The organism is Candidatus Chloroploca sp. Khr17 (assembly GCF_004138165.1).
Classification (GTDB): Bacteria; Chloroflexota; Chloroflexia; order Chloroflexales; family Chloroflexaceae; genus Chloroploca.
The window spans coordinates 1-57,671 of the sequence record NZ_RYFF01000034.1 but is presented as its reverse complement, the minus strand read 5'-3'; the positions used below and the strand labels follow the sequence as shown (position 1 = coordinate 57,671).

Sequence of the window (57,671 nt, the reverse complement as noted above, 5' to 3'; positions counted from 1 at the left end):
CGCACCTCGTTGGGCAAGCCGAGGTGAGTGCCTAGAAGCAAGGGGGCACGCTTCACGTTCCTTGCGTCCGGCCACGATGACAACATCCATTAGTTTGTCTCGAGCCAGCCGCGTTCGAGGGCATAGCGCACCAGGGCTGACCGGCTGGTCAGCCCGAGTTTCTCGAGGGCGCGCGCCCGGTAGGTTTCAACCGTCTTTACGCTCAAGCTGAGTTGGTTGGCAATGTCCTTGTTGCTGTAACCTTGCACGACGCCTTGTACGACCTCGCGCTCGCGTTCGCTGAGTTCGGCACCCAGCAGATCAGAGGCGGCTGAGGGTCGTTGCACATACCGGCTCACCACATGCTCGGCGAGCGATGGTTCGAGGTAGACGCCTCCCGCCGCGACGATGCGGATGGCCCGGATGAGGGCGTCTGCTGCGGTGTGTTTGAGGATATAGCCCGAGGCCCCAACAGTAAGCATCTGGCGCAGGTAGCTCGTATCGTCGTGAATGCTCAGGACCAGCACTTTGACCTCTGGGTAGGTCTGCTTGATCCGCTCGGTGGCCTTGATGCCGTTTCCCCCCGGCATCGAGATGTCCATGATTACCACATTTGGGCGGGTCTCAGCGATCTGCTCCCAGGCATCCTCTCCATCGCTCGCCTCGCCGATCACCGTCATATCGGCCTGGGCGGCGATTAGCGTCTTGAGCCCTTCACGTAATACCATATGATCATCGACCAGGAATACCAAGATTGGCGTCATTGCTGTCTCCTTCCATATGATCATTGACCAGGAAGATCAAGATCGGCATCATCGCTGTCTCCTTCTATGGCGGCGGGCAATGGGATGAGGGCAAAAATTCTGGTGCCGCTGCCGGGTTCCGACTCGATCGTCATATTGCCACCCAGTAGCTTCACCCGCTCTCGCATCCCGATCAGCCCCAACTGCTGTGTTCCGACGAGGGTATCCCAGTTTGCTGGTATATTAAAACCAAGCCCGTCGTCTTCAATAATCACACGCACCCGGTCGGCGTCCCGCTCGATGATGATGCTTACCTCGGAGGCCTTGGCGTGCTTGAGCACGTTCGTCAGGCCCTCCTGAACCAAGCGGTAGATTGTTGTCTCGACCGCCAGAGGCAGGCGACTTTCGTCGAGCCCACTGGTGTGCAAATCCACAGCGACATGCGTACGGGCCGACCATTGCTCGACGTAGTTGCGCAGCGCCAGAATTATCCCTAAGTCGTCTAACACCGAGGGACGCAACTGCACCGCCAGATTGCGGATCTCCTGGCTGATCTGCATCGCCATTGTTTGAAGTTGCGTAACGCGCTCTGCCGAGGGGTTATCGGTTGATAGGCGATCCTGGAGGGCCTTGAGGCCCAGGATCAAAGCGGTGAGATCCTGCCCCATCTGGTCGTGGAGCTCGCGTGCGATGTGGCTCCGCTCTTCTTCTTGCGCCATCAGCAGTTGTTGGAGCAGCCGCTGGCGGGTTCGCTCACCGCGTGTTCGCGCAGCTACCTGGGCCTGGAGCGCTACATTGGTAAGCGCGAGCTCATCGGTGCGGGCAGTCACACGCTTCTCCAGATCATTCCGAGCGTTCTGGAGCACCGCCTCAGCCTGTTTGAGCGTGCTGATGTCGGCAAAGGTAAGCACGACCCCGTCCACGGTACCCGCAAGGGTATGATACGGACGGATGTGCATACTCCACCAGCGATCCCGCTCGGGTTGGTGGATCACCTCTTCAATGGCCGTGACGGTCTGGAGAACCCGGGTGATCAGGAGGGGGAGATTGTCGTGGTGGAAATATGTGCGCAGGTCGCTAAGCGGACGCCCGATGTCGCTCTCGATCAACGCGAAGAGTTCGGTTGCCTGGGGTGTGAAGCGCGTGATCCGACTATCTTGGGACAGGAAAATAGCCGGGATCTGGGCACTCGCAAAGAGGTTGGCAAGGTCGGCATTGGCCCGATCGAGCTCGATGATCTTGCTGCTCAGCTCGGCGTTGACCGTTTGCAACTCCTCGTTGATCGACTGGATTTCCTCCTTCGCGGTCTGCTGTTCCTCATTGGTTGCCTGAAGCTCCTCGTTGAGTGAGCGCAGTTCCTCGTTCGCTGCGGTCAAGTCGACGTTGGTCTCCTGGAGCTCGTTGATCGTTGACTCTAGGGTTTCGCGGGTGCGTTGCAACTCCTGGGTGAGCGCATCAGCAGGCGTCATGGGTGAAGATGTCTGGTCGACGGGGGAGAGTTGTGGCAGGGCAACCCGACTCGCCTGCAGCACGACCAAGAGCAAGCCCCCTTCCGATCTCGTCTCGGGAAAGGGTTGCACCGTGAGGGTCAGTTGCCGTTGCCCTTCGGCAGTTCTCAGCGTCAGATCTTCGCGTACCACCGGTGTGAGGGTTTGGCTGACCGCACGGATTGTTGTACGCAGGGGGAGGCGGAGGTCGGGATGGGCCATCTCGAACAGGTTTGCGGTGGGTTCGCCCGGGGGGACACTGAGGTACGGATAGGCCTGTCCACTGAGGTACGCGACGATCCCCTGCGGATCAACTGCGAGTGCCGTCGGCGTATAATCCTGCATCAGGATGCGCTCAATTGTGGCACCAAGATTGCTCGGAGCCATGGTTTGCTGATGCACCGTCGTGCCAGAGATGCGCATAGGGGGGCGGCGGGCGCTGGCCCAGGGCAGCGCAATCTGCGGATGCACGCTCCGTTCTTTGCGCTGGTAGATGCGGTGCCGGCTATCAATGACCCGAAAGAGTTCGGACGGATCGATCGCGCCGACGGCACTCTCGGCTGAACCCAGGAAGAGATAGCCACCCGGCGACAGGGCATAGTGAAAAACCGGGATCAACTGGCGCTGGAGGTCGGTGTCAAAGTAGATCAACAGATTGCGACAGGTGATCAGATCCATCCGCCCGAACGGCGGGTCGCTAATCAAATTATGCACCGAGAAGAGGCACAATTCGCGAAGGGCTTTGTTCACCTTGTAGCCCGCGCCCTCTGGCACAAAGTACCGGCTCAGGCGCTCGGGGCTGACGTGGGCGACAATCCGCGCATCGTACCAGCCCGTCCGTGCGACGGCGAGGGCGGCCTCATCAATATCGGTGGCGAAGATCTGAATGGGTGGCGGCGTATCGAGTTGCGCCAGTTGCTCGCGCAGGATGATGGCGATCGAGTAGGCTTCCTCGCCAGAAGCGCAGCCGGGTACCCAGACACGCAGCGGCGCGCTGGCATCTCTGCTGCGCAACAGGCCAGCAATCACGTTTGGTGCCAGCGCCTCACAGGCGGCTGGGTCGCGGAAGAATTCGGTTACGCCAATGAGCAGATCCTGGAAAAGCAGAGCGCCCTCATCGCGATCCTGCTGAAGGCGTACAAAGTATGCTTCGAGGCTGGGCAGATGGAGCAACTGCATACGGCGATCGATGCGGCGCTGGAGGGTAGTACGTTTGTAGTGGCTGAAATCGTGACCAGAGGCTTGGTGAAGGAGCGCCACGATCAGACGGAACGTATCGACGGGTGGCGCGACGGGTGGCGGCGAGGCTGTGGAAGGGTTGCTTGCAAGCAGCAGCGCAGGCATCGCGGCAAGCTCGAGGATGTGATCAACCACGCCGCGCTCGATCGCCGCCTGTGGCATCGCTGAATAGGCTGCCGAGGTCGGCGTCTGGGCAAGCGTGAGCCCGCCGTGCTCGCGAATCGCCGTCAGACCCTCGGTGCCGTCGGCGCCGGTGCCCGAAAGCACGATGCCCACAGCCTGCGCCCCCTGGTCGACGGCCAGCGAGTGAAAGAAATGGTCAATTGGCAAGCGTTGCCCGCGTTCGGCGGCGGGCAGCTCCAGGTGGAGTTGACCCTGTTTGATGGTGAGCGCGGTATTTGGCGGAATCAGATAGACGTGGTTGGCCTCAACCAGGGTCAGGTCACTGATCTGGTCTACGGGCATCTGCGTTTGCGCACTGAGCAGTTCTGGGAGATAGCTGGGCTGTTGAGGGTCGAGATGCTGAATCAGCACAAAGGCCAGCCCACTGTCGGGGGGCATGTGCTGGAGAAACTCGGTGAAAGCCTGCAGACCCCCAGCTGAAGCGCCGATGCCGACAACTCTGGGGCTTGCCTTGGGCACTCTACTCTCTTCTGGGAGCGGTGAGCGAGGGGTATCCAGGCCAGGTGCTGAACCGGGATCATTAGGCATCGTAAACCTCCTGAAAACGGGTCAACTTCCTAAACCTATATGTTCATTATACCATTGTCGCTTGCCGTGGTCTATAAGGCGAGGTTTTTTACCTAGGGCGAGGGTGCCACGTACGTGACACACTACTATTAGTCTGTCAACGAAGCTTTTTGATGATTTGGCGCAAAGGGTGTTGCGACCTCAAACCCTGACTCTGACAGGATTGACCTGACACGACAACGCTGTTTTACCCGCTTCCCGCAGCGGCCTCCTGGTGCTAGGCTGAGGAGAGAATCCATGTTTGCGCCTCCCACACGAGAACTGCCTCTTCTCCCCGCCCTCTGGTGAGCACTCGGATTGCTCTAGCAGTCCTATCTGGGTTGTCTACAGGCGTGCTTTAGCTGGCTAATGAATATTCAGTATTACATCGGCACTACCTACCTGATGTAATTCTTGAAAACCATACGTCGGCACCACTGAGACACACATCGTCTAGGATTGCTCTATAGCAATAATACCAATGAAAGTAACGTCAATGAGTTTGGTATCCGTTTCACCTATGAATACGCTGGTCGTGATCGGCAATCACTTGCCGCGCCAGTGCGGGATCGCCACGTACACTGCCGACCTCTGTGCGGCAGTTGCGCATGTGTTCCCGCGCACTGCGGTCTTCGCGCTGGCGATGAACGACGGTGTTGAGGACTATGATTACCCAGAACGGGTACGCTTCACGCTTGACCAATACGATCTGAGTGCTTATCGCCGTGCCGCCGATAGCATCAACCTGAGCAATGCCGATGTCGTCTGTGTACAGCACGAGTACGGCATCTACGGCGGATCCGCCGGCGGCGATCTGCTTGACCTCTTGCGCGATCTGCGCGCCCCGATCGTCACCACCCTGCACACCGTTCTCCGTGAGCCCAGTGCGGAACAGCGCCGTGTGCTCGTCGAGTTGGCCCAACTCTCGAATCGCTTGGTGGTCATGAGCGAGCGGGGCGGCACCTTCCTGCGCGAGATCTATGGCGTGGCCGCCGATAAAATCGATGTCATTCCCCATGGCATCCCTGACATCCCATTCCTCGACCCGAGTTTTCACAAGGATCAGTTTCACGCCGAGGGCAAGCAGGTGCTGCTGACCTTTGGGTTGCTCTCGCGGAACAAGGGCCTCGAACACGTCATCGCGGCAATGCCAACTATCCTCACCCATCACCCGCATGTGGTCTACTTTGTGCTTGGCACAACCCACCCCCACGTTCGCCAGCACGAGGGCGAAGCCTACCGTACGAGTCTCAAGGCGCTCGCCCGCAGCCTCGGCGTGGCCGAGCAGGTGATTTTCTACGATCAATTTGTTGCGATTGATCGTTTGGTCGAGTTCATCGGCGCGGCCGATATCTACATCACGCCCTATCTCAACGAGGCCCAGATCGTCTCGGGCACCCTGGCCTACACCGTCGGGGCCGGCAAAGCGGTGATTTCGACCCCCTATTGGTACGCCGAGGAATTGCTGGCCGATGGGCGCGGGATGCTGGTACCCTTTGCTGATCCGGCCGCGATCGCCGAGCGCGTTCAGGCTTTGCTTGACAATGAAGCCGAGCGCCACGCGATGCGCAAGCGGGCCTATCTGCTGGGGCGTGCGATGATCTGGCCGCGGGTCGCCGAGCGCTATATGGCGTCTTTCCAACGCGCCCGGGTCGAGCACCGGCTGAGCGAGCGTGTAGGTACACGCCTCAGGGCGGCAGACTGGCACAGGGGAGTCTTGCCTCCCATCAACCTGGATCACCTGCGGCGCATGTCCGACGACACCGGGATGCTTCAGCATGCCGTGATGGCCGTGCCGAATACGAACGAGGGTTATACCACTGATGATAATGCACGCGCACTGATCGCCGCCGTAAAACTGGAGGAGTTGGGACATCCGGGGGCCGCAGATCTAGCGACACGCTACCTAGCCTTCCTGTGGCATGCCTTTAACCCGAACGAGGGTCGTTTCCGTAACTTTATGCGCTACGACCGCCACTGGCTTGAAGAGGCCGGCTCGGAGGATAGTCACGCCCGGGCGCTCTGGGCCTTGGGGACAACCCTGCACTGCTCGGCCCGCCCGGATCTGATCGGTGTCGCCGACGCGCTGTTCATCAACGCCTTGCCCGCAGCATTGGCCTTTACGCATCCGCGGCCCATCGCTTTTGCCCTGCTTGGCCTCTACGAGTATCTGCAGTGCTTCCCCGGCGATCGCCTCGCTCAGCAGACCCAGGCCACCCTCGCTGCGAACTTGCTGGCGCGCTATGCTGAGCATCGCACCGATGACTGGCGCTGGTTTAGCCCTGAGCTCACCTACGACAATGCGATCTTGCCTCACGCCCTGTTGCTGAGTGGCAGCACGCTCGGTCGAACTGATATGTCCGCCGTAGGGCTAGAGGCCCTCGCGTGGCTCGCAGCGCTCCAACGGGACGAAGCGGGCCACATGGTGCCGATAGGCTGCCACGGCTTTGCCCAGCGCGGAACAGCAAGGGCACGCTTCGACCAGCAGCCATTGGAGGCTCACGCCATGGCACTGGCTACCCTCGACGCCTGGCGGATTACTGGCGACGACACCTGGCTCGCCGAGACCCATCGTGCGTTCGACTGGTTCCTGGGCCGCAACGACCTGGGGTTGGCCCTCTACGACCCGATCACCGGTGGTTGCCACGACGGGCTGCTGATGGATCGGGTGAACCAGAACCAGGGTGCCGAATCAACTCTGGCTTATCTGCTCACCCGACTGGCGCTTGGGCGCGTGACGGATCTACCATCGTCTGTACTCATAGCCGCAGAGCACGTGGTGCTCACCCCACCGGTGGTACCGGTGTCACGGAACGGCAGGGCACGCGAGGGCAGGGTACGATGAGATTCAACGCCGTTGCGGCAGTCTCAATTGTTCGCACCTTGAACCGGGCGCAGATCCGCGCCACGGTCGCAAAGCGCTTTAGCCGCGAGCGGATGGTGGACAACGAGCTTCAGCTCTACAAAGGCATTTTATGAGTGAGCACTACCCAACCCTGTTTCATCGCTACCTGGGCAACCCGATCCTGACTGCAGCCGACTGGCCATACCCAATCCACACGGTCTTTAACCCGGGCGCAACTCGGCTGGCCGACGGCACCACCCTGCTGCTTTGCCGGGTAGAAGACCGACGTGGACACTCGCACCTGTGCGCTGCACGCTCGGCCAACGGACTCGATGGCTGGCAGATCGATCCAGAACCAACCCTGCTTGGTGACCCAGAGCACCGGCCCGAGGAACTCTGGGGTGTCGAAGATCCCCGCATCACCTATGTGCCCGAGCTAGAGCGCTACGTGGTGGTCTATACCTCGTATGCCCGTGGCGGGCCCGGGGTCTCGATGGCACTCACCAGCGATTTCCGCAGCTTCGAGCGTATCGGGGTGGTGATGCAGCCCGAGGATAAGGATGCGGCCTTGCTTCCGCACCGCATCGGCGATTCGTGGGCGCTGATCCACCGACCAGTGGGACCGTCCGGAGCCCATATCTGGATCTCCTACTCGTCAGATCTGCGCCACTGGGGGAGCCACCAGGTGATGCTCGAGGCACGCCTGGGTGCCTGGTGGGACGCCAACAAGATCGGCATGTCACCACCGCCGATCGAGACCCCCGAGGGCTGGCTGATGATCTATCACGGGGTACGTCACACCCCGGCGGGCTGCCTCTATCGGCTCGGGTTGGCACTCTTCAGCCTGGACACACCAGAGCACTGCCTGCTCCGCGGCGACACCTGGGTCTTTGGCCCAGAGGAGGTCTACGAACGTACGGGGGACGTAGGCAACGTCGTCTTTCCCTGCGGGGTGACGGTCGCAGACGACGGTGACACCTTGCATATGTACTACGGTGGTGCCGACAGTTGCATCGCTCTGGCCACGGCCAGCATCAAGCAATTGCTCGCATGGCTCCGCACGCATGGCTCCGGGCCGCTGGTCGACCGCCGCCGACCGGCTTATGCGCAAAGCCAGATTGCGAGGGCAGCGAGCGAATAATCAGCGCAAGCAACGGAGTGACTGTTCACATCTGCGGTGAGCTTTGCCGCTGGGAGCGCGGGCGGCCCGCCCGCCTACGTGCGCTTGCGGGCGGGCCGCCCGCGCTCCCAGGAGGAGATCGCACAGGCGCAACTGGCAGGACGAAGTCCGCTGGGATGATGTGAACGCACGGGCAGCCCTGGTTCATCCAGGGCAAGATCTATACGAAGGAGTTCAACTCAATGTCTGATCGCACATTATCAGTCTACGAATCCGCTCATTGGGGTTCACGACTCGCCGGTGTCGCCCTCGTCCGCTATGATGCGCGTGGCATCCTCCTGGTCAATGAAGTGCCTGTCCAGACGACCCGCAAAAGTGGGCACTTCACGGTGCTGAACTGCGTGGACGGAAGTACGAGCGTGGTGTTGAGCAGTTTTCTCCGTCTGGTACCAACTCTCCGCCACCAAGGCGCACAGAGCGAAGCCCTGATGGAGGTCTGTGGGTGATCTTGCCATGCTTGATATCTGAATACGGGAAATACCTGACACTGTCAGGTATTTCCCGTATTCAGATATCAAGCTCTGCCTGCTAGAGAACGCAAATCTTCGCTGCTACAATTACAATGAAGTCCTAGTTCTGTCTTGCGAAAGGGACACCCATTATGATTGAGAAAACCGCTTTGTCCCGCGCCAATGGGCATTCGCAGCAGCACATCCCGCCCACATCAATTGCAATGCATGCTGCAGGCACGACCAACGGCGTAGTGCAAGGTGCCGAGTTGCCTGCCGATCACCAGTTGCTTGCAATCATTCCGGGCCTCATCTTCACCTGCCACCCAAACGGCACCTGGAACTACGTCAATCCGGCCTTCTGCACCTATACTGGCACGCCCGCAGAGGCACTCACGGATCTCGGCTGGGTGGAACTTGTACATCCCGATGAGCGACCCATCACGCTCCAACAGTGGCAAACCGCCATCAGGCATAGCGCGTCGTTCCAGATCGAATACCGGCTCTGCGGGGCTGACGACATCTACCATTGGTTTCGCACTCAATGCACGCCTCAACTCGATGCGACGGGAACCCTCATCGGCTGGACAGGCATTGCCGTGTCAGTTGATAGTGAACACCAACTGGAAAACGAGCAAATGTTGCGCCAGAAGGCCGAACAGGCGGCTGCCGAACGCGACTGCATGCTTGCTTTTATCGCCCACGAGCTTCGGTCGCCGCTGACCGTGCTGCTAGGCCAGAGCACGTTGCTGCAACGAAGACTGAACAACCACGAGGGTATTGAGCCAAATACCCACCGCATGGCCGAAATCCTGGTCGCGCAGACCATTCACCTCAAAGATCTCATGAGCACATTGTTGGACGCGACCCAACTCGACTATGGCGAATTGCAACTCTGCAAGACCACCCTTGACCTTGGTGCCCTCGTCGAGCGCGTCGCACAGTCGTTCGCGCCTACCCTGAGTGCTCACACCTTGAGGCTAGACCCTGATCCGTCACCGCTCTGGATTAAGGGCGATGCGCTCCGCTTAGAGCAAGTGCTGCTTAATCTGATCGAGAATGCGGTCAAGTATAGCCCTGGTGGCAGCGAAATCGTGATCCGCACGATGCTCCATGATGGTCAGGTGCAGATCGACGTATGCGACTCGGGGATCGGGATTCCAGCACAGGTTCAGCCGTATCTCTTCCAGCGCTTCTTTCGGGCCAAAGCCGAGGATAGACGCGTAGCCGCAGGGCTTGGCCTCGGGCTCTATCTCTGCAAGGCGATTATGGATCTCCACGAGGGCAGCATTCGCGTGCAGAGCGTTGAGGGCGAGGGCTGCACTGTCACCTTATTGCTCTCTCGCATCCCTGTCCAGCACGCTTGGCAGGACTGAACTCAACGCAGCCTGTAAAACACCATAAGCGCCCTAAGACAAGGCAAATTCGCAAAGGAGAGGTATGGACTATTTTGTCTGGTACGATGAGAGCACACTGAAAACTGCGGCTGAGAAGATTCACGAAGCGAGCGTGGCCTATCAGGCCCGCTTTGCCCGCATACCACAGCTGGTTCTCGTTCATAACGACGACCAGGCCAACATCGGCGGCCTGGTCGTGCGCAGCGAGCATGCTATTCAGCGTAATAACTTCTGGCTAGCGATCTAGGGACATCGCGGTGTGAAGCGCAGCAAGCTTCGGCTAGATCCAATACTTTTCAAATAAGCTCACGCGAAGCCGTGAAGGGTTACGCTCACCTACGCAAAAACCTTTGCGCCTTTGCGTCAAAATCCATTGCGCATCTACACAAGATGCGCTGTCCGCTGGAGGGTCGGCAGATCTTCGCCGATAAAGTGGGCGGCACTCTTCGCCGCTTCAAGAATCGTCAGCAAACCACTGCCAGGATGCACGGCCCCGCCGATCCAATAGAGCCCCTTGGCCCCGTTGTGGCGAATGTGCGGGCGCAACGGGCCGAGTTGGTTCCAACTGTGGATTAGGTTAAAGACCGCGCCCAGGTGCGTCCGGTGCTCGTCGCGCCACGATTCGGCAGTGTAGCAATGCTCGGCCACAATATGACGCTCGATATCCTCGTAGCCAAGCTTCGCCATCTGGCGCAGAATCCGCTCGCGGTACGGGGCCTGCTTGGTTGACCAGTCAATTCCATGGCGCAAATTCGGGATCGGCACCAGTACAAAGAGCGTACTGTGGCCCTCGGGGGCATTGGCAGGATCAACAATCGTCGGATTGCACACGTAGAACGAAGGATTTTCCTCGTCAAGCACCGCACTCTTCGCCCACATCGGATCGTGCCGACGGATATTCTCCGAGAGATAGAGTTGATGGTGCGGCAGATCCTCCCAGCGCCGATCCACGCCCAGATAGAGCATAAAGGTCGAACACGAGAACTCCATCTTGTCGAGCTTGCGGTCGGTGTACGGGCCGCGTGCGTGCGCGGGCAACAGGTTCTGGACGGCATGGCCAAAGTCGGCATTGATCACCACCGCATCGGCCATCACCCTGGTGCCATCAGCCAGCAACAACCCCTTGGCCTTGCCCTCTTCAACGACAACCTGGCGCACCGGACTATTCAGATGGATCTGCACACCCAGATCTTGGGCGGCGCGCGCAAGGCCACCAGCCAGGGCGCGGAAGCCACCCTTGGGGTGCCAAATACCATAGTGGAATTCGAGAAACGTGACGAGGCTAAAGACACTCGAACAGGCCGTCGGGTGCATGCCGAGATACTTGGCCTGATAGCCCATCGCATAGACCAAGCGCTCATCGGGGAAGAAGCGCTCAAAATGCTGATAGAGCGTCTCCCACGGGCGAAAAGGCAGCGCTGCCGCAATCTCGGTCGGCTTCAGATAGCCCAGCGGCGAACGCACGGGCGAGCCAAGATAGGGGCCATACCCAATAACATCTTTGCGTAGATGCTCAATATACCAACGGTCAAACGCCTCGGGCAGATCAGCCCCAAAAGTCGCCAACTGCTGCTTGAAAGAAGCAAGATCTGAACTCAAATCGAGATGTGTATTATCCCAGAATTTTATCCGCGTATTTGGATCGAGCCGAGTCAAGGTTACATAATCATAAAAATTGAGCCCGCAGGCCGCAAAGAGTTCTTCATAGACACGGGGCACCTGCAAAATCGTCGGGCCAGTATCAAAATGGTAATCACCAACACTGAGCCCGCGCATGCGCCCGCCCACCCGGTCAGCAGCCTCATAGATGCTCACCTCATAGCCTGCTGCTGCCAACCGCATCGCCGTTGACAAGCCCCCAGGGCCAGCCCCGACGATCAAAATCTTCTGTGACACGCGCTTCCTCCAGTTAGATTAGATCTCTCTTTATTTTATCGCTTTCGTACGATATAAGTAGTATAACATGAGAGGGACTCCTGCGGAGGGTAGCCGCCAAAACGAACCAAAAACTGGGGTTTGGGGTGCAACCCCAAGGACCTTTATCTGCTTGAGCCTGTCTTGCAAGAGCGGCTACTTTCATTATAGAATACGCAGACAAGACCCTCTCTCACTGTAGCGCTTAGGAATAGCTATGGCTCACTGGACATTTTTGACCAATCACGCCCAGGTGTTGCTGTGCATTGCCCGTAATCAGAGCGTCACGGCGCGTGAAGTTGCCAGTCAAGTTGGCATCACCGAGCGTGCGGTGCAACGTATTTTGCGTGATCTTGATGAGGGCGGTTATCTTAGCCACACCCGTGATGGGCGCACCAATCGTTACCAAATCCACGCTGACGCGCCGATGCGCCATCCTGCCCAACAGGGCTTCGCCGTGCGTGAGTTGCTTGATCTCCTTGGGTAGGGGCTGAAAATCCCCGCCTTTGCGCCCAAAAAGGCAGCGTCGCTGGCTTTTTGAGCGCAAAAAAAGACCCCGTCGTGTATAATACCCTCTCGTCACCAAGTAAAATTCCCTTAGCCTAGTCAAGCGAGATGATATGGCACGTGTGCTGGTACTCTTCGCTCATCCGGCCCTGGAGAAATCCAGGGTCAATCGTCGCCTGCTCAAGGCGCTACCGAAGCTTCCTGGTCTCACCTTCCATGATCTCTATGAGCACTGTCCCTCATTCCACCTCAATGTTGCCTATGAACAAGAGTTGCTGACCAACCACGATACGATCATCATGCAACATCCACTCTATTGGTACAGTGTGCCACCCTTGCTCAAGCAGTGGATGGATCTCGTGCTTGAGCATGGCTGGGCGTATGGTCTGCGCGGCGAGGCGCTACGTGGCAAACAGGTCTTTCAGATCATAACGGTGGGTGGCCCAGCCTCTTCATACATGCATGAAGGCTTCCAGAAGCATACGCTCCGTGATTTCTTGCTGCCGATTGAGCAGACCGCACGGCTCTGCCGGATGGACTATCTTGCCCCCTATGTGATCTATGGCACGCATCGTCTGAACGAGGACGATCTTGTTAGGGAGGCGGTTGCGTACCGACGCTTGCTCGAGTGGGTGCATAACAATCAACTTCCCTTCGATGGTTCAGCGACGCAAAGCTATGCGACGATGAATGAGGCCATGTCGACGCTTGCGCCGGAGGTGCTGGTATGAATGGGAGTCTGCTCTTTCAGGCGTTCATCTATCTTGCCGCCGCCGTGATCGCGGTGCCCATTGCCAAACGCCTTGGGCTCGGTTCCGTTCTGGGCTATCTGCTCGCCGGAGTGGTGATCGGCCCGTTTATGCTCGGGTTGGTGGGGCAAGAGGGTGAAGATGTGATGCACTTCGCCGAGTTTGGCGTGGTGATGATGCTCTTTGTGGTCGGCCTCGAACTCGAGCCGAGTCTGCTCTGGCGCTTGCGTCAGCCGATTCTGGGGCTCGGTGGTTTGCAGGTGCTCGTGACGTCACTTGTCTTTGCGGGCCTCGGCATCGTCGTCGGCCTGACCTGGCAAGAAGCAGTCGCGATCGGCATGACCCTCTCGCTCTCGTCAACCGCGATTGTGCTGCAATCGCTCGCTGAACGTGGGTTGCTCAAAACTGAGGGCGGCCAGAGTGCCTTTGCGGTGCTGCTCTTCCAGGATATTGCGGTGATCCCGATGCTCGCGCTTTTCCCGCTGCTTGCCGCCGGGGGCAGTGCCGCCGCTGAACATCACGATGAGGGCCACGCAAGCACGACGTTGATCGCATCCCTGCCGCCCTGGGCGCAGACGCTGGCCGTGATCGGGGCTGTGGCCGCGATTATTGTGTTTGGTCGCTTCCTCGTCCGCCCCGCTCTCAGTGCCATCGCCCAGACCCGCCTCCGCGAGATCTTCACCGCTGCGGCGCTCTTGCTGGTGATCGGCATTGCCCTGCTGATGAGCGCCGTCGGGCTGAGTCCCGCCCTCGGGACTTTCCTCGCCGGGGTTGTGCTCGCCAATAGCGAGTATCGCCACGAACTCGAAAGCGATATTGATCCCTTCAAGGGTCTGTTGCTTGGCCTCTTTTTCATTGCGGTAGGGGCCTCGATTGATTTTGGCTTGCTCTTCGCGCAACCCCTCTTGATCGTCGGCCTTGTGGTCGCGATCATTGCCGTCAAATTTGCCATTCTCTTTGGGCTGGCCCGGAGTTTCCGCCTGAGCATGGATCAGAGTGCGCTGGTGGCGTTTTCGTTGCCGCAGGTGGGCGAGTTTGCCTTTGTGCTCTTTTCCTTTGCCCGCCAGGAGGGTGTGTTGACGGCGGCGCTGACCGATCCGCTGGTGGCCGCTGTGGCCCTTTCAATGGCGTTGACGCCGCTCTTGCTCGTCATCAACGAGCGTTTTGTGCAGCCGCGCTTTGGCACCCGTAAAGCCGAAGCCCGCCCCGCTGACGCAATTGATGAGGAGAATGCGGTCTTGATCGTTGGTTTTGGCAGCTTCGGCGCAACCGTCGGTCGTTTGCTCAAGGCCAATAATATCCGTACCACCGTGCTCGATATCGACTCGGATCGGGTCGATCTCTTGCGAAAGCTGGGGCTAAAAGTCTACTATGGCGATGCCTCACGCTACGATCTGCTCGCCTCGGCAGGGGCCGGCCACGCGAAAATTCTTGTGATCGCCCTTGACACCCCCGAAAAGACGATGGCCCTCGTCCACACAGCCAAGAAACATTTTCCGCATCTGACGATCTATGCTCGTGCCTTTGATTGGAATGACGCCCAGGATCTCGTGCGTGCGGGGGCACACCACGTCTACCGTGAGAGTGTTGATACGGCGCTGCGCATGGGGGCCGAGGTGATGCAGACAATGGGCTTTCGGGCGTATCAGGCCCGCCGCGCAACCCAGACCTTCTTGCACCACGATGAACAGTCAATGCATGAATTGGTCGCACACCGCGATGATCAGGCCGCCTATCTCACCAACGCTCGCCGCCGCATTGCCGATCTCGAGCAACTGCTGCTGGCCGATCTCGCCGATGCCGACCTCGACCGCGATGCCGGCTGGGATCCCGACTCGCTGCGCGAAGAGGTGCGCCAGCAAGCCGGGTTGAGTGCTTGATGCACTGGGGACGTTCAGATTTTGAGCAGCGGATCACCTGGCACATCCTGATGGTCTTGATCAGGCACCAGACGGAGAAAACTACTCAAGACCACAGTCGTACTTCCATCCACGCAACTCAGCACCGTGAAGTGCCCGCTTTTGCGCGTCGACTCAACGGCTACCTCATTGACCAACAGGATGCCTCGAGCATCATAGTGAACATGGGCGACACCGGCGAGGCGTGCCCACCAATCAGCGGATTCGTAGACTGATAATGTGCGATCAGGCATTGCTCTGGACTCCTTCATTAAGCTGCCAAGCCCTACGCAAGCTGGAATGTTGCCAGCGAGGCTAGCAACGGGCTTCCGCTGATGTCCGGAATGATCTGTAACTCAATGATGCTCACGCCAGCCAGTTCCACATGGTAATCCTCGACCTGCTGAGTCGTGTTGGGTGGGCTGAACGTAAACTGCTGGCGCACGATCTCGCGCTGCGGTGCGCCCATTGCCTCTGCCCAGGTGAGCGCAAACTCCTGCGTGCGCTGATGCGTAGCTTCATCAATGACAAGACGTATGCGCCGAAGGGCCTGGGGCACAGTGAAGATAAGCCGAATGATCTGGCGCCCGGGGGAAGCTGCGCGCCAGCCTGACCCGGACCCAGGACGGAAGGCGGCTTCGATCGGGTGGTCAGGGTCCTCGGAAGAAAGCTCAACCCTGGCGAGTGACTCCAGGTCGAGCCAGGTGCTGGTATCATCCGTGCCGATGACAGCTTCTGAACCAAGAATGCGTTTTTGCATCGGAAACTCCTTTGTTCTTCTCTACTCAGTATAGCACCAGAAAGCCGTTGTGGATAGCCGGTGGATGGCGGGTATAGGGCGCTTGCATCTTCCGTGTATGCACCCCGCCAGGGCACCCACAAGGGGTGCCCGTACACCGGGTCCGGCCCCCGGCCGGTAGGGGCACCCCTTGCGGGTGCCCTGAGAGAGCGTCTTTTTGTCTCCGGTTTCGTATGATGCCATCGCCCTATCTAGCTTCTCGATCACGGTTGCTTTTTAGCTCAAGGCTTGGTATAATGGATAGGTTAGCCAACATCACCTGCTGTGAGACCTTACTTACCTCTTAGTTCCTGGTTCCACGGATACCCTTCGTCGCTCGAAGTATGCTGTTGTTGTGTTTGCCGGAGCGAGCGCGTCAGGCATATGCCTGGCCATCGGCGATTCGAGTTGTCGACGGATGTATCGTGATGATAGCAATGCTGTCATCTAAGCCTGCGCAGTCGCGCAGAGGAGTGTTGGAATGCAGGTCAAATTATTTGTCGGAAATCTTCCCTGGAGCGTGAATGATGACGTGTTGACGCAGATCTTTGCGGATCACGGCGATGTTCAGAGCGCACGTGTCATTAGCGACCGTGATACTGGCCGTTCACGCGGCTTTGGTTTTGTCGAGATGGAAACAAATGACATCGGTGCGTTGATCCAGGCGACTGATGGTCACGAGGTTGATGGTCGTAACCTGCGGGTGAACCAGGCCGAGGAGAAGTCCTCGTCTGGTCGAGGTAGCTACGATCGGCGTCCTCGTTACTAAAGCAGCCTAGGCCCTTCATACGATCTAAACCGTGAAGCCTCTGGGGCACAGCCCCAGAGGCTTCACGGTTTAGGTGTGCGTGCTTTATGATCTTCCAGAAATGAATCCGCGCAAGCCCACGAGATGGGCTTCGCATCACCTTAGTGATCTGCAACGTACGTTTTCTGCCCTGCTGCCGAAGGGAGTGCCGGCTTCAGCCGGCTAAAGCCGACACTCCAGCATAGGAAACTTATTTCATACACTATTTAGGGCGTGCAGAGTGCCACAAATAGATAAGAACATGTTACAATAAGGCCGTTTCCGCTTGAGACTTCCTGGATAGGCGATGGTGCCAATGGATCACGTTGCCCCCGCTGATGGTCTGGTTGCCGCATTATGCCAGGCACTCGGTTCACACGCTGTTGTGACCTCGCTTGATGCACTGCGTACCTACGATGCAGATGCGAGCATGATTGTGGCTTGCATACCCGATCTCGTGGCTGTGCCTGCGACGCTTGAGCAGGCGGCAACTGCGGTGCGCCTCGCGCTGCAAGCCGGCTATCCGATTGTCGCCCGTGGTGCCGGGACGGGTATTGCCGGTGGCGCTGTTCCCGTCCGTCGTGGGCTTGTGCTGAGCTTCGCCCGGATGGAGCAGATCGAGCAGGTTGAAACGCGCTCACGCTTCGCGGTTGTTCAAGCAGGCGTGGTCAATGCTGAGTTGAATGCCTACCTCGCCCCCCTCGGTTTTCAGTTTGCCCCCGACCCTTCCTCCCAACGCGCCAGTACCATTGGCGGCAATCTCGGGACCAATGCCGGCGGGCCTCATTGTCTGAAGTATGGGGTGACAACCAATCATATTCTCGCTGTCGAACTCGTGCGTCCCGATGGGACGCTGGTCTGGACTGGCGATGGGGTTGCCGAGGCGTCTGGTTATGATCTGACCGGCGTGATCGTCGGTAGCGAAGGAACCTTTGGGCCGGTGACGCGGGCGATTGTTCGCCTGACACCATTGCCCGAGGCGAATCGCGTCGTGCTCGCCCTCTTCCCCAGTGTGATTGCCGCCTCGGCAGCGGTGAGCGCCGTCATTGCCGCTGGTTCGCTTCCCACGTCGCTTGAGGTGATGGACCATAATGGCATTCGGGCTGTCAATGGGGCCTATGGCCTCGGCTTGCCCGAAGCCGAGGGTACGACCCTCCTGATTATTGAGGTGGATGGGGTCGAGGATGGGCTTGATGATCTGCTCGAGCAGATCCTGCAGATCTGTCGTGACCAGGGCGCGTTTGAACTGCGCCCGGCCCGTACGCCCGTTGAACAGGCCCGCGTTTGGGCGGCGCGCAAGGCGTTTGCCGGGGCGATTGGCCGCCTCGCGCCCGCCTATTTGCTCGTTGATACGTCGGTGCCGCGGACTCGCTTGCCCCTGATGATGGAGCATGTCGAGCGTCTGCGCCAAGAATATGGCATGGAGGTCTGCAATGTCTTTCATGCCGGCGATGGCAATTTGCATCCCCTCGTGCTCTATGATCCCCGCGATGCCGACCAGACCCATCGCGCCCACGCGATCGCCGAGGCGGTGCTTGCGTTGAGCATCGAGCAGGGCGGCGTGATTAGTGGTGAGCACGGCATTGGGTTGGAAAAACAGGATTTTTTGCCCCTTTTGATGAGTCTCGCTGATCTGCAATTGCACGCCGCTGTCTTTGCGGTCTTTAACCCGACCAATCAGTTCAATCCGGCCAAGATTTTTCCGACGGCGATGCCGCCGCTTGACCTGGCTGCCCAGCGACGCGCACGCTTGCACGCCGCACGCGAGCCGCAGTTGCCCGTCGCAGCTCTGGCCGACACGCTCCGCCAGTTGCTCGGCTCTGCCTATGTCAGCGCGCACGACGCGCAGGTGACGATCCAACCCGGTACTGTCGAGGAACTGGCCGCGAGTGTCGCCGTCTGTTATCGCGCCGGGGTCGCCGTTGTGCCTCTCGGTGGCGGTACACCACCTGAGCTTGACCACACAAGCACCGACGTGCAGGTTGTCATTCTGACGCAACGCTTGACCCGGGTTTGCACCTATGCTCCCGATGATCTCACCATTGGCGTCGAGGCAGGGATGACGCTGGCCGCATTGCGCCGGTTGCTCGCCACGAATGGGCAACAACTCCCCCTCGACGTCGCCGGGGCAGAGCAGGCGACCTTGGGGGGCCTCGTGGCTGCCGCCGTCGATGGGCCGCGCCGCACAGGCTATGGCACCCTGCGCGATTGGGTGCTTGGCATGACGGTCGTGGAAGCCGATGGCACCCTCGTGCGCCTCGGCGCTCAGGTGGTCAAGAATGTGAGCGGCTATGACCTGCCCAAGCTCTTTGTCGGGAGCCGTGGTACCCTGGGCATTATTGCCACCGTCAGCCTCAAGGTTTTTCCACAACCACCTACTACGGCGACGCTCGTCCTGACCTGCCCTGATCGTGCCAGTGCTTTTGCGCTGGTTGATCACTTGGCCGCCAGTCGCTTGCAGCCAACTGCCGTTGAATATGTCGAGGCCTTCCAGGCTGCTGCCGCCGCGGTCTCACTCCAGGTTCCTGAACATATCCCAACCATCGAAGCAGGATCGCCTTCATCCCAGACCGTACTCTCCCCTCTTCCGCTGCTCTATATACGTGCTGAAGGCCATCCCGCTGCGGTTGAACGCCATCTGCGTGAACTTGCGCTGATGGCAGGCTCCTCCCTGATGGTGAGCCAGCACCTGGAGGGTGAAGCCGAAAGCGCCCTGTGGCACGAGCTCATTGCCCTTGATAGCGCTGGCTCTGACCCGCACACTGCCCGCATACGCCTGGCCGTGCCACCCGCCGATCTGTGTGAGGCGGTGGAAGATGCCGGACAGCTTGCGGTGCAGTGTCGCCTTGGCCTGCGCCTCAACGCACGCGCCCTCAATGGCGTCGCGTATCTGCACGCCACCGGTGCCACGGAAGATCTCCGCCAGTTCTATACACTCCTCGCCGAACGCTGGCTGCATGTCCACTTGCTTGACGCCACACCTGCCGTACGGGCGGGCCTCCACCCCTGGGGGTTCGTGCCTGCCCAGGATCTGATGCGCACGCTGAAGACCGAACTCGATCCCCAGGGATGCATGCATCCTTCGGTGCGTTTTGTGCCCTAAGACAAGGTTCCAGGATGCGGTGCCGCTTACGTTCATCGGAGTGCCGGCTTATGGTTTTCAAGAAATTAATCCGCTCTAGCCCACGAAGGTGGGCTTCGCAGTCCCTAGCCGAGGGCTTTAGCCCGACGGCATCAGGCGCATAGCGGATCATTTACTGAAAGACCATCAGTCGGCTTCCGGCTCAGCCGACTGAAGTCGGCACTCCGCGGCGAGGGTCAAACTGATCCGGCCCTTCTGAAACCTTGCCTAACCAGAATATTAACGATAGCCCGCGCAATCAAGGCCTTGTGAAACTATATCTAGAGGAGCAGCAACTGTGACGAGTGAGCCTACCAAAGCAAGAACAAAGGTCGACATTCCCCTGGTTGGATTTGGCAATAAGGATCGCCCCAGCACCGCGATCATCAATACCTGTGTCCACTGCGGGCTTTGTCTCTCGTCGTGCCCGACCTATCGCGAGACGGGCCTGGAAATGTCGTCGCCACGCGGGCGCATCTATTTGATGAAGGCCGTTGATGAAGGCCGCATCGGCATTGATAGCGAGGTCTTTCAAGAGCAGATGAGCCAGTGCCTCAACTGTCGCGCCTGCGAGGCCGTCTGTCCTTCGGGAGTGCAGTATGGGGCCATTCTCGAAGCAAGCCGGACGCAGATCGAGCAGGCGCGTGATGCCGGGCGCAGCGCCGAGGCACCAACGTCTATCGCCGCGCAGCCTGTGTTGCCCCCGCGACCACTCTGGCAGGAAGGGTTGCGACGGGGGGTGTTTGATCTGCTCTTCCAGGATATGCGGGCCTTCCGTACCTTCTCATGGTCAATGCGGCTCTATCAACGCAGCGGGTTGCAGTGGTTTGCCCGCAACAGCGGCATCCTCAAACTGATCCGGATGGACGAAACCGAGACGATGCTGCCGCCGATCAGCAGTAGTTTTACGGTTCCCCAGGGGCAGATCTTCCCGGCCATTGGCGAGCGGCGCTATAGTGTGGCCGTGCTGACCGGATGCATTATGGGGACAGCCTTTTCTCACGTTCACGAGGCCACGATCCGGGTGCTGCAACAGAATGGCTGTGAAGTGATTTTGCCGCCCGACCAGGGGTGCTGTGGGGCTCTGCATACGCACGGCGGCGATCTCGACGGCGGACGCGCGCTGGCCCGGCGCAATATTGCCGCCTTCGAGCACCTGGGTGTAGATGCAATTGTCATCAATGCGGCTGGCTGTGGCAGCACGCTCAAAGAATATGGGCATCTGCTGCACGACGATACCATCTGGCACGCCCGCGCCGAAGCCTTCAGCGAGAAAATTAAGGATATCCACGAGTTTCTGACCAGTATCGACATGAACAAGGCTGGGTTAGCTCCACTGCCGATTACGGTCACCTATCAGGAACCCTGTCACCTGGCGCATGCACAACGCATTACCGCCGAACCGCGTCAACTCTTACGGGCGATTCCTGAACTTGAGTTGCGCGAAATGAACGAAAGTTCGTTGTGTTGTGGCAGTGCTGGTGTCTATAATGTGACTCAACCCGAGATGGCCGCCCAGCTTGGCGCACGTAAGGTCAAGAACGCCCTCGCCACCGGCGCAAAGGTGATCGCAACGGCCAATCCGGGCTGCGCCCTGCAACTCGCCGGTGAACTGCGCCGCCGCGGCGAAGAGGTTCAGGTGCGTTATATCGTCGAGTTGCTCGATGAGAGCTATCGCCGCAAGATGGGCCATGTGTAACGATCTTTGCCGTGCTGGGGCAGCGGCACTGGCCGCTGCCCCAGCACGGCAAGTATCCTAGATCTTCTATTCCTAAAGGTACGATCTTTCAGGTCTAACAGATATCTTTCTTGATGCCTGAAAACGCTTGCTGTCTGCTATAATAGCCTTGCAATTCTAGTGCCTGTTTTCACAATGTATCTGCTTTACTCCTCAAACTAGTGTTTTTCTTCACAAAGTACGCGTCGCCGCTATGTGCCTGTCTGGCTAGTCTGGCTGCTGCCAATGAGTGAGATCACTCTCCACGCTTCCGAGCACGAGCTTGAAGCAATTCGCTCCCGCCTCCAATCCTCACGAGGGCGGAAGTTCTGGCGTTCGCTTGATGAACTGGCTGATAACCCGACCTTTCACGAATTTCTGAATCGCGAATTCCCTGCGGGTGCGTCCGAGTTGAACGACCCGGTGACGCGCCGTACCTTTTTGAAACTGATGGGCGCGTCGCTTGCCCTTGCCGGTCTGTCAGGCTGTACGATGGCAATCCGGCAACCGCAAGAGCAGATCGCACCCTTTGCGCGTGCTCCGCATGATCGCGTCCCCGGCCTTCCTCAGTACTATGCGACGGCCTTGCCCCTCGATGGCTTTGGGCTCGGGGTGGCCGTGAAGAGCTACGATGGCCGCCCGGTCAAGATCGAGGGCAATCCGAACCACGCTGCCAGCCTCGGCGCAACCGATCTCTTTGCCCAGGCCGAAATCCTCTCCCTCTATGATCCCGATCGCCCCGAGACGGTGCTGAGCCGCAATACGATCCGGACATGGGATCAGTTTGTGGTCGCGTTGAGCGAGGTGATGCAGTTACAACGGGCACTGGAGGGCCAGGGGTTGCGTCTGTTGACGCCGACGGTTACGTCACCAAGCCTGGCCGCCCAGATCAATGAGTTGCTGGCGAGCCTGCCCAATGCGCGCTGGGTGCAGTATGACCCCATCGGGCGCTCGCAGACCTATGGTGGCACCGAACTGGCGTTTGGTGAGCCGCTCGAGCCACGGTATCGCCTGGATCTCGCCAGGGTGATCGTGACCCTCGATGCTGATGTGTTCAGCGAGGGGCCAGGCCGGGTGCGTTATGCCCGCGATTGGGCCGCCGGTCGCCGTGTGCTCGGCACTAGTACCGAGGTGAGTCGCCTCTATAGCGTCGAACCGGCGCTCTCCCCAACCGGGATTGTGGCCGATCATCGCTTGCCCCTCAAGGCTGGTGACGTCGCTAGTCTCGCGTATGCGCTTGCAAGTGGCCTGGGTGTGTCAGGCCTCAACGGGGCACCACCTTCGCTCGCCGAGCCGGCAACCGCGTTCGTTGCGGCCGCCGTCGCGGATCTGCGGGCCGCCGGTGGGCAAGGCTTGGTGATCGCCGGTGAGGCGCAGCCGCCCGAGGTGCATGCCCTCGCCCATGTGATCAATGTGGCCCTTGGTGCCGTCGGGACAACCGTGACCTATAGCGATCCTGTCGCCGTTGCCCCTACCAATCAACTCGCTGACCTCCGTACCCTGGCCGATGAGTTGAAGAGCGGGGCCGTTGAAGCCTTGATCATTCTCGACTCTAATCCGGTCTTTACCGCGCCTGCCGATCTCGATTTTGCGAACGCGATGGCTCAGGCCCGCTTTAGCGCGGTGCTCAATTACTACGATGATGAGACCGCTGCCCTTAGTACCTGGTTTGTGCCCGCCGCGCATCCCCTAGAGAGTTGGGGCGATGTGCGTGCCTTCGATGGCACCACTACGATCATTCAACCCTTGATCGAGCCGCTCTATGGCGGGCGCACGCCGCACGATCTGCTCGCGGTGATGCTCGGGCAGAGTGGGCAGACGGATTATTCGGTCGTGAGTGGCTATTGGCAGCAGGCAAGCGGCTTTGAAGATAACGCCGATTTTGAGCCGTTCTTCAAGAGCAGTCTGAATAATGGTGTGGTGCCGGACACCAGCCTGCCCGCCCGCACTGTCACCCTGCGCAGTGGGCTCACCTTCCAACCGCCCGCGCCAGCCCCCGCCGGGCTTGAGCTCAACTTCCGACCCGATCCGGGCATCTATGATGGGCGCTATGCCAATAATGGCTGGCTCCAAGAGGTTCCCCGGCCCACCACCAAGCTGACCTGGGATAATGCGGCGCTGATCAGTCCGCGTACGGCGATTAGCCTGCTTAACCTCAGCATCAACCCCGAAGATCTTGCGGCTGAAGATAATCTTACCGCCCAGCGCACCCTCGAACAGTTGATCAAGGCCAATGGCACGCTGATCGAACTCCAACACGCTGGGCGGACGCTGACGATGCCGATCTGGGTTGTGCCCAGCCACGCCGAGGGAACCGTCACGGTGACGCTCGGCTATGGGCACGGCCCACGCGGTGGACGGGTCTCAGACGGAACGGGCTTCAATACGTATCAGTTGCGCACCAGTGACGCTCCCTGGTTTGGCCCGCTTGAAGTGAGCCTCGCCGGTGGCACCTATGCGCTGGCAAGTACCCAGAACCATTGGACGCTCGAGGCACGCGATATTGTGCGCGTCGGGGCCTTCGCCCGCTTCAAAGAAGACCCCAAGTATATCTCGCGTGAAATTTATCAGGAAGAGTACGGCAAAGATAAACCCGGCCCCGGCACCGACGGCTACATCAGTCTGCTTCCTGATGAACTGCCCGCCCCCAACGACTTCAAGACCGGCCCCCAATGGGGGATGAGCATTGACTTGACCGCCTGTACCAGTTGCAATGCGTGTGTGGTCGCTTGCCAGGCCGAGAATAACATCCCCATCGTCGGTAAGGAAGAAGTCGCCCGCGGGCGCGAGATGCACTGGATCCGCATCGACCGCTACTTTGCTGGCCACGACTTCGATAACCCTGAAACCTATGTGATGCCAATGCTCTGCCAGCACTGCGAGCGTGCTCCGTGCGAACTGGTCTGCCCGGTCATCGCAACCGTTCACGATGCCGAAGGCATCAATAATATGATCTACAATCGTTGTGTCGGCACCAAGTATTGCTCAAACAACTGCCCGTACAAAGTGCGCCGGTTCAACTTCTTCCAGTATCAAGATCTCAACGAGCCAAGCCTGAAACTCGGGCGCAACCCCGAGGTGACGGTACGCAATCGGGGGGTTATGGAGAAGTGCAGTTTCTGTATCCAGCGCATCAGTGCCGTGCGGATCAAGGCCAAGGTTGAAGGTAATCGCCCTATTCGCGATGGTGAAGTCCTCACCGCCTGCCAGCAAGCCTGCCCGACGCAGGCCATCGTCTTTGGCGATATCAGGGATACCCAGAGCCTCGTGACCCAGCGCAAGGCCGAGCCGCACAACTATACGGTCTTTGGTCTGCTCAATGTCCGCCCACGGACAAGCTATATGGCCCGTGTACGCAATCCTAATGAAGCCCTGGCTGGCGAAGAAGGCGAGGCCTGAGATGCAGCCTGTTGCCCCATCCCTCCGTAGGAAGCCAACCGTGATGAGCCTCCTGGCCCGGTTTGCCTGGTTGCCCCTCTGTTTCGTGCTGGTCGGATGTCATATCGATATGTACGATCAGCCCAAGTATCGGCCCAATCGCCCGAGTGATTTTTTTGAGGATGGCCGCTCGATGCGCCCACCCGTCGAAAATACGGTCGCAATGGGGAGTTTCGAAGCCGACTCGGCGCTCTTTACTGGGCGTCTCAATGGTGAATTGGCGGTCGACTTGCCCATGGAACTGACCGCCGATCTGCTTGAACGTGGGCAGACCCGCTACGAGGCCTTCTGTGCGCCGTGTCACGGTCTGGCCGGCGACGGCAACGGCGTGATCGCCTATCGCGGGCCGCTTCAGGTGCCAACCTTGCACAATGACCGCCTCCGCACGGTTGCCATTGGCTACTACTTTGACGTCATCACCAATGGCATCAACCGGATGTATAGTTATGCGCATCGCATTCCACCCGAGGATCGCTGGGCCGTCGCCGCGTATGTGCGCGCCCTGCAGTTGAGCCAGAATGTTGACGCTGATACCCTGACCGCCGAAGAGCGTGCCCTGCTTGGTGGGCCGTAACGGTATAGAGAGCGAGCTTCCGTCATGTCTGCACAGATCTTCTCGCGCAACGCCAATGCAATCCTGCTGGTGAGTATCGCTGCGATTGTGCTGCTCATTGTCGGCATTATCTCAGCTCTGATCGGGCTCTACCTGTCACCCTGGTATACCGGGGTCGGTGATGCGATCGAGCAACCAGTGCCTTTTAGCCACAAACACCACGTTGATCAATTGATGATTGATTGCCGCTATTGCCATTCGACTGTCGAACGGGTTGCCCACGCAGGCATTCCTTCGACCGATACCTGTATGTCGTGCCACTCGCAGATCTGGACGAATAGCCCGCTTTTGCAACCAGTGCGCGATAGCTATCAGACCGGTGAACCCGTGCTCTGGAATCGGGTCTACGATTTGCCCGATTTTGTCTATTTCAACCATAGTGTCCACGTTGCCAAGGGCATCGGGTGCGCATCGTGCCACGGACGGATTGACCAGCAACACTTGACGGCAAAGGCTCAACCACTCTATATGGGCTGGTGCCTCGGCTGCCACCGCGCTCCCGAAGAGCATATTCGTCCACGTGATGAGGTCTTCAATATGGCCTACGAACCACAGATGATGCCGATTGCTGATCGGCTCGCGCTGGTTCAAGAGTATCAGATTCCAGTTGATGGTCGGCTGACCCATTGTTATACGTGTCACCGTTAATAGAGGGAACCCAATGAGCCATACGTCAGACAGCCACACCATTAGAGAACCCTCGCCAGAGAGTCGCGCGAAAGGTTATGAGGTGAGCGACTGGAGCATGCGTCCGGTCTTGATCCTCACGATTGCTTGTGTCAGTCTCTTGCCGCTGGCAATTGTCGTTATCTTCATTATGCTTGGCGCAACCAAGGGGCAACTTGGCGATGTCAGCCATAACCTGGCCCCGCCCGAACTCGCCCAGTTGCCCCCTTCGCCGCGCCTCGAACAGAACCCGAATATTGATGGGGCACGCATTGTGCGCGAGGCAACGGAACAGATCGAGAGCTACGGCTGGGTCAATCAGCGTACCGGCGTTGCCCATATTCCTATCGATCGGGCCAAGGAATTGTTGCTTGAGCAGGGTATCGCTCCCTTTGCAGCAACTCAACCCGAGGGCGGGACAAGACCATGACGATCTACACTCCCCGTTTCCGCTGGTTCTCAGCCATGTTGCTTGCGATCATGCTGATGCTCAGCCTCGCCCCCACAGTCGTGCAGGCACAGAGTGGGGCCCATCTTCTCGAGAATATCTCGTTCGAGCAACGTCTCGGTGACAAGGTGCCGCTCGATCTGCCGTTTGTCAACGAACATGGCGAAACCGTCGCTCTGGGTGATTACTTCGGTGACTTGCCAGTGGTGCTCGCATTGGGCTACTATGAATGCCCCATGCTCTGTTCGCTGGTGCGCAATGGCATGGTCGACGGCTTGAGTGATGTGCGCCTTACCGCAGGCATTGATTACCACGTTGTCAATGTCAGCATTGATCCCACCGAGACGACGATGCACGCGGCCAATACCAAAGCTGCGATCGTGTCACGCTATGCTCGCCCTGGCAGCGAAGAGGGCTGGCACTTTCTGACCGGAACCCAGGATAGCATCAAGCAACTGGCTGACGCAGTAGGCTTTAGCTACTTCTATGACGAAACGATTGACCAGTATGCGCACGCCGCCGGCATTCTCGTGCTCACCCCTGGGGGTGTTCTGGCCCGCTATTTCTATGGCATCGAGTACAACGCCAGTGACCTGCGCCTCGGGCTCGTTGAGGCGTCGGGGAACAAGATTGGCACACCGGTTGACCAATTACTGTTGCTCTGTTATCACTTTGACCCTTCGACTGGCAAGTACACCGGTCTGGTCATGACCATCACTCGCATCGCCGGAACCATCACCGTGATGTTCATCCTTGGCTCGATCTTTTTCCTAAGCCGTAGTTCTCAGCAACGTGGCGCACCTCCCGGGTCAGCTGCCAGCGCAGATTGAGAGGAAGCACTATGCCCGACTTCCCTTTATTTCCTGAACAGGCCTCAACCTTTGCCGGGCCAATTGATGCCCTCTATGGTGTTTTGATCGCGCTCAGCCTGATCTTTGGCGGCATCCTGCCGTTCATTATTCTCTATCTGATGGTGCGCTACCATCGCAGCCAGAAGGCTGACCGGAGAAACCAACCCGAGGGAAGCCTGCCGCTCGAATTGACGTGGACGATCATTCCGCTGGTGCTTGTGCTGGCCGTCTTTTTCTGGGGCGCGTTCCTCTATATTGATATCCGCACCCCACCCGCACGCAACCTTGAGATCTATGTGATTGGCAAGCAGTGGATGTGGCATACCCAGCATTCCAATGGCAAGCGCGAAAATAACGAGTTGCACGTGCCCATTAACCAGCCGGTCAAGTTGATTATGACCTCGCAGGATGTCATCCACAGTTTCTATATTCCCGCCTTCCGCGTCAAACAGGATGTCTTGCCGGGGCGCTATACCACGATGTGGTTTGAAGCAACAAAGACCGGCGAGTACCATCTCTTCTGTGCCGAATATTGTGGCACTGAACACGCCCGCATGGTTGGACGTGTCGTTGCCATGAGCCTCGCCGATTATGAGCGCTGGTTGACCACCCCCGGCGAGATTATTCTCCCCGATGGCAGCGCCGGCGCGGGAGGTAGTGGTTCAACTTTGATTCCGTCGATCGGCGATCCCATGGCGCTCGCCGGCGCGCAACTCTTTACGAGCCTGGGGTGCGTCGGTTGTCATCGCGATGATGGGGCCGGCATTGGGCCAAGCTTGGTGGGGCTCTATAACGTCGAGACACGGATGCAGGATGGCAGCCTGGTGACCGCCGATGAAAATTATCTCCGCGAGTCGATCCTGAATCCTGGGGCCAAGACTGTCGCTGGCTATGCGAATGTGATGCCGTCGTACGATGGGCAACTCAGCGAGGATCAGTTGAATCAGTTGGTCGCGTATATCAAGTCGCTCTCGGATAGTGGGAGCGCTAGCACTCGCCTCTCGAATGACCAGATCGCCGGTGTCGTTGCTGACGAATTGAAGTAGACCGTATAGAACTATCCAGGGAAGATGCATTATGGCAACCACAGCCCTTCCGTCACGTGGCTATCTCGAAGATGATACTCCAACCGTCTGGGCCTGGATCAAGTCTTGGCTCTTCACGGTTGATCACAAGCGCATTGCGATTCTTTATCTCCTTGCGATCAATTTTTACTTCCTCCTGGGTGGTCTGGCTGCGTCAGTCGTCCGGATCGAGTTGATTACCCCGCAGGGCGATCTGCTCTCCTCAGATCTTTACAACCGGGCGTTTACGCTGCACGGGATCATCATGGTCTTCTTTTTCTTGATCCCGGGTATTCCTGCGGTGCTCGGCAATTTTTTGATCCCGCTGATGGTCGGGGCGCGCGATATGGCCTTTCCCCGCCTCAATCTCTTTAGCTGGTATCTCTATATGATCGGTGGGCTCTTTGCCCTCTCTGCCGCTGTCTTTGGTGGCGTGGATACCGGTTGGACTTTCTATACGCCTTTTAGTTCGACCTATTCTAATTCAAATGTGATCCTGACCATTGCCGGGGCGTTTGTGATGGGCTTTTCGTCCATCGCTACCGGTGTGAATTTCATCGTGACGACCCATACGATGCGCGCCCCCGGTTTGACCTGGTTCCGTCTGCCGCTCTTTGTCTGGTCAAGCTATGCCACCAGTCTGATTATCGTGCTGGCAACGCCGGTCGTCGGCATTACGCTGCTGCTGGTTGCCATCGAGCGCATCTGGGGCGTCGGCATCTTCGATCCGGCCCTCGGTGGCGATCCGTTGCTCTTTCAGCATCTCTTCTGGTTCTATTCCCATCCTGCCGTCTACATTATGATTTTGCCCGGGTTCGGGGTGATCTCGGAACTGATCTCAACCTTCTCACGCAAACGCATTTTTGGCTACGAATTCATTGCCTTCTCCAGTATGGCGATTGCCATCATTGGCTTCCTTGTCTGGGGCCACCATATGTTCGTGAGCGGGCAGTCGGTCTATTCTGGCCTGGTCTTCAGCTTCATTACGATGCTCGTCGCTATTCCTTCCGCCATCAAAGTCTTTAACTGGACCGCGACGCTCTATAAGGGTTCGATTAGCTATCGCACCCCGATGCTCTATGCCCTTGGGTTTATCGGGCTCTTTGTGATCGGCGGGCTCACCGGTATCTTCCTCGGGGTGGTCGCGATTGATATCCACGTCACCGATACCTATTTTGTCGTGGCTCACTTTCACTATGTGATGGTCGGTGGCACAATTATGGCCTACCTCGGCGGTATCCATTTCTGGTGGCCCAAGATGACCGGCCGGATGTACAACGAGGTCTGGGGTGGGATTTCGGCCCTGATCATTTTCGTTGGCTTCAATATGACCTTCTTCCCCCAGTTTGTGCTTGGTTATATGGGCATGCCCCGCCGCTATCACGTCTATCCCCAGGAATTCCAGGTGCTCCACGTGCTCTCGTCGGCAGGCTCGACCGTGCTGGCGATTGGTTTCATTATTCCCTTGATCTACCTGACGCTTTCGCTCTGGAAGGGCAAGCTCGCCGGCGATAATCCGTGGGATGCCACCGGGCTTGAGTGGACGGTTTCGTCACCGCCGCCAGCCCACAATTTCGATGAGATCCCGGTGGTGACCACCGAGGCGTATGCCTACCCGCCCGAGGCCGCCGAGCGCGACGCGGCTGCGTGGCGCCCTGGTTCACCTCTGTAGACTGGTCAGTCGCAGAGGTCGTGTGCAGGCTCACCTGCGCCCCAACCTCTGCCCGTTTCTCGCGGTGGTATGCCTACCCCGCGCAAAGGTTTGAGGAGCGAAACCTTGGCGACAACAACAACAACGCAAGGATCAGAGGTACAGGGCCACGGGGCACACGCTGACCACGGTCACGCCGGCCACGGCCGCGAGTTGCAGCACCATTTTGAGACGGCCCAACAGCAGAAAGAGGCCGCTACCCTGGGGATGTGGGTCTTTCTGGTGACCGAGTTGATGCTCTTTGGCGGGATCTTTATGGCCTATACGGTCTATCGCTGGGCCTTTCCCGATATCTGGGCCGAGGCAGCCCATCACCTCAATACGCCCCTCGGCGCACTCAATACGGTCGTCTTGCTCGTCAGTTCCCTCACCGTCGCCCTTGCCGTCAATGCCGCCGAAGAGGGACGCAAACAGCGCCTCATTCGCCTGCTTGGGGTGACAATGGTGCTCGGCGTGGCCTTCCTGGGCATCAAAGGCTATGAGTATAGCGAGAAGTTTGCCCACTGCGCTGGCTATGAAACGCCGATCGCCTGGGCCACCAGTGGCGCACCCCTCGGCGAAACAGAATGTCTTGTGCCCGGGCGGGCTTTTGTCTTCCCCGCGGCCCACGGCGAAGCTGCCGCCGATGCGCACCACGAAGTCACGCCGGGCCAGAGCAGTCCCTATCAACTCTTTTACCTGCTCTACTTTATCGCCACCGGGCTGCACGCTGTCCACATGCTGATCGGGTTGAGCATCGTCGGCATGCTGACCTTTATGGCCGCACGCGGGGTCTTCACCTCGGTCTATTCCACACCAGTCGAGATCGGGGGCCTCTACTGGCACCTGATCGATATTATCTGGGTCTTTCTGTTTCCGCTCTTTTATTTGGTACACTGATGGCAGAACACAGCAACACCATGCCTGGCACCGATGGGCACGCAGCGGCAAGCGACCATCATAGCCACGGCCATATCGGACGCGACACTTACTATCGGGTCTTTGCCGCCCTGATGGTGCTGATGGTTTTGACGGTGGGCGCCTGGTGGATCGAAGGGTTTATGGAGATCCCGCGTGTCCTGGGTGTGCTCATCGCTATGGCAATTGCTTCATCAAAGACGGTGCTGATCATCTATTATTTTATGCATATCAAGATCAGCAATCGTGTTACCCAACTCTATGCTGCCGCAGCTTTTATTGGCCTCGCGATCCTCTTCATTATTGTCATGGGTGACTACTTTGCACGCGGCTGGCCTCCATCAAGCGGCCCGCTTCCCTAAACCTTGCTCTCCGCGCCTCTGCGTCTCTGCGTTAAAAAGGGTGCTTGAGTTTAACGCAGAGGCGCAAAGGCGCAGAGCCTGAACCTACCCGAGCAGATCCTGCAACGCCGGACGCAATTCCGTATACGCAAAGGTATACCCGAGTTTTTGCGCCCGGTTCGGTACGACGCGCTGGCCTTTGACTACCAGATCGGCCATTTCACCAAGCGTGAGCCGCAGGCTGAATTCGGGCACCGCCAGCCACGAGGGCGACCCGATCACTTTGCCGAGAATCTCAGAGAAGTCGCGGTTGGTCTCGGGGTTTGGGGCTGTACCGTTGAGCGGGCCACTGATCTGTTCGTTCTCAAGCGCAAAGAGAAAGAGCCCGATCTCGTCATCAGGGTGAATCCACGAATAGTATTGCGCGCCCGGCATAATCGGGCCGCCAGCGCGCACCCGAAACGGGATCAAGATCTGCCCAAGCGCCCCGGCGTCAGGATCAAGCACAATGCCGGTACGAATAAAGGCCACCCGCACCCCATACTCGCTCGCCCGTTGCGCCTCACGCTCCCAGGCGATGCTCACCTTGGCCACAAAGTCGCTGCCTGCCGGCGAGTCCTCATCAAAGGTGGCCGTGGTGCTATACCCGTAAAAGCCCGCCGCCGAGGCATTGACCAGTACCGTCGGGCGGTTTTGTGCCGCAGCAATCGCCTTCACCAATCCGCGTGTCCCGATCACCCGACTACTCAGAATCTCTTCTTTGTACGCCGGTGTCCACCGCACACCGATCACCCCCTGCGAAATCGGTGCCCCGGCTAAATTGATAATGGCATGCGCCCCATCAATCGCCGCCGCCCAGGGGCCATCCTCCGCCGGCGACCACGCGATATACTCCGCCGCCCCTGGCAAGACCCGACGCGCCGCATCAGGATTGCGCGAAAAGATAACGACCGCATAGCCGCGCTCGCGTAGCGCCGCAAAAAGCTTCCGTCCGACCAACCCGGTTGCCCCAGTGAGAATGATGCGTTTTGTTGTGTTCATACTATTGAGGGTACCCCGAATCTAGCTCTGGCGTCAAGTCCCTTGCGCCTCTGCGCCTCTGCGCCTCTGCGTTAAAACGAAACGCCGAGATATGGTATCCTATGACCCGACTGCTCAACCGCACCGCTTCGTAGTCTGTGAAGTAAGTTTTCCGGTCGCGCCGCCGACCACGAATACTGAGCACGAATAAACGAAGATGGGCTGCCCCATGCGCTCTTCGTTTATTCGTGCCCCCATTCGTGGTCGGCGAACGACCCCAGAAAACTTAGGTTACAGACCGCTTAGTCCGACGACGAAACGTGCCGCTTCGTCCTATTTCCTATTTCCTAAAGCCTTCTCTTAGGCCCAATGAGGTTTCCCCCACATGATGCGTTTGTCTCCACTGATGATCATTGTCATAATGATCCTGATTACCATAGGCCTGTTACCCCCCGCTACCCCAATCGTCCAGGCAGCCCCACTCGCAGCACGCCAGCCAGGGTTGCCACCTTCACTCTTTGGCCTCAATATGTATATCACCGGGCGCGAACGCTCTGAAGCCGAAGCTGCCCAACTCGTCCGCCTCGCTGGGACAATTGGCGCACGCTGGACGCGTGAAGAGATCTGCTGGGCATGCTGGGGCCGTGAGGCCCGGAACGATTTCTATGACCGCCGGATCGCGATGCTCGCCGAGGCTGGCATTGGCATTATTGGCATGCTCCTTACAACTCCTGAAGAGTACCGCGATCCCGCCTGTGTCGCGCACGCTCGCCGCGTCAACGAACCCGCGTACTGGTGTGCGCCAACTGATATGGACGCCTTTGCCCGCTGGGTCGGCCAGGTCGTCGAACGCTACGATGGCGATGGCTCCCAAGATGCCCCTGGCTCACCACGGATCGCCGCCTGGGAAATCTGGAATGAACCCGATATGGACGGAACATGGCTGCCCAGGGCCGATCCTGTCGCCTACGCCGAAATGCTTCGCAAAGCCTCAGCGGCCATCCGAGCCGCCGATCCGACTGCCCTGGTGCTTGTCGGTGGCGTCTATGTCTTCGATGCCGTCGGCGAAAAGGGGTTCCTCGATCGGGTGGTTGACCTTGCCGGGTGGGACAGCTTTGATGTGCTCTCGATCCATCCCTGGCTCATCGACCACGCCCCCGACAATCCCGCCCTCATCAATCCCCGTGAACGCTTCGACGTCACCATCCCCGGGCGCCTCGAACTGGCCAAGCGCTGGGTCGCCGCCCGCGGTGGCGGCAAGCCGATCTGGATTACCGAAGTAGGCTGGAGCACCTGCGGGAGTGCGTGTCCGCCCCAGTTTGCCAAGAATGGCGAAGAACAGGCCAACTATATGGTACGCACCTTTGTGCTCGCCGCGGCTGCGGGTATCGAACACGTCAGCTATTTTCAATTCAGCGATAAATTCAAGGGCGGCCAGCAACCCTGGGGGCCTGCCGCTATTCTCAATGATGACCTGAGCCCCAAACCCGCCTATCAAGCCTATGGCACGATGGTTTCGCAACTTCAATTTGCCCGTTACCAGGGCACCGGATCACTCCACCGCCAGGGTGTACTCGCGAACCATCGCTTCACCCTGCCCGACGGCGGCGTCGTTGACGTGCTCTGGACAATCAGCGGTCAGCGCACGGTCGACTTCCCGCTAGCTGCCGGTCTGAGTGCAACCCTAATCGAACGCGATGGACGGCTGCGCGAACTTGGCGGAGGTGTGGCCCGGTTGACCATCACCGAACACCCGATCTACATCCGTCAGGTCACTGGCGGCAGTCGCAGCTTTGCCGAAACCGGGCAGAGCATCCGCGGCAGCTTCCTGCGCACCTGGGAGCGCGGCGGCGGACTGGCGATCTACGGTTTGCCCATCACCCCCGAACGCCTCGAACGCGGCAGCGACGGGGTCGAACGGATCGTGCAATGGTTCGAACGCACCCGCTTCGAGAGCCATCCTCAGCACCGGTCGCCCAACGACGTACTGATTGGCCTCGTCGGGGTTGAATACCTCGCTCGCCAGGGGGTTGATTGGCGCAACCTCCCCACCGTTGACGGGGCACCCGCAGGCTGTCGCTACTTCCCCGAAACCCGCCACAGCCTCTGCCCACCCTTTCGGGCCTACTGGGAACGCAATGGTGGCCTCGCGACCTTTGGCTTCCCCATCAGCGAACCAGCCAGCGAAACCGTCGAAAACGGACGCACCCTGAGCGTGCAATATTTCGAACGTGCCCGCTTCGAAGACCACCCCGATCTACCGCCGGCCAACCGCGTCCAACTCAGTCGCCTTGGTGTAAGCCTCGCCCCGTAGAGGGTTCGCTCACCTACGCGAAAAACGTTGCGCCTTTGCGCCTTTGCGTCAAAACAAACGCCTTCTTTGCAAGATACTGGTTCTAGGGCGCAAAACCTGATCTTGACGCAAACTGAGGCAACGTGCCATTGCCTCAGTTTGCGTCAAACACAGCATCAACCGACAAGGCCAACCCCTCCAGCAAGGCCGACCTAACCGTGGTGCCGCGGGCAAACAGACCGTATTCCTGATACGATGAACCAACCAGGGTCAGCACCGTAATCGTCTCGCTCGTAGGATCGACAATCCAGTACTCGGGGATGGCGGCCTCGGCGTAGTCGTTGCGCTTGACGACCGTATCGCGTTCATTGAGTGGTAGTTCTCTCGATACATATTCATGGTATCATGATTAAGGTATTGCAGCTATAGTAGCCCTAGACGATATAGCAGTGCTATAGCAAAACTTGTCTCGTGGGGTGAAGGAAAAGCAATGATGCGCGTACTGGTTGCCGATGACGATCCCCTCGTCTGTCATGCGGTGTGTGCGCTTGTTCGCGCCTTTGGCTATGAGGTTCTGATTGCCGAAGATGGGTTGCAGGCATGGGAGGTGATCCAGCGCGAAAATATTGCGCTGTTGATTACCGATTGGCAAATGCCCGGACTCGATGGCCCCAGCCTGATCCGCCGCATTCGCGCTGCTCCTTTGCCTCATTATATCTCGTGCCTCTTGTTGACCGTGCGCGATCAGCGTACCGACCGCATCCACGGTCTCGATGCCGGCGCCGACGATTACCTGGTCAAACCGGTTGACCCCGATGAATTGCGGGCGCGCCTCGCGGTTGCCTCCCGGATCTTTCGCCTTGAACAAGATCTGCGTGAGGCCAATACTCGTCTGCAAGAACTGGCGAATGAGTTTCAGTATCAGGCTGATCATGATCCGCTGACCGGGCTCTTTAATCGTCAGGGCGTGGTGAGTCAGGCCCATCTCGAATTGAATCGTGCCAAACGCACCGGTCAGATGCTGGCGATTGCCTTGCTTGATATTGATCACTTCAAGCAGGTGAATGATCGTTATGGTCATATTATTGGCGATCAGGCCCTGATCCATGTTGCGTCACTTTTGCGCAGTGTCTTGCGTTCGTATGACCGCGTGGGACGCTGGGGTGGTGAAGAGTTCCTGGTGCTGCTGCCTGGAACTAGTGTTGAAGCTTCGTGTTGTATCGCCGAGCGGATGCGTGAACAGATCGCGACGCAGCCGCTTGTGTTGCCCAATCATCAACAGATTGCGCTCCAAATGAGCATTGGGGTTGCCAACACTTCTGCCGAGTTACCTGATCTCGATGCTCTGGTTGCCGCTGCCGACCATGCGCTCTATGCGGCGAAACATCGTGGCCGTAATCGGGTTGTCTGTTATGCCCATCTTAGACAGACCTGAACATATGGTTGGTAGCTTATGGTACCTGCATCGCACTCAACTTCTCAACAAACTTTGCGTGATGATCCGCTCGTTGTCTGGCGTCAGCGCACGATCAGCCTGCTGCTCAAGATCTTTGCCTTCATTGGGATTCCCGTCCTGCTCTTTGATGCCTTTCTGCATCTCCAGTTTGGACGCTGGCCGATGGCCGTGTGGAGCTTTTGTTTTGCGGTGCTGGTTGTGGTGCTGGCGCTCTTGCCTCGCCTTGATGATCGGCTGCGCAGCTTTCTCTTGCTCGGGAGTTTTTTGTTCGGGTGTCTGCTTGCGCTCGCGACGATGGGCTTCTATGGGATCAATGCCGCCCTGCTTGCCCTCAATGTTGTGCTCGCGGTCTTGTTGCTCGGTTCACGCCCGGCGCTCGTGATTGGGATTCTGGGGAGTATGGGGGTCGCCCTCGTCTTTGCCGGGTTTGCCTCTGGCTTTTTGCCGTATCCCTATGTTGCGCTGAGTAACGTGACTGATCCCCGCGTGCTGACCAATAATGTGTTGTTGATCATTGCGATCGCCGCCGGCCTGGGCTTGATGGTCAATTCCCTGCTTGCCGCGCTGCAAACGAGTCTCCAGACGACCCGTGCGACGCTCGCCGAGTTAGAACGGGTCAATGCCTCCCTTGATGCCAAGGTTGACCAGCGTACGGCTGAGGTGCGCCGTGCGCTCTCTCTTCTTGAGGCGACGCAGCATATCACCAGTGTCGGTGGGGTGGCCTATGGCCCTCGCGATGGCTTGATTACCTGGACTGATGAGTTGTACCGGATCCACGAGGTGCCCCTGGGTACGGTGATTGATCAAGCGTTGTTGCAGCAACTCTATCCCCCAGAAGCCTGGGCGACCCTCCGCCAGGCATGTGATCGGCTCGAGGCCACCGGTGAGCCGTATGATCTGGAACTTCCGAGCCTCACGCTGGCCGGGCGACCGATCTGGGTTCGTCTGCTCGGCAAGATCGAGGCCTCGTCTGGTGTGCCGCATTATGCTGGCGCTGTCCAGGATATTACCTCGTACAAGCAGGCCGCGCAGCGGATGTCCAGGCAGTTGCAGTATGCCGAGGCGCTGGCGCAGTGCTCGCGGATCTTGTTGATCGCGGTGGAGAACGAGCAAGCCTTGCAGCAGACCTTGAATGAGGCGCTGGGCATTGTCCGTGAAGCGGTAGACGCGGATCGTATTTCGCTCGCCCGGTATCCTCATTATGCGCTGGGTGAAGCAACATTGAAGCGCGCATTTCAGAATCTGGCTGGCAATGATCGGCCTGGTTTGCCGCCAGCGCGCCCTTTTCCTGCCGAAGCGGTTCGGGATTTGCCTCCTGTGTTGAATGTGTGGCAACAGGGTGGTGGCATGTACAATGGCCCGGTGGCAGGCCAGTTTCCTGACCATCCCATCTATCAGGGTGCCTGTGAGTCCAGCGGCCTCAAATCACTCTGCATTCAGGCGGTGCAACTGCAAGAGCGCTGGTGGGGTCACATTATGCTCTTCGACTACCAGCGGTGCCGTTCATGGGATGCCGGTGCGCTGCAACTGCTGCGTACGGCTGCTGAGATGATCGTGACCTTTGTGGAGGGTTGGGAGGCTGCTCGGGCGCTTCAAGAACGTGAAGCGTTGTTGCGCGAGGTGGGCCAGATCGCCCGCGTTGGCGGTTGGACGCTTGATTGCCCGACCTGGCGTGTCCAGTGGTCGGAACAGGTCTATGCTATCCACGATCTGCCCGTGGGCGAACCTCCTCCTCTTGACGAGGCAATCAATTTCTATGCCCCCGAAGCTCGCCCCGTCTTGCAGGCGGCGATCAATGAAGGTCTGGAACATGGTACCCCCTGGGATCTCGAGTTGCCGTTCATTACGGCGCAGGGCCGCCGGATCTGGGTGCGTGCGCAGGGGCAACCGGTGATCCGTGAGGGGGTTGTGGTGCAACTTAGCGGTACGGTGCAGGAAATTACCGTGCGTAAAGAAGCTGAGTTGGCCCTCGCACGCGAGTTGCGCTATGCCGAAGTCCTCGAACAGTGCTCACGGATGTTGCTTGTCGCCAGTACGGATGTTGCTGACTGGCAACCAGTCGTGCAACAGGCTATTGCGCTTCTGCGTCAGGCGATTGGTTGTACCCGCTTGAGCATCAATCTCTTTCCGGTCGCCGATGAAACCTTTCGCATTGCCGAGCACAAACTGGTCGCTCAGGATCAAGCTGCATCACCCTATCAGGCTTGTCCGGTTGAATTTGTCGATATTCCTCCAGAACTCCTTGAGCATCTGCAACGAGGCAAATCTATTACTGGCCTAATTGATGACCTCGTTCCCCCCGATTCTTCGCTCTACGCCTATTTCCACGCCAATCAGCGCCCAAATCTCTGCCTTGCCGGTGTTTTCATCAATGGTATCTGGCGTGGCTATCTGGTCGCGAGTGATCGTGACGCAACCAGGCCATGGGATGAACCAACCATACGCTTGTTGCATACGGCGGTTGAGATGATCTCAGCGTTTCTCCAACAGTGGGAGATGTCGAGTGACCTGCGCAGACGTGAGGCTCAACTACGCGCTGTGGGTGACAATTTGCCCAATGGGTTCATCTATCAATACCGTCATGATCAGACGATGCAACCCTCCTATCTCTTCATTAGCGGTGGCGTGCAACAGGTGCTTGGCGTTGCTCCTGAGGAGGTCTTTGTTGATTCGTCGGTATTGCATGATCTGATCAGCCCTGATGAACGTGAACGCGTCTTGGTAGCTCAATTGCATTCGTTCAAAGCGATGAGCCTCTTTAACGAAGTGGTGCATTTCATCTTGCCCGATGGCACCGAGCGCTGGCTCTATATTTCGTCGCGCCCGCGCCGTGAGGCCGATGGGAGTATCGTCTGGGATGGTCTGTCGCTTGATATTACCGAGCGCCAGCAGGCCGCCCACGAGCTTGCCCAGGCCCGTGATGCCGCCGAGGCCGCGACCAGGGCCAAAAGCGCTTTTCTTGCCCATATGAGCCACGAAATTCGCACGCCCCTGAATGCGGTCCTTGGGATGACTGCCTTGCTGCGTGATAGTGAACTGACCGCTGAGCAACGCCTCTTGACTGATACGATCAATACAGGTGGCCAGGCCTTGCTCGTTGTGCTCAGCGATATCCTCGATCTCTCACGGATCGAATCGGGCCGCCTCGAACTCGCTCTGGCACCGTTTGACCTCTATGCCTCGCTCGCCGCGACGGTCGATCTCGTGAAACATACCGCCCAGGCGAAAGGCTTGACCGTCGGTTATACCTATACCCCCGATCTCCCCCGCGTGCTCGTCGGCGACGAAGCTCGCCTTCGCCAGGTGCTGCTGAATTTGCTCGGCAATGCGGTGAAATTTACCAATCAGGGCAAAGTGACGCTCACGGCTGATGCGTTCCCCTGTGCTGACGGGACCGTGCTGATAACCTTTGAGGTGCGCGATACGGGCATTGGGATGACTGCTGCGCAGTCGGAACATATCTTTGAGCCGTTTGTGCAGGTCGACAACAATGCCTCGCGTCGGTATGGGGGGACTGGCCTTGGTCTGGCGATTACGCGGCAGTTGCTTGATTTGATGCACGGTACCGTTGAGGTCGCGAGTAGCCCCAGAGTTGGCACCACCTTTACGGTGCGTGTGCCCTTTGCGCTTGCCACCGAAGATCTGTTACCACAGCCAGTAGAACTCCACGTTCAGTTTGATCATCCCTTGCAGATCCTGATCGCCGAAGATAACCCGATCAATCAGCAGGTGATTGATCGCGTTGTGCGTCGGATGGGCCATCAGGTGACCATGGTCAACAATGGTCAACGAGCGCTCGAAGCCGTCAAGCAGCATCCGTATGATGTCATCCTGATGGATATGCAGATGCCTGAACTCGATGGTGAAACAGCGACCCGTATGATTCGTGAGCTTGGTACCACGATCAACCAGCCTCGCATTATTGCACTTACCGCCGATACCCTTGAGGCCAACCGTCAGCGCGCTCTGCAGGCCGGGATGGATGACTACCTCTGCAAGCCAGTGCAATTGAGTGATCTCAAACGAGTGCTTGGTGATGCGCCCCTCGGCAATCAGCCTGAACCTGAAGCCTTACCCCTTTGCCCTCAGCCGCACGAGGCAATCTTTGATTGGAAGATCCTTGATCAATTGCAGGCGGCCCTTGGTTCGGATGGCCCCGAAGCTATTGCAACCATGATTGATCTCTTTGAAGAGAGCATCCCCTCCCAGATCGCTGCCCTCGAAACAGCCGCCGTCGAACACGATCGCGCTCGGCTTCAGGCTGAAGCCCATCGCTTACGTGGGGGCAGTCGCCAGATGGGTGCGCAGGCAATGGGGTCTATTTGCCAGCAAATTGAGGATGTTCGCTCTGATAACGATGTGCCGACACTGATTGACCAACTGCGTCGTTGTTATGCGCAGACGCGCTCGGTGCTGCGCCAGCGCTATCCCGATGCGTAAGCCTGGTGAGGCTAATCGGTACCTGTAGTACAATAGCTTGTGCTGCGTTGTGTCATGGCGTTTCGTTGTGGCATTGTGGCATAAGGAACATGGCGACGAACGAAAGGAGAACCGTATGTCGTCGCTGATCGCGGATGAGTTCAGCATTGATGAAACAATGGTTACCGTTGATGGGCTGCGGCTCCGTGTGCTGATGGCTGGCGAAGGCCCGCCTGTGCTCTTGTTGCACGGTTTTGCCGTTAATGCGGATGATTGGCGTCCAACGATTGCACGTCTGGTCAAGGCAGGTTACCAGGCCATTGCGCTCGACTTGCTCGGCTTTGGCCGCTCTGATAAACCAGGTGGGGCGGCCTATAGCCTGCACCATTATGCCGATCTGCACGCTGGCTTGCTCGATGCCCTTGGTCTTGATCAGGTTGCTCTCGTGGGCCATTCGATGGGGGGCAAACTGGCTCTGGCGACCACCATCTTGCATCCGACGCGGATCACGCGCCTGCTTATTGCCGACAGCGAAGGCTTTATGCAGATCCCGTTCTTTATGCGCAAAGGTGGTACGCTGCCCTGGCTCGGTGAAGCCATTCTGTCGCTGACCTCGCGACCGGGGCTTATTCGTATGCAACTTAAGGCGGCTTTTGCCAATCCGGATCAGTACGTGACCCCTGAATTGATCGAACGGGGGCGGCAAACGCTCAGCGATCCTGGTGTGCGTCAGACGATGCTCGCCCTGAGTCGCAGCTATGCCTCCACTGACCTCAAAGCGAGTGGCCTCTGGGCGCACCTGGCCGAGATCAAACAGCCAACTCTGATCATCTGGGGGGCCGAAGACCGCATGTTTCCCGTGAAGTATGCTCAACTTGCTCACCAGGCCCTCCCAGGTGCGCAACTGGTCGTCATCCCCAACTGCGGCCACTTCCCCATGATCGAAGCCGAAGCAACGTTCCACGGCCTCCTCCTCGGTTTTCTCGCCGCCGATCAGGGGTAAGGGCGGGTCAGCGCGTCAACCCTCACGTTGTGCGCCTACTACGCCTCGGTGCCTATGGGGTGGTGTCACGGGCAACGCCCGCAACACCGCCCCAGACCCTGTAGCCGGTACTTTCGTACCAACAATGCCCTCTAGCAAAATACAGATAATTCGTGTATACTGTGTTCAGCTTACAGAACATTCATCTCCGCGTTATCACGAATAAGCTGAGTACAGTCCTCCAGGTTCTTGCTCCTCCCCTGCTTGCAGGAGCCTGCTTTCCCTTAGAGTAGCAAAAATCGAAGTGTGAAATGAGGGTTCCCCCCGGTGCCCCTGTGGTCACTGGCGATCACACGTTTGAGGAGGCATGGCAATGGTTGATCCAATGGTTCAGGAATTACTTGAACAGGCAATTGACTCGCCTGTGAAACTACATCTTCTCATGATGTTTTACGAAAATCCCCGTATGGAAGCAACAGCACGCGCTATTGCCGACCGTGTCTGTCGCGATATATGGAGTGTTTCGCAAGCGTTGAGCGAGATGGCGCACGACGGAATTATGTTGATTTCCGCAGTCTCGAATGGTGAGCCGGTCTATCGTTACGACCCGGTGCAAGAACGGCTTGAGTCGATCGATCAACTTGTCTCACGGTATGATGACCCGATGGAACGTGATCTGCTCCACCATTCGATTCGTGACCTTGCTGCCTATGCGATCTTTCGTCATACCAATGTCTGGGAGACACAGGTCGCTTGATTTGCGGTAATAATCCGGCAATGGTCGTTCCCTCTGGCCCTTATGCCAGAGGTTTTTTTTGTGCGCTCCCTCGCGCCTGCCGCATGGGTTTGATCTTCTTAACACCGTTCTAACAGAAAAACCTTGACAATGATCCTATCAAGTTTGTACAATACGTGTGGGTGTAATATCAAGAGAATTGGTACAAGATGGTGGGTTTTGGGGCTGCGCCCCCAGCAAGCGCGCTTGTCTGTTCAGCATAGCAGCCCGCAAAGCGGGTTGCTATGCTGAGCACAAGAACCGGTGTGCAGGTGATAGCCTGCTACAAGCAAGGCAAGGCAAATAATGAAAGATTACTATCAAGTCCTCGGCTTGAATCGTAGCGCCTCGAAGGAAGAGATCAAACAGGCGTATCGTAAATTGGCCCGTACCTATCACCCGGATATCAATCCTGGGGATAAACAGGCCGAGACGCGTTTCAAAGAAATAAATGAAGCTTATGAGGTGCTCTCGGATTCCGAAAAGCGTGAGAAATATGACCGCTTTGGCAGCGACTGGCGCCGCTACGAGCAAGCAGGCGGCCCTGGGCCTGATGTTAGCGGTACCGATTTTGCCGATATCTTCGAGACGCTGTTTGGCGGTGGATCAGGGCGACGTGCTGGCAGCTCGGGCTTCAATGTCCGTATGAATGGTCACGATATTGACCAGGAAGTCGAATTGACCCTCGAAGAGGCGTTCAGTGGTACGCAGCGTAGTGTGCAGTTCTCGAATAGCAACGGAACCCCGCGTACGGTGACGGTCAAAATTCCTGTTGGGGTCGATACCGGCAATCGTGTGCGTGTCCCCGGTGAAGGTGCCCCGGGTTTGAATGGGGGCAATCGTGGCGACCTCTATATGGTCGTCAAGGTGCAGCCGCATCCGCGCTACGAGCGTCGTGGTGATGATCTTCACATCACAGTGAAAGCCGATCTCTATACGTTGATGCTTGGGGGTCAGGTGACTGTCCCGACGCTAGCAGGCAAGACGCTCAACCTGACTATTCCCGAGCAGACCCAGAATGGGCGTGTCTTTCGCCTCGGTGGGCAGGGCATGCCAACGATGCGCTCTGACCGTCGTGGCAATCTCTATGTCACGGTCAGCGCCGAGTTGCCGACTGGTTTGACCCCTCAAGAACGCGAACTCGTTCTGCAATTGCGCCAGCTTCGGGAGGTAGCTGCATCATGAACGGTGAGTTGAGGCGTGTGCAACCAACCTATACCATTCGGGTCGCTGCCGAGTTGACTGGCTTGCACGAGCAGAGTTTGCGGATGTACGAGCGTCGCGGCCTGATCAGTCCCGCTCGTAGCAAGGGCAATATTCGCCTCTTCAGTGATCGCGACATTGAACAGATCCGTTTTATCAAGCGCCTCGTTGATGACCTCGGCGTCAATCTGGCCGGCGTCGAAGTCATTATTCAGTTGCGTCGTCAACTGCTCGATGCCCATCACGAGGTGCTCTCTCTCCGCGAAGAGTTGGCGCGGCGCTGAAGGCATCTTTATGCTACACAGACCTGTGAGGTCTGACGAGTGCTCACCCTGTTGCTCACGGCAGCACTGCCCCAAAGCCCATGTAGTCCTCAGGGTGACAATACGACCTACTCAATAGTCTGTCAACAAAGTTTCCTTATATGGTAGAAGTCCTGTAAGACGAGGCAATCCATGCATACCCCACTCCGCGATTTTCTGGAAATTCCGTATGATGAACTCGAGCAACTGAACCTTGAGGTGAAGCGCAAGCGGATGGCGCGAAGGCCTTTTGATGAGCTTCGCGAAGAGCGCATCCGCTATCTGACTGATGAGAAACGCATCAAGGCCGTGACGGTCTGCTTTGCCGATCTCGAAGGTCGCTTGCATATGCTCGACTATGATAAGAAGTTTCTCCTCTCCTCTTCCGATAATCTTACCTTCGATGGCTCGTCGATCCGTGGCTTCTCGCGGCAGGCCGAGAGTGACCTGCGCCTTGCCGTTGATTGGCCCGCCTTTTATTGGCTCCCTGCTGATGTCTTTGGGCCAGGCAAGGTGCTCGTCTTTGGTGATGTGTTAGAACCCAATGGGATGCCCTATAGTGCTGATATGCGGGCTCGCCTCAAGGCCTTTACGGGCGATCTCTATGCCCGTGAGGGGTTGATCTGCAATGTCGCCAATGAGATCGAGGGCTTTCTCTTCAAGGGGCGCAATGCCGAGCAGCGCTTCCGCGAGACGGATCGCTTTGAATTTGTGAGCCCCGGTGGCTATTATCATACGCTGCCCAATGATCCGTTACGCCTCTTTATTGACAGTGCCGCCGAGGTGCAGCGGGCGATGGGCTTTGATAATGAAAAAGACCATCCTGAGGTGGCCCCTTCCCAGTTCGAGATGAACTATTCGTATGCCGAGGCCACGCTTGCCGCTGATCAGGTGCTCTTGTATAAGCTTATCTGTCGCCAGATCGCCGATCGCCTCGAGATGACGGCAAGTTTTCTGCCCAAACCGGTCACTGGCGTGAATGGCAGTGGCATGCATACCAACCTTTCCGTGAGCCAGGCTGATACCAACCTCTTTTATGACGCCGATGGGCACCACGACCTCTCTACCTTCGGCTGGCAGTTTGTCGAGCGCATCCTCGAAGCGGCGCAGGATCTCTGTCTGATCTTGAACCCCAGTGTCAATGCCTATCGCCGCCTTGATCCTCACTACGAGGCTCCAAATCAGGTCAAGACCTCGGCGATTGATCGGAGTTCAATGATCCGCATTCCGCTCTGCAATGCTCGCTCGGCTCGGATCGAAGTTCGCTCAATGTCCCCCGATGCCAATCCGTACATGGCGATCTATGCGTTGCTCCGTACCGGCTTGCATGGCAGTCGTCGTGCTTCGACCCCCTTTACCAACGACTTTTTGCCAGCCAATATCTATGACGCCCTCGAGCGGTTCCGGGCGAGCACGTATATGTCTGACCTGCTGGGCGAAGCGGCCAAAGCCCGCTACCTCGAGCAAAAGCTGGCCTCGGCTGAGCGCTGCCCGCGGTTGCTTGGCAACGTGATCAAACGCGCCGAGGTGCAGTTCCACCACGAAGTAACCAACCAGCAACTCTGGAGTCTCTTTTAAGCGCTGTTGTCGCTCTTTGGATGGCGCGATGCTTGTTGCCACGGCCAGCGGTGCTCGATTTCAACCACGATTGACCAGCTCAGGAAGGTGCGAATCAGAACTAAGATGCCGAGCACCGCGACGTTGGCCAGGGTTGGTTCAAGGACAACGGTCAGCACGATGTCGGCTGCAACCAATAGTTCGAGCCCCAACAGCAGGCCACGCCCAAGTTGGACTTTGTAGGCTTCGTAGATCGCGACGCGTGACTGTCCTTTGATGAAACCACGCAGAAAGATCGCAGTGCTCACGATTGTGCTGATCAGAATAATCGTGACGGCCAAAAGCTCGATCCCTAGCGCGACAAACTCGGTCCATTCGAGCAGGAGTAATTTCAAACTGCCACTGGCTTGTGCTTCCATCTCCACCTCTGGCCCAGTCATCCGTCGCACGCTTGGCGTCTCGCCAAGCGTGCGACGTGCTTTGCGCCTTTGCGCCTTTGCGTCACTACAGGTCAACCGTCACGGCACGATCACCCGCACGGCCCCCGGCAAGACTTTTGCGGTAAACGGGGTCTCGCCCCAAACTTCACCGTCGCCAATGAGCGTTTCGGTTGGCTCGGTCGTCACTGTTATTTCGCGGGCTTGCCAGTGACGTACCATTTTGTTGCGCTCGGCTGCTTCATCTGCCGAGACGTTGTGGCGCAAGAGCGAGAGGTAGTTCAGGTTTTGCACGATGACCAGATCAAGCAAGCCGTCGCTGATGCTGATCCGCGAGAGCAAGGGCAACCCGGCGATGCCGATGTTGCCCGAGTTGGCTACCATGCAGGTATAGCCCTCGGTTTCGACAGCTTCACCGTCAATCACCAGTTGGTAGCGTACCAGTTCCAAATCCTGTTTGATGGCCGTCAGTGCATACGCCAGTTTGCCGAGCCGCTCTTTTGACTCACGCGTTGTCTCTTTGACATAGCGTGCTTCGTAACCGGTTGCGACGCGCAACGCGAAACGCTGCTCGCCAACCTCGCCCATATCAATGTCGCGGACAGGAATCTCGTCACGGGTCAAGAGCGCAGCCGCCGTTTCGATATTGTTTTCGATCCCAAGTTCGATCGACATCACATTGCCCGTGCCACCAGGAATGATCGCCAGCGGCACGCCGGTGCCCGTCAGACCACTGGCTGCCTCCATGACGGCACCGTCGCCTCCGTAAATTATCACGGCATCGTAGCCATCAAGCGCGGCATGAGCGGCCAGCCGTTGCGCATCGCCGCTGCGATGGGTCAGAGCGATGTCCCAGGTGAAAGGTGCCTCCTTCAAGATCCGGTTGAGCGGACGAAGGATCGGACGCTCAACGCCTGACGCCGGGTTGATGATGACTTTGACTCGTTTCAGCGCGGTGCCATCAAGGGTTGTCACCGGGGTTTGAACCGATTCACTCAGATTGCTCAGCAGTTCGTCGGGCAGGTTGGTCTGAAGAAAGGTCGCCCCAACGAGAAATGGTTGTAATTGGCTGAGCAGTTCTTCTGCATTGGCGGCTTTGCCAACCACAAACAGCGCCGACATCCCGGGTTCGATCGCATCGTTGAATTGGCGTACCCGTCGCGCCAGTTGCTTGCGTGACATAAACCGGTTGACGAGTAGCCCCCCGGCGGCCATGCCAACAATCGGCAGCGAAGCAAGTGCGCCAACCAGCAAGCCCAGGCCCACCCCCGTTGCTGCCGAACCAACCTGGGGCAAGGTTTCATCGAGGCCGTGCATCCGCCGGAGCGTCCCGTCTTCATCGCGAACGAGTACGACAACCTCATCAAGCTCGACAAGCTTGTCTTTCTCAAACTGTCGCAACGAGTCCAGCACCCGTCCGGCTTGATGTTTATCCTGAAAGGCAATAGCGGTGAGATGGCTCATCCAAGGCTTCCTTCCTTACAGATCCGTGCCGTTGGGGGAACCGCCCACAGCAGTTCCCCCAACGGTACAAAAACTACCACTCAGTTGCCAATTCAGCCGCCGCCATATCCGCTGCCTCAAGCGCTTCATCGAGGGCCGCTTCGGTAATCAGTTCGGCTGCCACCAATGTCTCAATCGCCTCGGGGGCGTCAGCTTCTTCGAGCAGGCCGGCCACAACAAGCGCACGCACGGCCTCGGCGGCAATGGCGGTACGGAAGGCTTCCACCCCGACCATCGTTGCGGTGGCCTGATTGATCGCGGCTTGCTCTAATTGCTCAGCGGCCGCCACGGTGCTCAGTGCATCAAGCATCGCAGCCCCGCGGAGTGCTTCGGCACGCTCGATGCTCACTTCGGCTTCAACAATGGCGTGCATCTCGCGCCCGACGGCCAGCAGCGCATCACGCGTCAGGAAACCCTGGGCGACCAGATAGCCATCGGCCCCCTTGATCGCCGCACTCAGGCCCATCGCCCACGTATGCTCTACCATCAGCCACGCCGCAGCTTTGCCCGGCGGGATGGTCGCTGCTGCCTCACGGATCTCGGCGATCCCCATCCCTTGGCCTGGGGCCTCACCAACGATATCCGCAATCAGTTCACCTGCCAGCGCCTCTTCTTCTTCACTCAAATCAAGCCCGAGCATGTGCCCGAGCAGTGCGCCAAAATCGGCCTCTTCGTAGGGGAGCAGATCGCTCATCTGGAGGCTATGGGTCGATCCATCATGTTCTTTCAAGATAAAAAGCAGATCAATGATCCGGATGAGGCCATGTCCTCGCAAGTGATCGAGTTCTTCCTGGATCTGGCCCTTGAATTTGTCAATGCTCTCAAACTCGAAGGCAAGCACCTGAATTGGTCCAATTTTCATCTGCGTGACTCCTCTTGCTGTTTCAGGGCTACCTTCCACCATGGGCCATCATATCAATCACAATCGTCACGGCGAGGATCAGCACATCATTCTGCGATGGCTCAATGGCGACACCATAGGTATCGCGTACCCGAAACCATTTCTTCGAGACCTCGGCAACGCGCCGTCCCTCTTCACCAATGGTATATTCGTGATGGAGCACATTGCCGCGCACGTCAAGATCCGGCGCATTGCCGATTTTTACCGTCCAGCGGTCGCGGATCGGCGTGATCAACGCTTTCCGGACAGTTGCCATTACTTCGCCGGTGGGGCTTTCGATCTGCATCGTATCGCGCACCCGCAGCATACGCTCTTGAATCCGGCACTGATCATTGCCCTGGGCATCCTGTAGCACAAGGGTCTTGCGAATGCGCAAGACTTTGCCATCAACCTTGAAGGCCCGCCGGCCAGACTCATCTTCGATCCAGAAATCATCACCAATCGCCAGCATCCGCTGACGCACCCGGTAGCGTGTCGCCGTCCCTCGGCGCCCAAAGGTCGCCCGTTCTTCGCGGCGCTCTTCACGCCGATCCTGCCGTCGTCCTCGTACCATACCGCAACTCCTCCTATGCGACGTTGACCAGCGCAAAGCGCCAGTTGTCCTTGCAACCGTACGAGCAAACGTGCGCGGGCCGGACGGCCCGCGCACGTTTGCTCGTTACTCAAGCCCCCACTCGCGCAACTCCTCCAACCAACGGTGGCTCGTCAGATCCATATGGGCCGGGGTGATGCTGACATAGCCTGCGGCAATCGCGGCAATATCGGTACCTTCTTCGTGGTAATCCTCGGGCTCGGCCCCGCCAATCCAATAGTAGGGTTTGCCCCGCGGATCGTGGCGCACCACGAGTTCGTCACGATAGAGCCGCCGCCCCAGGCGGGCAATGCGCATCCCATAGACCTCTTCGGGTGGGCGCGCCGGGGCGTTCAGGTTGAGCAAAATGCCCGCCGGCAAGTGATGCTTGGTGGCGAGCCCCACCAGGCGAATGACCGCCTGCTGGGCTGCCCGAAAGTCCCAGTCGCCCTCTTTGGGCCGCACCTGTGAGACGGCAATGCCAGGGATCTCAAACATAATGCCTTCCATCGCCGCCGCGACCGTGCCCGAATAGAGCAGATCGGTGCCAAGGTTGGCCCCCAGATTGATCCCCGAGACGATCAGATCTGGTTTGCGTGGCAAGAGACCCATCACGCCAAGCGCAACGCAATCAGCAGGGGTTCCATCGCACAGGATCGCCGCGCTGCCGTCAGCGAGCGTTCCCTCCCAGGCCCTTAGTGGATCAAACAACTTCCGATAATGCCCTGCGGCACTCCAGTTCCGATCCGGGGCCACCACGACGGTCTCGCCAACTTCGTTCAAGGCGGTACGCAACGCAACCAGGCCTTCGCTCTGATAGCCGTCGTCATTCGTCAAGAGAATATACATGTTATTGTGGGGGGATCTCAATATCGCTGAGGCGTACCGTTTTGCGTCCCTGGAACTTGATCGTCTTCTGGCCTTCACTCGAGAGTTGCCCACTCTGTTCGAGATTGGCAATCTCTTTCTGCATCGTTTCGGCCAGTTCCAGTTCGCCCTGGCTCAACAGGCGTGTGACCGCACTCTTGAGTTTCTGGGTGCCTCCCTGTACATCGCCCTGGGCAATGTCTTGCAGGGCGCGGGTTTGCAGTTTGAAGGCACTCACTTTTTCAACGATATTCATCACACCGGGATTCACCTGGTTGAGTTGTGCCTGATCGGCGGTAAAGGTGAGCAGCAGATCAACCCGCGCCTTCTCACCGAGCAAACCGAGCACGGGCACATCATAGGTGACTTCCACCTGCCCAACGCGATATGACCCCACGGCTCGTGGATCAACGAGCAATTCGATCAGCAACGTACGCCCCTGCCCCGTCTCGAGCTCGCCGAGGGGCACACTGACATCGCGTTCCGAAATCGGCTGATACCCAAGGTTGTTGATCATCGGGAGCACTTGCCAGACTGCCCGTGGGGCCACACCCTGTACCAGGCGTAGGTTCATCACGCTATTTTGCACGGCACTATTTTGGGCCTGTTGCACCGTATTCTGAAAATAGGTGGTAATCTGATCAGGATTGGTGATCTGATCAGCAGTGCCGCCAGAACGATTGCCAATTTCGATCAACAGATCCTCATTCCAATCTTTGCCCACCCCGAGCGCCGTAATAGGCACGCCCATGCGTCCGGCATCTTCCGCCCGCCGCAGACAATCAGCCTCGTGTTCAGTCTGTCCATCGGTGAGCAACACCATCCGCCGGATCGCGCCGCTCCGGTCTTTCTCGATCTCACGCAACCCTCGCTCAAGCGCTGGCGCAATGCGCGTGCCGCCTGCATCGCGGATCCGGCTAATCCGGTCTTTGATGGACCGTGGATCCTGGACGGGGCTGGCAGGAATAAGTACCTCGGTGCGATGATCAAACGTGACCACTGACACAATATCCTGGCGATCAAGCCGATCAATTGCCATTGACGTCGCTTGGCGCACCCGCTCGATCTTCTCACCTTTCATCGAACCACTGCGGTCAAGCACGAAACTCACATTGACGGGTACGCGCACGCGGGCGAGCACCTGCGTCGGTTGCACCTCAATCAACGCATAGGCAACCTGTGGCGTTGTGGTAGCGGCAAGAAAGGGACGTGCGAGCGTTGCACGTACATGGACTTCACCCGACATATATCTTCCTCCTGGTGGCGCCACATGATCTGCGAGCGCCAGCATTTGTGAACGTTAATCCAGATGTTTGAAGTCTACAGTATAGCATGGTCATAAAGCTTCCGGGAAGCTTGCGCGGTGGTGGCAGCATGCTCATCGGTAGCAGGCACGTCGGTGCGCCATGACATCTTCGCGCAGAGCTTCCCGGAAGCTGTGGGGCACCCCGTGCGGGTGCCCGTCCCCCGGTCGGTCGGGACATCCGCACGGGGTGCCCATCGTCAAAGGGTTTCATCTGCTCGGTCACGGGCGTTCCCGTGCGCGCTATTGCCATCTGGCGGCGTGCCAACCCATCAAACCTGCCAGGTGGGCACCGCCGCGATCCGTGGGGGAACGGAGCGGTGTCCCGGCGCCCACCTGGCAGGTTTCCTTGGCGCGACGAAGCCGCCATCCAGACGCCCTCCCGGGCCTCAGGGCGGTTTGACGCCCTCTAGTGAAACCCTTTGACGGGTGCCCGTCCCCCGGGCGCGTCCCCCGGTCGGTCGGGGCGCCCCGTGCAGGTGCCCGTCCCCCGGGCTTCTCGTCCTTATGTGCAAGGTATTGGGTTTAATCTTTGATCTGCGCCAGTTGCGCCCGGCGAAAGGCAATCACAACCTGGTTGACTTGATAACGATCCTGCGCCTGCGTAAAGATCACTCCGTCGTACCCATTACGATCCAGCCACCATTCGGCGGCCAGGGCCGGTTCGAGGTTGAGCCCAAGACTCGCGGCTTCCCGTGTGATCGTACGCAATTGAGCTTTCCATTGGCGCCATTCGCACCGGAACGGATTCATGATGCGCACGCGATAGCGTGTGGGCGTGATCCCGGGCAAGAGACGCGCCCACCAGGGGCGTTCGCCTTCACGCCCTTCACGCAGCCCGATTAGCGTGATCCCCCGCCCGACCGGCGTATGCTCTTGCACCAGCGTTTCCCGCATAAGCCGGTAGGCTCCATACGCCTGTGATCCTTCTACCCAGAGCGTCGCCTCACTGGCGACAAGCAGCGCTGGCTCCTCTTGATAATCCGAAACCCGTGGGACGCGGGGTGGGGCCATCAACTGAATCTGTGGAATGGCAAGGTCAGGGACGGGTTGTCCATCCTCGTCTTGCCAGGCGGCTTGGAGAACCTGCATTGGCCCGTCGCGGTGAAGGCCAAAGCGAAATCCGCGCCGATTTCGGCCATCATGCGTATGCGAACGTGCGGCTACCTTGGTGATCAGGCGCATGCCCCGGCCGCATCCTTCCGCAGCAAACCAGGGTACCTCGGCACGGAAGTGAAAGACCATGGCGCGGCCTTTCGGCTCACTTCCGGCTGCCTGCCACCCTCGCCCAACGAGCCCGCTCCATCCATCACGCACTGGGCGCAGGGGTGGGTAGATCGCGACCACATCCATCGCCCCGGGTGGTTCATCAAGTACCCAGAGCCCAGGCGGAACCGCCCCTGACATCGGTAGTTTGACGGTTCCGCCAATGACCTGTTGTTCGACGCCGGCATTGGCAAGGCGCACCGTTGGAACCCCGCTTGCGGGCGTTGGGTCAGGTGGCGGTGGTGGTGGGGCACCTGCGATAGCTTTGCCGCATGCGATACAGAAACGGACTTCACCAGGGGGCAGTTCGGTGCCACAGTTTGGGCAAAACTTCGCACGGCGTGGTAAGGATGTGTCAGTCGTCATGTGGTTCCCGGGAGAGTGGCAGTTGAATGCCTTGCAGACAGCTTGCCGGCGACCATGCCTTGCATTATACGATACTTTTCGGCCAACATGCCGCCGACTTTACGGCCTCCCCAGGACGATTGCATCTTTTTCCGTCGCCGTGAACGGCGCGGCTTTTGGTTGGCAAAGGCCACCTGCGTGGCCTGATTCAGCCGACGAAGGTCGGCTTCGCAGACGGTAGCCGAGGCGTTGACGCCGACGGTCTGGGCGGATGCACGCGATCCGCGCACAGGGCGGCACGGACGAACAGAAGATGCCCTGCCCTACGGCCCCCCTGGTTCGTACCTCACCAGTTGCGTGGTACTGACGTTAAAGCCTTCGGGCGTCGTTACCTGGAGGCGCAGGGTATAGTCGCCTGCTGGCAAGCCTGCCGTATTCCAGACCCCCAGCAGACCATCAAAGACGGGCAGGTTGTTCTGGCCGAGCAATTGCCATTGTGCTGGTGCCGTGCCGGGGCCGACTTCGAGGCTAAAGGGCCCCCGCGCAATGCCACTGAGAAAGACTTGTGTGGTCGTGATGACACCGCTGGCACCTGGTGGATAGATCAGGGCTACGGCTTCGGCCGGGCTTGTTGGCGGTGGACAGACCGTTGTTGGCGGCTGGGGCATGTTCCGCGCCGCCCATTCACGGAACTCAGGCGGATAGACGGGGAACGATACTTCGCGGATCTGGTCGGCCGGGGTATACGACGCCGCCAGGCAACTGCCATCACCCCCGACGCGCACCGTTTGATAGAGCACATCTACCTCGGTAGGCGCAGTTCCTGCCACAAAGAGTTCGTTGATCGTTCGTGGGCAACCCGCCCCCGCACGCCCGCCAGTATCGGCGCAGATCGGGATCTCTTCTAGCCCCTCTGGGCGGGCAAAGGGCGTCGCAGGGCGCCCTTGATGGTAACGGAGCATCAACTCACGCCAGATCTGGCCGGCTCCGTTGGCCCCGGCGACCTCTTGCATCGACGATGAATCGTTATTGCCAACCCAGACCCCTACCGTCACATCGGTCGTATATCCGACGGCCCACGAATCGCGAAAATCGTTGGACGTGCCGGTCTTGACCGCCGCGATCAACTCGGGCAATTCCATCACATTATTGGCCCCAAACATATAACGGCGGGCCTGGTTGTCACTGAGGATGCTCGTCAGCAGATACGCAACTTGCTCACCCTGTGGCCCAAACGCTGGTCGCCCGCGGGCGGGTTGCCAGCGCTCAAGCACCTCACCCCTGCTATTGGTCACCTTTAGCACCGTCACCGGATTGAGCCATCGCCCCCCATTGCCAAGCGCATGGTATGCCCCGGTCAATTCCAGCAAACGCACTTCATTGCTGCCAAGGGCCATCGCGAGGCCAAAGCGGCTCGGGTCGGCAAAACTCGTGAACCCAAGCCGACTCATCTGCTCGACAAACGCCTCGATGCCAACGTATTCAAGTGCTTTGACGGCAGGAATATTGAGCGAATTGGCAAGCGCCATGCGCAGGCGCATTGGCCCGTGGAAGCGGCGATCATAATTCTGGGGCTCGTAGACTACCCCCTCGGGTGACACCCAGCGACTCGGTGTGTCCCAGATCACCGTTGCGGGCGTCCAACCGCGCTGCAATGCCGTCGCATAGACAAAGGGTTTGAGGGCTGACCCGGGCTGCCGAAGCGCCGTTGCCACATTGACTTGCCCATCGGGGGCGTTGTAATCAATGCTTCCCACCATCGCGAGCACACGGCCATCGGGGGCCAGCATCACCACGGCGGCATTGGACGCATTGCGCTCACGGAGGCGGGCGATCTGCTCGCGGGCAAGCTGTTCGGCCTCGGCTTGCCAGGCGAGATCAATGCTCGTAATCACCTGCAAGCCCGCTCGATAGAGCAACTCGGGGCCATAGTGCCGCTCGAGTTGGTCGCGCACATAAAAGGCAAAATGGGGCGCGACGAGATCGGTTAGGGGCGGCTTGAGGGTAATTGGTTCGGCATAGATCGTCTCTGCCTCGGCTTCGGTCAGCATGCCTTGCTGCACCATCAAATTCAGGGTAATGCGCTGACGGGCGCGGGCGAGTTCGAAATTGGTGAAGGGATTATAGGTCGTGGGCGACTGAGGCAAGCCAGCGATCAGGCTGGCTTCGGCGGGGGTCAATTCACCAACGTGCTTTGAAAAATAGGCTTGTGCGGCTGCTTCCACGCCGTAAGCTTGGGCACCGTAATAGACCTCATTGAGATAGAGGTTCAGAAGCTGATCTTTGCTATAGGTCTGCGCCACGCGATAGGCCAGGATCGCCTCACGCAGCTTGCGCTCGTAGCTCTGCTCAGCGCGTTCCTCTGGATCGAGCAACAGATTGCGCACGAGTTGCATGGTAATCGTTGACGCCCCACTGACAATCTCGCCGCTCTGATAATTTTGCAGCGCAGCCCGGATAATTCCGCGTAGATCAACGCCTGGATTGACATAAAAATCGGCGTCTTCAACGGCAATCGTCGCATCTTTGAGCATCGGGGGAATCTGGTCAAAGGCGACTTGGGTGCGACGACCGCCCTGGGGATCAACGAGTTCAAAGAGCAGGGTGGTGCCATCGCTGGCATAGATACGGGTTGTTTCAAAACTGCGATACTCGCTAATGCGGCGGGGATCGGGCAGGTCACGGGCGTAGCGATAGTAGAGCCAGGTACCAGTGGCGGCAACTATGAGCACGGCAAGCAGGCTGAGTTGGATAAACGCCAGGCTCAGCCGCCAGAAGAAGGCCAGGATCGGATGGCGAACACGCCCACGCCCGCCCCGGCGCTGGCGGCGGGACGGGCGTAGAAAGCGAGGTGGTGGTGGGTAGGATGGGCGACCGCCCATAGCCATCGAAGGGCTTCTCTACTTTCTTGTCAGATACCCACCGCTCAAGCAGGTGGGCTTGTGCTCGCTCCTTCGCCCGGAGGCGACGCAGCACAAGAGGCCGGGGGAAAGATGAAAGCGGAAAGATGAAAGATGAAAAATGATCCATGTTTCAGCTTTCGTCTTTCATCTTTCCGCTTTCCCTGGCCCTGCACAACGAAAGGTGTCATGCGTGGCGCAGACCGTCAACCTTTTACCCGGCAGCGGGCTCCCTGCCGGAACGCCCGAAGGTTCCGTTGGCAACGTGCAAACCGTGGCTCGTGGTGCGCACCACGAGTGCATTCGCACATCTGAGCGTAGTATAGCAGTATTCGCATGCCCATGCAAACGTGCGCTCAAGCGGGCGAAAGCCGGGGCGTTCCTCCCACCGGGAGAAGCGGGTGGGAGGAACGCCCTCAAGGGTAAACACCTATGATAGACGAACGGTCTCATTCGTACGGGATGGCTGCTCCAGTTGCTCGGCAGGCAGCATCGGCTGCGCCGGCTGAACGATCGTTGGCTGTGCCGTCGGGGTTACTGGTGTGCGGCGGCGGCTCAAGCGACCGACGGTGGCAAACAAACGTGCCTCGGCTGCGGCCTCACGACCACGGAGCAACAGGCTTGCCCCGGCGAGCAACAACACACCTGGCAGGGTAAAGACATTGAAACCCAACAAGGCTGCCAAACCAACGCCCCAGAGCAAGCCCTGCACAGCCTCACCAGTCCGTCCGAGTGCCTTCTGGCGACGATAGATGGCAACGCCACCCAACGCAAGCAATGCTGGTGGGATCAGCGCCCATAGATTAAAAATCGCCACCACCCCAAGTACGATCAAGATCAGGCCGGCGTTACGGGCCTGGTTCTGATTGATATTCATCATTATATCCTTTGCACGTATCCTGCGGATTTGGCACCCATTGTGCTACCCGTTGTTCATTCTGATGGTTATACGTTGGCCCCCAGCGTAAAGTTGCAGCAACCTTATGGGTGTGCTGGCGAAAACGGCCAGCTTCGCTGGCCGTTTTCGCCAGCACACCCCCATGATTCTTGAGGTTCGCAGGCCTGGGCCTAGGCAACCTCGCCGCTGCCAAGGAGTCGGCGCGCCGCCGCCCCGCTCCCAAGCCTCGTTGCCGGGATCGGCGCTGCACCACCCCTACATGTTGGCGCGCCGCCGCCCCGCTCCCAAGCCTCGTTATAGGGTATGTTGGGCGGCGAAGCCGCCCAACATACCCTATAACGTTGGGTTTGGGGCGTAGCCCCAAACCCATTGATTCCGCATCATAGATGCGATATAATACCACGCATGATATGCAACAAAATTAGGCTTGACGAGCAGCCTACGACGTAGTATACTCACAATGCGAAAAGTTGCATATTAGATAGTTGCAAGTGCAACTAAACTTTCGTTGGCCGACGTTGGCCAGTTACCTTGCTAAGGAGCAAAAAACATGAAGCGGTTCGTCTCGTTTGTTGCGCTAACAACTTTGTTGGCGCTTCTTCTGGTTGCCTGTGGCGGCCAGACGGCTACTCCTCCACCGGCCCCGACCGAACCATCGGCCCCGACAACGCCTGAAGAACCCTCGGGTTTGACTGGCACAGTCACCCTCTGGCATGCCTATGGTACGGGCAGTGCCGAAGAGGAAGCCATCAATACCTTGATTGCCAATGCACGGGCAGCTTATCCCGATGCAACGATCAATATGTTGCAGATCCCCTTCGATCAGATTTTCAACAAATTCCAGAATGAAGTGACTTCTGGGGCTGGCCCCGATATGTTCATTGCCCCCAATGACTCGCTCGGCGACCAGATCCGGGCCGGCTTGCTCGCCGATCTGACCGAGTATGTGCCGATGCTCGAGGCCGAGAATGTTTCGCCGACCGCGATTCAGGGTATGAGCCTCGATGGCAAGCTCTACGCGATTCCCGAGTCCTTCAAGGCCGTGGCGCCTCACCAGGTGTCACTTTTTTATGGTGTCAAACGTACACAAACCAGAATACCGGCAGCGGACGATCGAAGGTGCGC

Annotated in this window: 46 protein-coding genes and 1 pseudogene (1 of these 47 running past the window's edge); 31 read left to right on the top strand and 16 right to left on the bottom strand. The window is 58.4% G+C overall.

Features of this window, described 5'->3' with window-relative positions:
- Positions 1–35, top strand: the 3' end of a protein-coding gene (locus EKD05_RS17975) for a PPOX class F420-dependent oxidoreductase (protein WP_129675316.1). 391 nt of this gene lie to the left of the window's left edge; the window shows 35 of its 426 coding nt (coding positions 392–426); its start codon lies beyond the left edge, outside the window; it ends in the stop codon at positions 33–35.
- A gap of 54 nt (positions 36–89) precedes the next feature.
- Here EKD05_RS17975 and EKD05_RS17970 read toward each other — a convergent pair whose 3' ends face one another.
- Both EKD05_RS17970 and EKD05_RS17965 read right to left on the bottom strand, forming a co-directional pair.
- Positions 90–743 carry a response regulator transcription factor gene (locus tag EKD05_RS17970; protein ID WP_129675314.1) on the bottom strand — a complete coding sequence of 218 codons (654 nt, stop codon included), beginning with the start codon at positions 741–743 and terminating at the stop codon, positions 90–92.
- 20 nt (positions 744–763) lie between these two features.
- Entirely contained in the window at positions 764–4,159 is a 3,396-nt protein-coding gene (locus tag EKD05_RS17965; RefSeq protein WP_129675313.1) for a chemotaxis protein CheB, read from the bottom strand.
- Positions 4,160–4,673: 514 nt separating this feature from the next.
- On the opposite strand from EKD05_RS17965, the gene EKD05_RS17960 reads away from it, so the two are divergent.
- The 6 genes from EKD05_RS17960 to EKD05_RS17940 all read left to right on the top strand — a co-directional run bounded on the left by EKD05_RS17960 (position 4,674) and on the right by EKD05_RS17940 (position 10,295).
- Positions 4,674–7,022: a glycosyltransferase family 4 protein gene (locus EKD05_RS17960; RefSeq protein WP_205703972.1), complete on the top strand. Its 2,349-nt coding sequence runs from the start codon at positions 4,674–4,676 to the stop codon at positions 7,020–7,022.
- Positions 7,019–7,156: a glycosyltransferase family 4 protein gene (locus EKD05_RS25835; RefSeq protein ID WP_165360789.1), complete on the top strand. Its 138-nt coding sequence runs from the start codon at positions 7,019–7,021 to the stop codon at positions 7,154–7,156. Before EKD05_RS17960 ends, EKD05_RS25835 begins: the two co-directional genes overlap by 4 nt.
- Positions 7,153–8,163, top strand: coding sequence for a glycosidase (locus EKD05_RS17955; protein ID WP_129675309.1), 1,011 nt, complete (start codon positions 7,153–7,155; stop codon positions 8,161–8,163). Before EKD05_RS25835 ends, EKD05_RS17955 begins: the two co-directional genes overlap by 4 nt.
- A gap of 221 nt (positions 8,164–8,384) precedes the next feature.
- Positions 8,385–8,648, top strand: a complete 264-nt coding sequence (locus EKD05_RS17950) for a hypothetical protein (protein ID WP_129675306.1) — start codon at positions 8,385–8,387, stop codon at positions 8,646–8,648.
- A gap of 155 nt (positions 8,649–8,803) precedes the next feature.
- Complete coding sequence (locus EKD05_RS17945) at positions 8,804–10,027, top strand: PAS domain-containing sensor histidine kinase (RefSeq protein WP_129675301.1); 1,224 nt, start codon at positions 8,804–8,806, stop codon at positions 10,025–10,027.
- Between the two features lie 64 nt (positions 10,028–10,091).
- Positions 10,092–10,295 (top strand): hypothetical protein, encoded by a 204-nt coding sequence (locus EKD05_RS17940; RefSeq protein ID WP_129675298.1) that lies wholly within the window; start codon positions 10,092–10,094, stop codon positions 10,293–10,295.
- Positions 10,296–10,429: 134 nt separating this feature from the next.
- Here EKD05_RS17940 and EKD05_RS17935 read toward each other — a convergent pair whose 3' ends face one another.
- Complete coding sequence (locus EKD05_RS17935) at positions 10,430–11,944, bottom strand: NAD(P)/FAD-dependent oxidoreductase (protein ID WP_129675295.1); 1,515 nt, start codon at positions 11,942–11,944, stop codon at positions 10,430–10,432.
- A 235-nt stretch (positions 11,945–12,179) separates the two neighbouring features.
- On the opposite strand from EKD05_RS17935, the gene EKD05_RS17930 reads away from it, so the two are divergent.
- The 3 genes from EKD05_RS17930 (at position 12,180) to EKD05_RS17920 (ending at position 15,098) form a co-directional block, all read left to right on the top strand.
- Positions 12,180–12,449 carry a winged helix-turn-helix domain-containing protein gene (locus tag EKD05_RS17930; RefSeq protein ID WP_129675293.1) on the top strand — a complete coding sequence of 90 codons (270 nt, stop codon included), beginning with the start codon at positions 12,180–12,182 and terminating at the stop codon, positions 12,447–12,449.
- Positions 12,450–12,582: 133 nt separating this feature from the next.
- Positions 12,583–13,200 (top strand): NAD(P)H-dependent oxidoreductase, encoded by a 618-nt coding sequence (locus EKD05_RS17925; protein WP_129675290.1) that lies wholly within the window; start codon positions 12,583–12,585, stop codon positions 13,198–13,200.
- Positions 13,197–15,098 (top strand): monovalent cation:proton antiporter-2 (CPA2) family protein, encoded by a 1,902-nt coding sequence (locus EKD05_RS17920; protein ID WP_129675287.1) that lies wholly within the window; start codon positions 13,197–13,199, stop codon positions 15,096–15,098. Before EKD05_RS17925 ends, EKD05_RS17920 begins: the two co-directional genes overlap by 4 nt.
- Before the next feature lie 14 nt (positions 15,099–15,112).
- Here the strand turns inward: EKD05_RS17920 and EKD05_RS17915 are convergent, their stop codons facing one another.
- Both EKD05_RS17915 and EKD05_RS17910 read right to left on the bottom strand, forming a co-directional pair.
- Positions 15,113–15,370, bottom strand: a complete 258-nt coding sequence (locus EKD05_RS17915) for a hypothetical protein (RefSeq protein ID WP_129675284.1) — start codon at positions 15,368–15,370, stop codon at positions 15,113–15,115.
- A gap of 32 nt (positions 15,371–15,402) precedes the next feature.
- The gene (locus EKD05_RS17910) at positions 15,403–15,876 is read right to left on the bottom strand and encodes a hypothetical protein (RefSeq protein WP_129675281.1); all 474 of its coding nucleotides are present in this window, start codon (positions 15,874–15,876) and stop codon (positions 15,403–15,405) included.
- A 499-nt stretch (positions 15,877–16,375) separates the two neighbouring features.
- Between EKD05_RS17910 and EKD05_RS17905 the strand changes: the two genes are divergently transcribed.
- The 12 genes from EKD05_RS17905 to EKD05_RS17850 all read left to right on the top strand — a co-directional run bounded on the left by EKD05_RS17905 (position 16,376) and on the right by EKD05_RS17850 (position 31,569).
- Positions 16,376–16,663 carry an RNA-binding protein gene (locus EKD05_RS17905; protein ID WP_129675278.1) on the top strand — a complete coding sequence of 96 codons (288 nt, stop codon included), beginning with the start codon at positions 16,376–16,378 and terminating at the stop codon, positions 16,661–16,663.
- 334 nt (positions 16,664–16,997) lie between these two features.
- Complete coding sequence (locus tag EKD05_RS17900; protein ID WP_129675275.1) at positions 16,998–19,784, top strand: FAD-binding oxidoreductase; 2,787 nt, start codon at positions 16,998–17,000, stop codon at positions 19,782–19,784.
- Between the two features lie 316 nt (positions 19,785–20,100).
- Positions 20,101–21,501, top strand: a complete 1,401-nt coding sequence (locus tag EKD05_RS17895; RefSeq protein WP_129675273.1) for a (Fe-S)-binding protein — start codon at positions 20,101–20,103, stop codon at positions 21,499–21,501.
- A 264-nt stretch (positions 21,502–21,765) separates the two neighbouring features.
- A complete protein-coding gene (locus EKD05_RS17890) occupies positions 21,766–24,918 on the top strand; it encodes a TAT-variant-translocated molybdopterin oxidoreductase (RefSeq protein ID WP_129675270.1) in 3,153 nt (1,050 codons plus the stop codon).
- Position 24,919: 1 nt separating this feature from the next.
- On the top strand, positions 24,920–25,531 hold the full coding sequence (locus EKD05_RS17885; RefSeq protein ID WP_129675267.1) for a cytochrome c: 612 nt from the start codon (positions 24,920–24,922) through the stop codon (positions 25,529–25,531).
- A gap of 24 nt (positions 25,532–25,555) precedes the next feature.
- Positions 25,556–26,218, top strand: coding sequence for a cytochrome c3 family protein (locus EKD05_RS17880; RefSeq protein WP_129675264.1), 663 nt, complete (start codon positions 25,556–25,558; stop codon positions 26,216–26,218).
- Positions 26,219–26,300: 82 nt separating this feature from the next.
- Positions 26,301–26,666 (top strand): hypothetical protein, encoded by a 366-nt coding sequence (locus EKD05_RS17875; RefSeq protein WP_240695841.1) that lies wholly within the window; start codon positions 26,301–26,303, stop codon positions 26,664–26,666.
- Positions 26,663–27,514: an SCO family protein gene (locus EKD05_RS17870; RefSeq protein ID WP_240695840.1), complete on the top strand. Its 852-nt coding sequence runs from the start codon at positions 26,663–26,665 to the stop codon at positions 27,512–27,514. Before EKD05_RS17875 ends, EKD05_RS17870 begins: the two co-directional genes overlap by 4 nt.
- Positions 27,515–27,525: 11 nt before the next feature.
- Positions 27,526–28,581, top strand: a complete 1,056-nt coding sequence (coxB, locus tag EKD05_RS17865) for a cytochrome c oxidase subunit II (RefSeq protein ID WP_129675258.1) — start codon at positions 27,526–27,528, stop codon at positions 28,579–28,581.
- Positions 28,582–28,612: 31 nt separating this feature from the next.
- Positions 28,613–30,271 carry a cytochrome c oxidase subunit I gene (gene ctaD, locus EKD05_RS17860; RefSeq protein WP_129675255.1) on the top strand — a complete coding sequence of 553 codons (1,659 nt, stop codon included), beginning with the start codon at positions 28,613–28,615 and terminating at the stop codon, positions 30,269–30,271.
- 105 nt (positions 30,272–30,376) lie between these two features.
- The gene (locus EKD05_RS17855; RefSeq protein WP_240695839.1) at positions 30,377–31,189 is read left to right on the top strand and encodes a cytochrome c oxidase subunit 3 family protein; all 813 of its coding nucleotides are present in this window, start codon (positions 30,377–30,379) and stop codon (positions 31,187–31,189) included.
- On the top strand, positions 31,189–31,569 hold the full coding sequence (locus tag EKD05_RS17850; RefSeq protein WP_240695838.1) for a cytochrome C oxidase subunit IV family protein: 381 nt from the start codon (positions 31,189–31,191) through the stop codon (positions 31,567–31,569). The genes EKD05_RS17855 and EKD05_RS17850 overlap by 1 nt, the downstream gene beginning before the upstream one ends.
- Before the next feature lie 84 nt (positions 31,570–31,653).
- Here the strand turns inward: EKD05_RS17850 and EKD05_RS17845 are convergent, their stop codons facing one another.
- Entirely contained in the window at positions 31,654–32,589 is a 936-nt protein-coding gene (locus EKD05_RS17845; protein WP_129675249.1) for a TIGR01777 family oxidoreductase, read from the bottom strand.
- A 364-nt stretch (positions 32,590–32,953) separates the two neighbouring features.
- Here EKD05_RS17845 and EKD05_RS17840 point away from each other — a divergent pair, with 364 nt between their 5' ends.
- Positions 32,954–34,882, top strand: coding sequence for a cellulase family glycosylhydrolase (locus tag EKD05_RS17840; protein ID WP_129675246.1), 1,929 nt, complete (start codon positions 32,954–32,956; stop codon positions 34,880–34,882).
- A gap of 133 nt (positions 34,883–35,015) precedes the next feature.
- Here EKD05_RS17840 and EKD05_RS17835 read toward each other — a convergent pair.
- Positions 35,016–35,216: pseudogene (locus tag EKD05_RS17835) on the bottom strand (Uma2 family endonuclease); the annotation flags it as partial.
- Between the two features lie 135 nt (positions 35,217–35,351).
- On the opposite strand from EKD05_RS17835, the gene EKD05_RS17830 reads away from it, so the two are divergent.
- The 7 genes from EKD05_RS17830 to EKD05_RS17800 all read left to right on the top strand — a co-directional run bounded on the left by EKD05_RS17830 (position 35,352) and on the right by EKD05_RS17800 (position 45,576).
- A complete protein-coding gene (locus tag EKD05_RS17830; RefSeq protein ID WP_129675243.1) occupies positions 35,352–36,296 on the top strand; it encodes a diguanylate cyclase in 945 nt (314 codons plus the stop codon).
- Positions 36,297–36,314: 18 nt separating this feature from the next.
- The gene (locus tag EKD05_RS17825; protein ID WP_129675240.1) at positions 36,315–40,757 is read left to right on the top strand and encodes a hybrid sensor histidine kinase/response regulator; all 4,443 of its coding nucleotides are present in this window, start codon (positions 36,315–36,317) and stop codon (positions 40,755–40,757) included.
- 115 nt (positions 40,758–40,872) lie between these two features.
- Positions 40,873–41,739: an alpha/beta fold hydrolase gene (locus tag EKD05_RS17820; RefSeq protein ID WP_129675237.1), complete on the top strand. Its 867-nt coding sequence runs from the start codon at positions 40,873–40,875 to the stop codon at positions 41,737–41,739.
- Positions 41,740–42,091: 352 nt separating this feature from the next.
- Positions 42,092–42,475, top strand: coding sequence for a hypothetical protein (locus tag EKD05_RS17815; protein ID WP_129675234.1), 384 nt, complete (start codon positions 42,092–42,094; stop codon positions 42,473–42,475).
- A gap of 324 nt (positions 42,476–42,799) precedes the next feature.
- Positions 42,800–43,678, top strand: a complete 879-nt coding sequence (locus tag EKD05_RS17810; RefSeq protein WP_129675231.1) for a DnaJ C-terminal domain-containing protein — start codon at positions 42,800–42,802, stop codon at positions 43,676–43,678.
- Positions 43,675–43,980, top strand: coding sequence for a MerR family transcriptional regulator (locus EKD05_RS17805; protein WP_129675228.1), 306 nt, complete (start codon positions 43,675–43,677; stop codon positions 43,978–43,980). Before EKD05_RS17810 ends, EKD05_RS17805 begins: the two co-directional genes overlap by 4 nt.
- Positions 43,981–44,151: 171 nt before the next feature.
- The gene (locus tag EKD05_RS17800; RefSeq protein WP_129675225.1) at positions 44,152–45,576 is read left to right on the top strand and encodes a glutamine synthetase family protein; all 1,425 of its coding nucleotides are present in this window, start codon (positions 44,152–44,154) and stop codon (positions 45,574–45,576) included.
- Here the strand turns inward: EKD05_RS17800 and EKD05_RS17795 are convergent.
- From EKD05_RS17795 to EKD05_RS17755, 9 genes are all read right to left on the bottom strand, one after another.
- Positions 45,573–45,974: a DUF1622 domain-containing protein gene (locus EKD05_RS17795; protein WP_129675222.1), complete on the bottom strand. Its 402-nt coding sequence runs from the start codon at positions 45,972–45,974 to the stop codon at positions 45,573–45,575. The genes EKD05_RS17800 and EKD05_RS17795 overlap by 4 nt on opposite strands.
- Positions 45,975–46,073: 99 nt before the next feature.
- A complete protein-coding gene (locus tag EKD05_RS17790) occupies positions 46,074–47,456 on the bottom strand; it encodes a YegS/Rv2252/BmrU family lipid kinase (protein ID WP_129675219.1) in 1,383 nt (460 codons plus the stop codon).
- 73 nt (positions 47,457–47,529) lie between these two features.
- Positions 47,530–48,357 (bottom strand): hypothetical protein, encoded by an 828-nt coding sequence (locus tag EKD05_RS17785; protein ID WP_129675216.1) that lies wholly within the window; start codon positions 48,355–48,357, stop codon positions 47,530–47,532.
- Between the two features lie 28 nt (positions 48,358–48,385).
- Positions 48,386–48,949, bottom strand: coding sequence for an LURP-one-related/scramblase family protein (locus EKD05_RS17780; protein ID WP_129675213.1), 564 nt, complete (start codon positions 48,947–48,949; stop codon positions 48,386–48,388).
- A gap of 105 nt (positions 48,950–49,054) precedes the next feature.
- Complete coding sequence (gene surE, locus EKD05_RS17775; protein ID WP_129675210.1) at positions 49,055–49,816, bottom strand: 5'/3'-nucleotidase SurE; 762 nt, start codon at positions 49,814–49,816, stop codon at positions 49,055–49,057.
- 1 nt (position 49,817) lies between these two features.
- Complete coding sequence (locus EKD05_RS17770) at positions 49,818–51,080, bottom strand: VWA domain-containing protein (RefSeq protein WP_129675207.1); 1,263 nt, start codon at positions 51,078–51,080, stop codon at positions 49,818–49,820.
- 582 nt (positions 51,081–51,662) lie between these two features.
- Positions 51,663–52,769, bottom strand: a complete 1,107-nt coding sequence (locus EKD05_RS17765) for a zinc ribbon domain-containing protein (protein WP_129675204.1) — start codon at positions 52,767–52,769, stop codon at positions 51,663–51,665.
- Positions 52,770–53,071: 302 nt separating this feature from the next.
- Positions 53,072–55,636: a PBP1A family penicillin-binding protein gene (locus EKD05_RS17760; protein ID WP_240695837.1), complete on the bottom strand. Its 2,565-nt coding sequence runs from the start codon at positions 55,634–55,636 to the stop codon at positions 53,072–53,074.
- Positions 55,637–56,078: 442 nt separating this feature from the next.
- Positions 56,079–56,528 (bottom strand): hypothetical protein, encoded by a 450-nt coding sequence (locus tag EKD05_RS17755; RefSeq protein WP_205703971.1) that lies wholly within the window; start codon positions 56,526–56,528, stop codon positions 56,079–56,081.
- A 568-nt stretch (positions 56,529–57,096) separates the two neighbouring features.
- Here EKD05_RS17755 and EKD05_RS17750 point away from each other — a divergent pair.
- Positions 57,097–57,671 (top strand): extracellular solute-binding protein (locus EKD05_RS17750; RefSeq protein ID WP_129675201.1); only part of this gene is annotated, 575 nt, incomplete at its 3' end.

Excerpts from the sequence above, each read along its gene's own strand:
- EKD05_RS17815 (WP_129675234.1), top strand. The coding sequence starts at position 42,092 with ATGGTTGATCCAATGGTTCAGGAATTACTTGAACAGGCAATTGACTCG.
- EKD05_RS17885 (WP_129675267.1), top strand. The coding sequence starts at position 24,920 with ATGCAGCCTGTTGCCCCATCCCTCCGTAGGAAGCCAACCGTGATGAGC.
- EKD05_RS25835 (WP_165360789.1), top strand. The coding sequence starts at position 7,019 with ATGAGATTCAACGCCGTTGCGGCAGTCTCAATTGTTCGCACCTTGAAC.
- EKD05_RS17900 (WP_129675275.1), top strand. The coding sequence starts at position 16,998 with ATGGATCACGTTGCCCCCGCTGATGGTCTGGTTGCCGCATTATGCCAG.
- EKD05_RS17960 (WP_205703972.1), top strand. The coding sequence starts at position 4,674 with ATGAGTTTGGTATCCGTTTCACCTATGAATACGCTGGTCGTGATCGGC.
- EKD05_RS17770 (WP_129675207.1), bottom strand. The coding sequence starts at position 51,080 with ATGTCGGGTGAAGTCCATGTACGTGCAACGCTCGCACGTCCCTTTCTT.
- coxB (WP_129675258.1), top strand. The coding sequence starts at position 27,526 with ATGCCCGACTTCCCTTTATTTCCTGAACAGGCCTCAACCTTTGCCGGG.
- EKD05_RS17795 (WP_129675222.1), bottom strand. The coding sequence starts at position 45,974 with ATGGAAGCACAAGCCAGTGGCAGTTTGAAATTACTCCTGCTCGAATGG.
- EKD05_RS17820 (WP_129675237.1), top strand. The coding sequence starts at position 40,873 with ATGTCGTCGCTGATCGCGGATGAGTTCAGCATTGATGAAACAATGGTT.
- EKD05_RS17785 (WP_129675216.1), bottom strand. The coding sequence starts at position 48,357 with ATGAAAATTGGACCAATTCAGGTGCTTGCCTTCGAGTTTGAGAGCATT.
- EKD05_RS17940 (WP_129675298.1), top strand. The coding sequence starts at position 10,092 with ATGGACTATTTTGTCTGGTACGATGAGAGCACACTGAAAACTGCGGCT.
- EKD05_RS17850 (WP_240695838.1), top strand. The coding sequence starts at position 31,189 with ATGGCAGAACACAGCAACACCATGCCTGGCACCGATGGGCACGCAGCG.
- EKD05_RS17870 (WP_240695840.1), top strand. The coding sequence starts at position 26,663 with ATGACGATCTACACTCCCCGTTTCCGCTGGTTCTCAGCCATGTTGCTT.
- EKD05_RS17830 (WP_129675243.1), top strand. The coding sequence starts at position 35,352 with ATGATGCGCGTACTGGTTGCCGATGACGATCCCCTCGTCTGTCATGCG.
- EKD05_RS17945 (WP_129675301.1), top strand. The coding sequence starts at position 8,804 with ATGATTGAGAAAACCGCTTTGTCCCGCGCCAATGGGCATTCGCAGCAG.
- EKD05_RS17760 (WP_240695837.1), bottom strand. The coding sequence starts at position 55,636 with ATGGCTATGGGCGGTCGCCCATCCTACCCACCACCACCTCGCTTTCTA.
- EKD05_RS17950 (WP_129675306.1), top strand. The coding sequence starts at position 8,385 with ATGTCTGATCGCACATTATCAGTCTACGAATCCGCTCATTGGGGTTCA.
- EKD05_RS17755 (WP_205703971.1), bottom strand. The coding sequence starts at position 56,528 with ATGATGAATATCAATCAGAACCAGGCCCGTAACGCCGGCCTGATCTTG.
- EKD05_RS17915 (WP_129675284.1), bottom strand. The coding sequence starts at position 15,370 with ATGCCTGATCGCACATTATCAGTCTACGAATCCGCTGATTGGTGGGCA.
- EKD05_RS17930 (WP_129675293.1), top strand. The coding sequence starts at position 12,180 with ATGGCTCACTGGACATTTTTGACCAATCACGCCCAGGTGTTGCTGTGC.
- EKD05_RS17800 (WP_129675225.1), top strand. The coding sequence starts at position 44,152 with ATGCATACCCCACTCCGCGATTTTCTGGAAATTCCGTATGATGAACTC.
- EKD05_RS17905 (WP_129675278.1), top strand. The coding sequence starts at position 16,376 with ATGCAGGTCAAATTATTTGTCGGAAATCTTCCCTGGAGCGTGAATGAT.
- EKD05_RS17845 (WP_129675249.1), bottom strand. The coding sequence starts at position 32,589 with ATGAACACAACAAAACGCATCATTCTCACTGGGGCAACCGGGTTGGTC.
- ctaD (WP_129675255.1), top strand. The coding sequence starts at position 28,613 with ATGGCAACCACAGCCCTTCCGTCACGTGGCTATCTCGAAGATGATACT.
- EKD05_RS17925 (WP_129675290.1), top strand. The coding sequence starts at position 12,583 with ATGGCACGTGTGCTGGTACTCTTCGCTCATCCGGCCCTGGAGAAATCC.
- EKD05_RS17810 (WP_129675231.1), top strand. The coding sequence starts at position 42,800 with ATGAAAGATTACTATCAAGTCCTCGGCTTGAATCGTAGCGCCTCGAAG.
- EKD05_RS17965 (WP_129675313.1), bottom strand. The coding sequence starts at position 4,159 with ATGCCTAATGATCCCGGTTCAGCACCTGGCCTGGATACCCCTCGCTCA.
- EKD05_RS17890 (WP_129675270.1), top strand. The coding sequence starts at position 21,766 with ATGAGTGAGATCACTCTCCACGCTTCCGAGCACGAGCTTGAAGCAATT.
- EKD05_RS17955 (WP_129675309.1), top strand. The coding sequence starts at position 7,153 with ATGAGTGAGCACTACCCAACCCTGTTTCATCGCTACCTGGGCAACCCG.
- EKD05_RS17825 (WP_129675240.1), top strand. The coding sequence starts at position 36,315 with ATGGTACCTGCATCGCACTCAACTTCTCAACAAACTTTGCGTGATGAT.
- EKD05_RS17790 (WP_129675219.1), bottom strand. The coding sequence starts at position 47,456 with ATGAGCCATCTCACCGCTATTGCCTTTCAGGATAAACATCAAGCCGGA.
- EKD05_RS17805 (WP_129675228.1), top strand. The coding sequence starts at position 43,675 with ATGAACGGTGAGTTGAGGCGTGTGCAACCAACCTATACCATTCGGGTC.
- EKD05_RS17780 (WP_129675213.1), bottom strand. The coding sequence starts at position 48,949 with ATGGTACGAGGACGACGGCAGGATCGGCGTGAAGAGCGCCGCGAAGAA.
- surE (WP_129675210.1), bottom strand. The coding sequence starts at position 49,816 with ATGTATATTCTCTTGACGAATGACGACGGCTATCAGAGCGAAGGCCTG.
- EKD05_RS17880 (WP_129675264.1), top strand. The coding sequence starts at position 25,556 with ATGTCTGCACAGATCTTCTCGCGCAACGCCAATGCAATCCTGCTGGTG.
- EKD05_RS17910 (WP_129675281.1), bottom strand. The coding sequence starts at position 15,876 with ATGCAAAAACGCATTCTTGGTTCAGAAGCTGTCATCGGCACGGATGAT.
- EKD05_RS17840 (WP_129675246.1), top strand. The coding sequence starts at position 32,954 with ATGATGCGTTTGTCTCCACTGATGATCATTGTCATAATGATCCTGATT.
- EKD05_RS17970 (WP_129675314.1), bottom strand. The coding sequence starts at position 743 with ATGACGCCAATCTTGGTATTCCTGGTCGATGATCATATGGTATTACGT.
- EKD05_RS17920 (WP_129675287.1), top strand. The coding sequence starts at position 13,197 with ATGAATGGGAGTCTGCTCTTTCAGGCGTTCATCTATCTTGCCGCCGCC.
- EKD05_RS17765 (WP_129675204.1), bottom strand. The coding sequence starts at position 52,769 with ATGACGACTGACACATCCTTACCACGCCGTGCGAAGTTTTGCCCAAAC.